This is a genomic window from Streptomyces tailanensis, from assembly GCF_008386495.1.
Taxonomy (GTDB): Bacteria; Actinomycetota; Actinomycetes; order Streptomycetales; family Streptomycetaceae; genus Streptomyces; species Streptomyces tailanensis.
The window spans coordinates 1-56,237 of sequence record NZ_VTHJ01000026.1 but is presented as its reverse complement, the minus strand read 5'-3'; the positions used below and the strand labels follow the sequence as shown (position 1 = coordinate 56,237).

53 protein-coding genes, 3 tRNA genes and 1 pseudogene (1 of these 57 running past the window's edge) are annotated in these 56,237 nt (G+C 70.0%); 31 read left to right on the top strand and 26 right to left on the bottom strand.

Going from position 1 to position 56,237, the window contains the following annotated elements:
• The 4 genes from F3T56_RS21840 to F3T56_RS21825 form a co-directional block, all read right to left on the bottom strand.
• Positions 1-1,401: the 5' portion of a sensor histidine kinase gene (locus tag F3T56_RS21840; protein WP_149826955.1), read on the bottom strand. The gene continues 333 nt to the left of window position 1, outside the view; 1,401 of the gene's 1,734 nt are visible here — the first part of the coding sequence; the start codon lies at positions 1,399-1,401; its stop codon lies off the left edge, out of view.
• Positions 1,398-2,138 carry a response regulator transcription factor gene (locus F3T56_RS21835; RefSeq protein WP_172639065.1) on the bottom strand — a complete coding sequence of 247 codons (741 nt, stop codon included), beginning with the start codon at positions 2,136-2,138 and terminating at the stop codon, positions 1,398-1,400. The genes F3T56_RS21840 and F3T56_RS21835 overlap by 4 nt, the downstream gene beginning before the upstream one ends.
• Positions 2,139-2,410: 272 nt before the next feature.
• A complete protein-coding gene (locus F3T56_RS21830) occupies positions 2,411-2,770 on the bottom strand; it encodes an antibiotic biosynthesis monooxygenase family protein (RefSeq protein ID WP_149826951.1) in 360 nt (119 codons plus the stop codon).
• A gap of 126 nt (positions 2,771-2,896) precedes the next feature.
• The gene (locus F3T56_RS21825) at positions 2,897-3,781 is read right to left on the bottom strand and encodes a DUF2797 domain-containing protein (RefSeq protein ID WP_149826949.1); all 885 of its coding nucleotides are present in this window, start codon (positions 3,779-3,781) and stop codon (positions 2,897-2,899) included.
• 117 nt (positions 3,782-3,898) lie between these two features.
• Between F3T56_RS21825 and F3T56_RS21820 the strand changes: the two genes are divergently transcribed.
• Positions 3,899-4,303, top strand: coding sequence for a hypothetical protein (locus F3T56_RS21820; protein WP_425473598.1), 405 nt, complete (start codon positions 3,899-3,901; stop codon positions 4,301-4,303).
• 20 nt (positions 4,304-4,323) lie between these two features.
• On the opposite strand, the gene F3T56_RS21815 is transcribed toward F3T56_RS21820, so the two are convergent.
• The gene (locus F3T56_RS21815) at positions 4,324-4,713 is read right to left on the bottom strand and encodes a VOC family protein (protein ID WP_149826947.1); all 390 of its coding nucleotides are present in this window, start codon (positions 4,711-4,713) and stop codon (positions 4,324-4,326) included.
• A 221-nt stretch (positions 4,714-4,934) separates the two neighbouring features.
• Here F3T56_RS21815 and F3T56_RS21810 point away from each other — a divergent pair, with 221 nt between their 5' ends.
• Positions 4,935-5,822, top strand: a complete 888-nt coding sequence (locus F3T56_RS21810; protein ID WP_149826945.1) for a LysR family transcriptional regulator — start codon at positions 4,935-4,937, stop codon at positions 5,820-5,822.
• A gap of 25 nt (positions 5,823-5,847) precedes the next feature.
• On the opposite strand, the gene F3T56_RS21805 is transcribed toward F3T56_RS21810, so the two are convergent.
• From F3T56_RS21805 to F3T56_RS21785, 4 genes are all read right to left on the bottom strand, one after another.
• Complete coding sequence (locus F3T56_RS21805; protein ID WP_149826943.1) at positions 5,848-6,174, bottom strand: GYD domain-containing protein; 327 nt, start codon at positions 6,172-6,174, stop codon at positions 5,848-5,850.
• Positions 6,175-6,303: 129 nt separating this feature from the next.
• Positions 6,304-6,855, bottom strand: coding sequence for a YcxB family protein (locus F3T56_RS21800; protein ID WP_149826941.1), 552 nt, complete (start codon positions 6,853-6,855; stop codon positions 6,304-6,306).
• 168 nt (positions 6,856-7,023) lie between these two features.
• A tRNA-Arg gene (locus tag F3T56_RS21790) sits at positions 7,024-7,096 on the bottom strand.
• 209 nt (positions 7,097-7,305) lie between these two features.
• Positions 7,306-7,396: transfer RNA gene (locus F3T56_RS21785), tRNA-Ser, on the bottom strand.
• Positions 7,397-7,618: 222 nt separating this feature from the next.
• On the opposite strand from F3T56_RS21785, the gene F3T56_RS21780 reads away from it, so the two are divergent.
• Positions 7,619-8,185, top strand: coding sequence for an SSI family serine proteinase inhibitor (locus tag F3T56_RS21780; RefSeq protein ID WP_149826939.1), 567 nt, complete (start codon positions 7,619-7,621; stop codon positions 8,183-8,185).
• Positions 8,186-8,471: 286 nt separating this feature from the next.
• Entirely contained in the window at positions 8,472-13,220 is a 4,749-nt protein-coding gene (locus tag F3T56_RS21775) for a hybrid sensor histidine kinase/response regulator (protein ID WP_149826937.1), read from the top strand.
• A 71-nt stretch (positions 13,221-13,291) separates the two neighbouring features.
• Here F3T56_RS21775 and F3T56_RS21770 read toward each other — a convergent pair whose 3' ends face one another.
• The 5 genes from F3T56_RS21770 to F3T56_RS21750 all read right to left on the bottom strand — a co-directional run bounded on the left by F3T56_RS21770 (position 13,292) and on the right by F3T56_RS21750 (position 18,460).
• Positions 13,292-14,950 carry a long-chain fatty acid--CoA ligase gene (locus tag F3T56_RS21770; protein WP_172639064.1) on the bottom strand — a complete coding sequence of 553 codons (1,659 nt, stop codon included), beginning with the start codon at positions 14,948-14,950 and terminating at the stop codon, positions 13,292-13,294.
• Between the two features lie 234 nt (positions 14,951-15,184).
• A complete protein-coding gene (locus F3T56_RS21765) occupies positions 15,185-15,736 on the bottom strand; it encodes a SigE family RNA polymerase sigma factor (RefSeq protein WP_149826936.1) in 552 nt (183 codons plus the stop codon).
• A 218-nt stretch (positions 15,737-15,954) separates the two neighbouring features.
• Positions 15,955-17,121: a lipid-transfer protein gene (locus tag F3T56_RS21760; protein WP_149826934.1), complete on the bottom strand. Its 1,167-nt coding sequence runs from the start codon at positions 17,119-17,121 to the stop codon at positions 15,955-15,957.
• Positions 17,118-17,513 (bottom strand): MaoC family dehydratase, encoded by a 396-nt coding sequence (locus F3T56_RS21755; RefSeq protein WP_149826932.1) that lies wholly within the window; start codon positions 17,511-17,513, stop codon positions 17,118-17,120. Before F3T56_RS21755 ends, F3T56_RS21760 begins: the two co-directional genes overlap by 4 nt.
• Complete coding sequence (locus F3T56_RS21750) at positions 17,510-18,460, bottom strand: bifunctional MaoC family dehydratase N-terminal/OB-fold nucleic acid binding domain-containing protein (RefSeq protein WP_342786968.1); 951 nt, start codon at positions 18,458-18,460, stop codon at positions 17,510-17,512. Before F3T56_RS21750 ends, F3T56_RS21755 begins: the two co-directional genes overlap by 4 nt.
• Positions 18,461-18,599: 139 nt before the next feature.
• Between F3T56_RS21750 and F3T56_RS21745 the strand changes: the two genes are divergently transcribed.
• Positions 18,600-19,469, top strand: a complete 870-nt coding sequence (locus F3T56_RS21745) for a bifunctional DNA primase/polymerase (RefSeq protein WP_149826930.1) — start codon at positions 18,600-18,602, stop codon at positions 19,467-19,469.
• 107 nt (positions 19,470-19,576) lie between these two features.
• Positions 19,577-19,939 carry a hypothetical protein gene (locus tag F3T56_RS21740; protein WP_149826928.1) on the top strand — a complete coding sequence of 121 codons (363 nt, stop codon included), beginning with the start codon at positions 19,577-19,579 and terminating at the stop codon, positions 19,937-19,939.
• A 635-nt stretch (positions 19,940-20,574) separates the two neighbouring features.
• On the opposite strand, the gene F3T56_RS21735 is transcribed toward F3T56_RS21740, so the two are convergent.
• Positions 20,575-20,730: an antitoxin gene (locus F3T56_RS21735; protein ID WP_149826926.1), complete on the bottom strand. Its 156-nt coding sequence runs from the start codon at positions 20,728-20,730 to the stop codon at positions 20,575-20,577.
• A 276-nt stretch (positions 20,731-21,006) separates the two neighbouring features.
• On the opposite strand from F3T56_RS21735, the gene F3T56_RS21730 reads away from it, so the two are divergent.
• Positions 21,007-21,285, top strand: coding sequence for a DUF1330 domain-containing protein (locus F3T56_RS21730; protein WP_342786970.1), 279 nt, complete (start codon positions 21,007-21,009; stop codon positions 21,283-21,285).
• 236 nt (positions 21,286-21,521) lie between these two features.
• On the opposite strand, the pseudogene F3T56_RS21725 reads toward F3T56_RS21730, so the two are convergent.
• Positions 21,522-23,320, bottom strand: a pseudogene (locus F3T56_RS21725) (IS481 family transposase).
• 1,238 nt (positions 23,321-24,558) lie between these two features.
• On the opposite strand from F3T56_RS21725, the gene F3T56_RS21720 reads away from it, so the two are divergent.
• The gene (locus F3T56_RS21720; RefSeq protein ID WP_149826924.1) at positions 24,559-25,479 is read left to right on the top strand and encodes a hypothetical protein; all 921 of its coding nucleotides are present in this window, start codon (positions 24,559-24,561) and stop codon (positions 25,477-25,479) included.
• A gap of 8 nt (positions 25,480-25,487) precedes the next feature.
• On the opposite strand, the gene F3T56_RS21715 is transcribed toward F3T56_RS21720, so the two are convergent.
• Entirely contained in the window at positions 25,488-26,168 is a 681-nt protein-coding gene (locus F3T56_RS21715) for a YdcF family protein (RefSeq protein ID WP_149826922.1), read from the bottom strand.
• Positions 26,165-26,968 carry a GntR family transcriptional regulator gene (locus tag F3T56_RS21710; RefSeq protein WP_149826920.1) on the bottom strand — a complete coding sequence of 268 codons (804 nt, stop codon included), beginning with the start codon at positions 26,966-26,968 and terminating at the stop codon, positions 26,165-26,167. Before F3T56_RS21710 ends, F3T56_RS21715 begins: the two co-directional genes overlap by 4 nt.
• Before the next feature lie 669 nt (positions 26,969-27,637).
• On the opposite strand from F3T56_RS21710, the gene F3T56_RS21705 reads away from it, so the two are divergent.
• The 13 genes from F3T56_RS21705 (at position 27,638) to F3T56_RS21645 (ending at position 37,803) form a co-directional block, all read left to right on the top strand.
• Positions 27,638-27,907, top strand: coding sequence for a DUF6284 family protein (locus F3T56_RS21705; RefSeq protein WP_149826919.1), 270 nt, complete (start codon positions 27,638-27,640; stop codon positions 27,905-27,907).
• Positions 27,904-28,353: a Pycsar system effector family protein gene (locus tag F3T56_RS21700; protein WP_149826917.1), complete on the top strand. Its 450-nt coding sequence runs from the start codon at positions 27,904-27,906 to the stop codon at positions 28,351-28,353. The genes F3T56_RS21705 and F3T56_RS21700 overlap by 4 nt, the downstream gene beginning before the upstream one ends.
• Positions 28,350-28,676, top strand: a complete 327-nt coding sequence (locus F3T56_RS21695) for a DUF6303 family protein (protein ID WP_149826915.1) — start codon at positions 28,350-28,352, stop codon at positions 28,674-28,676. The genes F3T56_RS21700 and F3T56_RS21695 overlap by 4 nt, the downstream gene beginning before the upstream one ends.
• Positions 28,673-29,536, top strand: a complete 864-nt coding sequence (locus F3T56_RS21690) for a protein spdB (protein ID WP_149826913.1) — start codon at positions 28,673-28,675, stop codon at positions 29,534-29,536. Before F3T56_RS21695 ends, F3T56_RS21690 begins: the two co-directional genes overlap by 4 nt.
• Positions 29,533-30,357, top strand: a complete 825-nt coding sequence (locus F3T56_RS21685) for a phosphoadenosine phosphosulfate reductase (RefSeq protein ID WP_149826912.1) — start codon at positions 29,533-29,535, stop codon at positions 30,355-30,357. Before F3T56_RS21690 ends, F3T56_RS21685 begins: the two co-directional genes overlap by 4 nt.
• 42 nt (positions 30,358-30,399) lie before the next feature.
• Positions 30,400-30,717, top strand: a complete 318-nt coding sequence (locus F3T56_RS21680) for a hypothetical protein (RefSeq protein WP_149826911.1) — start codon at positions 30,400-30,402, stop codon at positions 30,715-30,717.
• A gap of 110 nt (positions 30,718-30,827) precedes the next feature.
• Positions 30,828-32,945 (top strand): FtsK/SpoIIIE domain-containing protein, encoded by a 2,118-nt coding sequence (locus F3T56_RS21675; RefSeq protein WP_149826910.1) that lies wholly within the window; start codon positions 30,828-30,830, stop codon positions 32,943-32,945.
• A gap of 204 nt (positions 32,946-33,149) precedes the next feature.
• Positions 33,150-33,461, top strand: a complete 312-nt coding sequence (locus tag F3T56_RS21670) for a hypothetical protein (RefSeq protein WP_149826909.1) — start codon at positions 33,150-33,152, stop codon at positions 33,459-33,461.
• A 90-nt stretch (positions 33,462-33,551) separates the two neighbouring features.
• A complete protein-coding gene (locus F3T56_RS21665) occupies positions 33,552-34,457 on the top strand; it encodes a bifunctional DNA primase/polymerase (RefSeq protein WP_149826907.1) in 906 nt (301 codons plus the stop codon).
• Positions 34,454-34,813, top strand: a complete 360-nt coding sequence (locus F3T56_RS48020) for a hypothetical protein (RefSeq protein ID WP_246203745.1) — start codon at positions 34,454-34,456, stop codon at positions 34,811-34,813. The genes F3T56_RS21665 and F3T56_RS48020 overlap by 4 nt, the downstream gene beginning before the upstream one ends.
• On the top strand, positions 34,810-35,955 hold the full coding sequence (locus F3T56_RS21655) for a DUF3631 domain-containing protein (protein WP_149826905.1): 1,146 nt from the start codon (positions 34,810-34,812) through the stop codon (positions 35,953-35,955). Before F3T56_RS48020 ends, F3T56_RS21655 begins: the two co-directional genes overlap by 4 nt.
• 190 nt (positions 35,956-36,145) lie before the next feature.
• Complete coding sequence (locus F3T56_RS21650) at positions 36,146-36,334, top strand: helix-turn-helix transcriptional regulator (RefSeq protein WP_149826903.1); 189 nt, start codon at positions 36,146-36,148, stop codon at positions 36,332-36,334.
• Positions 36,335-36,393: 59 nt separating this feature from the next.
• On the top strand, positions 36,394-37,803 hold the full coding sequence (locus F3T56_RS21645; RefSeq protein ID WP_149826901.1) for a tyrosine-type recombinase/integrase: 1,410 nt from the start codon (positions 36,394-36,396) through the stop codon (positions 37,801-37,803).
• Between the two features lie 142 nt (positions 37,804-37,945).
• Here F3T56_RS21645 and F3T56_RS21640 read toward each other — a convergent pair.
• Positions 37,946-38,032, bottom strand: a tRNA-Ser gene (locus F3T56_RS21640).
• A gap of 468 nt (positions 38,033-38,500) precedes the next feature.
• Here F3T56_RS21640 and F3T56_RS21635 point away from each other — a divergent pair.
• On the top strand, positions 38,501-39,058 hold the full coding sequence (locus tag F3T56_RS21635; protein ID WP_149826899.1) for a hypothetical protein: 558 nt from the start codon (positions 38,501-38,503) through the stop codon (positions 39,056-39,058).
• A 32-nt stretch (positions 39,059-39,090) separates the two neighbouring features.
• The gene (locus F3T56_RS21630) at positions 39,091-39,612 is read left to right on the top strand and encodes a hypothetical protein (RefSeq protein WP_149826897.1); all 522 of its coding nucleotides are present in this window, start codon (positions 39,091-39,093) and stop codon (positions 39,610-39,612) included.
• 123 nt (positions 39,613-39,735) lie between these two features.
• On the opposite strand, the gene F3T56_RS21625 is transcribed toward F3T56_RS21630, so the two are convergent.
• Positions 39,736-41,403, bottom strand: a complete 1,668-nt coding sequence (locus F3T56_RS21625; RefSeq protein WP_149826895.1) for a S1C family serine protease — start codon at positions 41,401-41,403, stop codon at positions 39,736-39,738.
• Between the two features lie 273 nt (positions 41,404-41,676).
• Between F3T56_RS21625 and F3T56_RS21615 the strand changes: the two genes are divergently transcribed.
• From F3T56_RS21615 to F3T56_RS21600, 3 genes are all read left to right on the top strand, one after another.
• Positions 41,677-42,486 (top strand): glycerophosphodiester phosphodiesterase, encoded by an 810-nt coding sequence (locus F3T56_RS21615; protein ID WP_149826893.1) that lies wholly within the window; start codon positions 41,677-41,679, stop codon positions 42,484-42,486.
• A 261-nt stretch (positions 42,487-42,747) separates the two neighbouring features.
• The gene (locus F3T56_RS21610) at positions 42,748-43,371 is read left to right on the top strand and encodes an ATP-binding protein (RefSeq protein WP_149826891.1); all 624 of its coding nucleotides are present in this window, start codon (positions 42,748-42,750) and stop codon (positions 43,369-43,371) included.
• A gap of 548 nt (positions 43,372-43,919) precedes the next feature.
• Positions 43,920-44,909, top strand: coding sequence for a DUF5926 family protein (locus F3T56_RS21600; protein ID WP_149826889.1), 990 nt, complete (start codon positions 43,920-43,922; stop codon positions 44,907-44,909).
• Between the two features lie 264 nt (positions 44,910-45,173).
• Here F3T56_RS21600 and F3T56_RS21595 read toward each other — a convergent pair whose 3' ends face one another.
• Both F3T56_RS21595 and F3T56_RS21590 read right to left on the bottom strand, forming a co-directional pair.
• Complete coding sequence (locus F3T56_RS21595) at positions 45,174-45,755, bottom strand: hypothetical protein (protein ID WP_172639063.1); 582 nt, start codon at positions 45,753-45,755, stop codon at positions 45,174-45,176.
• A 268-nt stretch (positions 45,756-46,023) separates the two neighbouring features.
• Positions 46,024-46,689, bottom strand: coding sequence for a bifunctional DNA primase/polymerase (locus F3T56_RS21590; protein WP_149826887.1), 666 nt, complete (start codon positions 46,687-46,689; stop codon positions 46,024-46,026).
• A 562-nt stretch (positions 46,690-47,251) separates the two neighbouring features.
• On the opposite strand from F3T56_RS21590, the gene F3T56_RS21585 reads away from it, so the two are divergent.
• Positions 47,252-48,850, top strand: coding sequence for a PP2C family protein-serine/threonine phosphatase (locus tag F3T56_RS21585; RefSeq protein WP_149826885.1), 1,599 nt, complete (start codon positions 47,252-47,254; stop codon positions 48,848-48,850).
• A 104-nt stretch (positions 48,851-48,954) separates the two neighbouring features.
• Positions 48,955-50,430 carry an aminopeptidase P family protein gene (locus tag F3T56_RS21580; protein ID WP_149826884.1) on the top strand — a complete coding sequence of 492 codons (1,476 nt, stop codon included), beginning with the start codon at positions 48,955-48,957 and terminating at the stop codon, positions 50,428-50,430.
• Positions 50,431-50,597: 167 nt separating this feature from the next.
• Here the strand turns inward: F3T56_RS21580 and F3T56_RS21575 are convergent, their stop codons facing one another.
• Both F3T56_RS21575 and F3T56_RS21570 read right to left on the bottom strand, forming a co-directional pair.
• Entirely contained in the window at positions 50,598-51,404 is an 807-nt protein-coding gene (locus tag F3T56_RS21575; RefSeq protein WP_149826882.1) for a triphosphoribosyl-dephospho-CoA synthase, read from the bottom strand.
• A gap of 9 nt (positions 51,405-51,413) precedes the next feature.
• Positions 51,414-52,382 (bottom strand): intradiol ring-cleavage dioxygenase, encoded by a 969-nt coding sequence (locus tag F3T56_RS21570; protein WP_172639062.1) that lies wholly within the window; start codon positions 52,380-52,382, stop codon positions 51,414-51,416.
• 901 nt (positions 52,383-53,283) lie between these two features.
• Here F3T56_RS21570 and F3T56_RS21565 point away from each other — a divergent pair.
• A complete protein-coding gene (locus tag F3T56_RS21565; RefSeq protein WP_149826880.1) occupies positions 53,284-53,718 on the top strand; it encodes a hypothetical protein in 435 nt (144 codons plus the stop codon).
• Between the two features lie 59 nt (positions 53,719-53,777).
• Here the strand turns inward: F3T56_RS21565 and F3T56_RS21560 are convergent, their stop codons facing one another.
• Positions 53,778-54,557, bottom strand: coding sequence for a GntR family transcriptional regulator (locus F3T56_RS21560; RefSeq protein WP_149826878.1), 780 nt, complete (start codon positions 54,555-54,557; stop codon positions 53,778-53,780).
• Positions 54,554-55,108 (bottom strand): GntR family transcriptional regulator, encoded by a 555-nt coding sequence (locus F3T56_RS21555; protein WP_149826876.1) that lies wholly within the window; start codon positions 55,106-55,108, stop codon positions 54,554-54,556. Before F3T56_RS21555 ends, F3T56_RS21560 begins: the two co-directional genes overlap by 4 nt.
• A gap of 229 nt (positions 55,109-55,337) precedes the next feature.
• Between F3T56_RS21555 and F3T56_RS21550 the strand changes: the two genes are divergently transcribed.
• Positions 55,338-55,646, top strand: coding sequence for a hypothetical protein (locus F3T56_RS21550; protein ID WP_149826875.1), 309 nt, complete (start codon positions 55,338-55,340; stop codon positions 55,644-55,646).
• Positions 55,646-55,954 (top strand): hypothetical protein, encoded by a 309-nt coding sequence (locus F3T56_RS21545; protein ID WP_149826873.1) that lies wholly within the window; start codon positions 55,646-55,648, stop codon positions 55,952-55,954. Before F3T56_RS21550 ends, F3T56_RS21545 begins: the two co-directional genes overlap by 1 nt.
• Positions 55,955-56,237 lie beyond the last annotated feature (283 nt).

The window sequence follows — 56,237 nt, the reverse complement described above, 5'->3', positions numbered from 1 at the left end:
ATGCGGCAGCAGCTCCTCCGGGATGCCCTGCCCGTTGTCCTCGACATCGACGCACATCCACGGCCCGCGCCGCTGCACGCGCGCGGTCACGGTTGTACCCGGTGGCGTGTGCGTACGCGCGTTCGCCAGCAGATTGACCAGCACCTGCTGCAGCCGCGCGGCGTCGGCCGACACGAGCGCGGGGTGGTCCGGCAGGTCCAGGCGCCAGTTGTGCTGCCGCCCGGCGGCGCGCGCGTCGCTGACGGTGTCCACGACGAGCGGGATGAGGTCGGTCTGCTCGAACTGGAGCGGACGTCCCGCGTCCAGCCGCGCGAGCAGCAGCAGATCCTCGACGAGGAGGGTCATACGACCGGACTCGGACTCGATCCGCCCGAGCGCATGCCGGGTGTCGGGCCCGATCTCCTCCCGCCCTCGTCTGGTCAGCTCGGCGTAACCGCGAATCGACGCGAGGGGCGTCCTCAGCTCATGACTGGCGTCCGCCACGAACTGCCGTACGCGCGTCTCGCTCTCCTGCCGCGAGTGCAGGGCGCTGTGGATGTGGTCGAGCATCCGGTTGAGCGCCGCCCCGACCTGCCCGACCTCGGTGTGCGGATCGGTCTCGGCCGCGGGCACACGCTCGTTGAGCGTCACCTCACCGGTGTGCAACGGCAGCTCGGAGACCCGGGTCGCCGTGGACGCCACCTTCCGGAGCGGCCGCAGGGCCACGCCGACGAGCACGGAGCCGGCGATACCGGCGGCGATGAGACCGGCGCCGGTGACGCTCAGCTCTACGACGATGAGGGTGTTGAGGGTGTTGCTGACGTCGGTGGTCGGCAGGGCCACGTAGTAGGCGCCGTTGTCACCGCTGCGGTACTCCACGCGGTACTCGCCGAGGCCCGTGATGGTGACGGTGTGGGCGTTGCCGTCCTTGGCGACGTCGTTCAGCTCGTCGAGCTGCGTCTTGTTCAGCGCGTACGCGGTGACGTTCGTGACCCCGTCGTCGTTCTTGGTGCCCTTGCCGTACATGCCCTCGGCGACGGTGCCGTTCTCGACCTTCGCCGCGATGGTGCCGATCATCTGCTGCGGCCCCCGGGTGACGAACTCCTCGAGATCCGGCGGACCGGGCGCCTTCTTGCTGGGGTCGACCGCGCCCTCGGGCTGCTGGGCCTGCGAGTTCTGCGGAGGCGCGTCCTCGGGCCCCTTGCCCGCGGCACGACCCAGCACCTCGCTGACCGAGTCGTCGAGCTGCTCGTACAGATGCGAGCGCAGCGCGACCGTCGTCACCGTCCCGATCACGGCGCACACCACCGCGATCAACGCCACCGCGGAGACGACAAGCCGCGTACGCAGGGTGCGCGGCTGCTGTCGTCCTCGCCTCAGCTTCGGCTGCCGCTGCGTACGCGTCCGTCGTCGCCCGCTCATGACGCGGCGGGCTTGATCAGGTAGCCGGCCCCGCGCCGGGTGTGGATCATCGGCTCACGCCCGGCGTCGATCTTCCGCCGCAGATACGAGATGTAGAGCTCTACGACATTCGCCTGGCCACCGAAGTCGTACGACCACACACGGTCGAGGATCTGCGCCTTGCTGAGCACCCGCCGCGGGTTCCGCATCAGGAAGCGCAGCAGTTCGAACTCGGTGGCGGTGAGGTGGATGTTGTCCCCGCCGCGCGAGACCTCGTGGCTGTCCTCGTCGAGCATGAGGTCGCCGACGACGAGCACGGAGTCGGACCGCCGGTCGGCGGCACCGGAGCGGCGGATGAGTCCGCGTAGCCGGGCCACGACCTCTTCGAGGCTGAACGGCTTGGTGACGTAGTCGTCGCCGCCGGCGGTGAGCCCGGCGATCCGGTCCTCGACCGCGTCCTTCGCGGTCAGGAACAGCACCGGCACTTCCGGCAGCTCACGCCGCAGCCGCCCGAGGACGGTCAGCCCGTCCATGTCCGGGAGCATCATGTCCAGGACGACGGCGTCGGGCCGGAAGTCCCGTGCGGTCTGGATGGCACCCGTGCCATCCCCCGCACTCCGGATCTGCCAGCCCTCATAGCGAAGGGCCATGGACAGCAGTTCGGTGATCGACAGCTCGTCGTCCACCACAAGCACTCGGACGGGGCTCCCGTCCGGCCTCAGCAGTTCGGTGCGCCCCTGGGGCGAGGTCGTGGTCATGCCGGACACCATGTCGGGGCCCCCTGAGAGCACTCTTTTCGGAACCTGTGATTTTTCTGAGAAACGCACAGACTCCTCTCAGCCAACCCCTGGGAAGATCCCCGACTTCCCGGACACACCCCCCGCTGACCAGGCCTTTCCCAACCCACCCCACGGCATTCCCCAGGCCCGCTCACCAGCAACACACAGTTTCATGATCCGCCCAGGCGCCCCGCACACCGCCGCCCTGACCCCACCTTTACGCAAGCCCCGTCATGCTCCGCCCTCCCCTCTCACAAAGCGGTGCCCTCTCCCCTCACGAAGCTGTGGCCCCGCTCGACCTTGGCGACGTGCAGGCTGTAGCTCTCGTACCACTCGGCCCGCCCCCGCTTCTGCGCCGCCCGGTGCTCCACATCGCTCCGCCACCGCTCGATGGCGTCGGCGTCCCGGAAGTACCCCACGGTGATGGAAAGCCCCCCGGGCGTCTGCGCATGGTCCATCCCGAGGAACCCCGGCACCTCCTTCACCAACTCCTCCATCCGCTGGGCGGTCTCACCGTACCCGCTCTGATCCGCGGTCTTCACGGAGGTGAACACCACGGCGTAGTAGGGAGGTTCATGGGCAGGAACAGGTGCAATCCGCTGATCGCTCATGTCACCACTGTCGAGCCGCACGCCACCCGACGTCCACCACCTTTCCGAACGGGAACCCAAAGGGATCGAAGTCTTTACCCACGACCACCCACGACCACCCACGGCTACCTGCGGTGCAGGAACCCCTCAGAACAGCCCGTCCTGCACACCCCCTCTGCTCTTCAACTCCCGTACCGGCACGGTGAGTACGTCTCGCGCACCCTCACCGGCCGGAGCGGTCAGCTCCCACCCGGTCATCAGCCGCGTATCGAGTACGACGACCCCGCGCCCCGTGGCCAGATGCAGATCAGGTCCGGCGACGGCGAGTACCTCACCGCCCACGACCCCACCCGCGACCAGCTCACTCACCACCCCCTCCGCAGCCGGCAGCCCATCTAGCCCGAACACCCCGAAGTGATCGACCACTTGGAACGGCACCGGTTCCAACGCCTCCGGCCACCCGTAGACCCCGAGCGCCCGCCCGTGCAGCGCCGCCAACTCGGCCGCCCGTTCGCCGATGGCCTCGGGCAGGGCCGCCCGTACCACCCTCTTCTCGGCGTACGGAATCCGATCCGGCACCTTGAGCGCGGCCCGCACCACCTCCTCCGTCCGCCGCGCGGCCATGAGCGGCCCCCGCCCCAGCCACCCGAAGCAGACCGCCCCCTGCTCCAGCAGCCGAGCCGACCCCCGCTCGACGGCCGTGATCCCGACCTTCACCATCCCGGACCCGAACCACGCGAGGTACACGTGGTACGGCCGCGGATCATCGGCGATGGTGTCGGCGGCGACGGAATGCGCCCGGTCAAGCCGCGCACACTCGTCGCACCGAGACCCCGTACTCCGCCCCGGCACCCCGGCCCGCACCGGACACGCGTTCCCCCGCGCCCCCACACAGGTCCGCCGCCCCTCACTCACCACCCCAAAAGCAACCACCTTCCCCCGAGGCAGCGGACTCCTCCGCCCACCTTCCCACCCGAGCAACGGCCCGCCCCCACCCCACCGCAGCCCCGTACATCTCCACGCGTGTGCCATCCCCCACGACATTAGAGGCCCCCACTGACAACACCTCTGACCAGCGGCTGAAGTACTCAAGCGGAGGTGAGTACCTGACCTCTGGTCGCCTGCTCGGCGAGCCGGAACCCTTGGGCCATGCGACGACAACACCGCTTGAACCTCGTTCCCCACCCCCTCACGGCCCTCCCGCTGACCGTGATGGCATCAGCGGCATGGGCCGCCTGGCTGGGCTGGGACCAGCGGTACGACGTACAGCCCGACGGTTCGGTGACCGGCCCGTACGAGGCATGGCAGGTGATCGGTCTGGTCCTCACTCTGCTGGCCCCGCTGTACTGGGCGGCATCCCGAAACCACATCGCCGACGCCGTCCTCGGCATCACCGCCGGCCTGACCGCCGCCGCCTTCTACGACTGGTCGGACGACGCCTCCGGCCTCTTCATGGTCGGCGTGGTGCTGGTCGCGGCCGGAAGCTTCGCCGCGACCACCGCCGTGACCGCCCTGATCGCCTCCATGAAGCGCGTGACCGTCACGAACGCGTAGTGCTTGTCCGCACCGGGCCCTCAGGCGTCCTGCGGATACCAGCGCAGTTCCACCGTGTTGCCGTCCGGGTCCCGCACATAGAGGGAGACCGCGGTGCCCCGGGCGCCGAAGCGCTCGTCGGGACCGTCCAGCACCGTGAAGACACCGGAGTCGATGACCTGCTGCCAGTCGAGCGGTTCGACCACCAGACAGATGTGGTCGACGTTGGATCCCTCCGGCCGCTCGGCGGGCGCCTGGACGAGGTCGATGATGGTGGTGGGGCTCACCCGCACGGACGGGAAGGGGGCCTTGCCGGCCCGCCACTCCTCCACCCGCACCGGCTCCAGGCCCAAAGGACCGGTATAGAAAGCGAGCGAGCGTTCGATGTCGGCGGCGTTCAGGACAAGATGGTCGAAGGCGATCACGCGCACGGGCGTCTCCACGGGGTCGGGGCGCCGGGGCGCCGATGGCGGTACGACGGGGACGGGGGCGGCCGGCGCCTCAGGACCGCGCCGGTCCGGAGACGGTGGCCGGTGACTGGTGACCGATCGCCGACTGCCCTGCCCCGCCCGTGATTTCAGCATCGCCGAGCAGCCATCCATCGGTCCAACACATGTTTGTCATCCGATCCATCGTGTTTCACGATCACCCCATGGACCTCCAGCAGATGCGCTACGTCCTCGCGGTGGCGGAGACCGCGAGCTTCACCCGCGCCGCCGAGCGGTGCCACATCGTCCAGTCCGCGCTCAGCCACCAAGTGGCCCGCCTGGAGAAGGAACTGGGCGCCCGGCTGTTCGACCGGACCAGCCGTCGGGTGCGGCTGACCACCGCCGGAGAGGCGTTCCTCCCCGCCGCCCGCCAGGCCCTGGAAGCGGCCGAGCGGGCCCGGGCGGAGGTGGCGGCGGCCACCGGCGAGATACGGGGCAGACTGACCGTCGGCTCGATCCCCACCGTCGCGGCCGTCGACCTCCCGGCGGTACTCCGGGACTACCGCCTGCGCCACCCCCAGGTACGGATCACTCTGCGGGCGGGCTCCAGCGAACAGCTCGTCGAGCAGGTACGCGACGGCAGACTGGACGCGGCGTTCCTCGGCGTACAGCCCGGATTCCGACCACAGGGCGTCCGCGACAAGGAACTCGCCCACGGCCGGCACGTCACGGTGCTAGCCCCGGACCACCCGCTGGCCACGGAACCCGAGGTGGACCTCCGCCTCCTCGCCGACGAGGCATTCGTGGACTTCGCCGAAGGCAGCGCCGCCCGCGCCCAGTCGGACGAGGCATTCGCGGCGGCCGGCCTCCGGCGCGAGGTCGCCTTCGAGGTCTCCGGCGTCGAGCTCATGCTCCGGATGGTCCGCCACGGCCTGGGCATCGCCCTCCTGCCCGCGGCCTTCACCCCCGAACTCCACGGCCTGCGCTACGTCCCGATCACCAACGGCCCGATACGCGTCGAACACCTCATCTGGACCCGCCACACCCCGTCCCCCGCGGCCTCCGCCTTCCTCTCCCTCCTGGGCGTCACCACACCGCCCCCGACCACATGACCACCAGAAGCGGCGGAGTGGACCGTTACGCGCCAGGAGCCCGGTACTGGATTCGTTCGGCTTGGCGTAGGGCATCCATTGTTTCCTCGACCGTCAGGAGAACGGTCGTCTCGAACGAGCTGAGGGCGCCGCCTCCACTGATCGCCAGTGCGACCGAGGCCATGGACACATTGTCCGGGCCCTCCCACGGGTTGTAGCCGTCGTGCGTGCCGAAGGCATACCAGAAGCCATGGAGCTTCCCGCCGACGGACTCGATGTACGACTGAGCGGCCTTCGCACGGTCCTCAGGGTGGCCGATCAGCCTCGCCCAGGTCTCCGGCGTATAGCTGAACCTCGATAGATAGAGCGGCATCATGTCTCCCTTCCGTTCCCTCAAGGGATGCCCCAGCGGGGCGGGAAGGCGCCGGAGGCGGCCCGCCTATCCCCCGAACGCGGACGATGGCTGGCACAGTGTGTCCCGTGCGGGCTCACAGACCTCCGACTAGAGCCGCTTCAGGTTCCGGTCCAGGATCGCCCGGAGCCGGTCGACGTCCGCGGGGTCCTGAGCGCCCCGCTTGGGCAGTAGCGCGACTCCGGCCGCGCGGTCACCGCCGAGGAGCACGAAGAGTCCGGGCGTCTCCAGATACTCCCGGAACACCGTCCAATCCATGCTGAAGGACGCCCGCTCGCCGGTGGTGACCGCACCGCGGTCGTCGGCCACCACCTGGCACTGCCCGTATGGCTCCACGACGCTGAACATCCGGCGGGCCATGGTGCGGAGTCCTCGTGCGGTGGCCCAGAACGCGACTGGCACGGCGAGCACCAGCGCGATGATCCACACGGCCAGCGGTTCATCCTGGACAAGCGAGAAGACGCTCACGGCGAGTGCCGCCATGAGCGTCGGCATGAGTGCCTGGGCCCGCCCCGACGGTGACCGACGAGCTCGTGCACGGAGCGCCTCTTCGAAGTCCGCGGCCGTTGGCCGGTAGACGAGCTCCACGGCCGTACCGACGTCCGTGTTCTGATGTGAGGAATCCCCGCCCCTGGTGTCCATGGGCAGCGATCGTAGCGAGCAGGTGTCTCGCTGCTCCTCACTCAGGGTGTCGACGCTCGCACGATCATGGAAACGCGCGGGCACAGCACATTCACGATGGACGAAACCCTTGAGATCGGCTGATGTCAAAGGCCCCTTGGGATGATCCCAAGGGGCCTTTGACCTGTGTGCACTCGGCAGGATTCGAACCTGCAACCTTCTGATCCGTAGTCAGATGCTCTATCCGTTAAGCTACGAGTGCTTGTTTTGTTTTCCCGCCGGTCCTGGTCCTTTCAGCCCGCTCGCGGCGACAGGAAGAACATTACATGACTGCCGTCGCCATGTGAAATCCGTTTGCTGTACCCCTTGTGACCTGGGGAAACGACCTGTGGGGCGCTCGCGGGGGCGGGGGCGACGGGGTGGGAACGGCGAAGCCCCGGTCGGGTGGACCGGGGCTTCGGTGATCAAGCGCGGAGGCGGAGGGATTTGAACCCTCGATGGGCTTTAAGGCCCAAACCGCATTAGCAGTGCGGCGCCATAGACCGGACTAGGCGACGCCTCCAGCACAACCACACGCGCGAGCGCGAGTGGTGCGTGCAGATGATGACACAGCCGAGCGGGCTGTCACCAATCGGCTCCCACGGTACTAGGCGGAGCGGCCACAGGGCAAAGCCGTATGGCACGTCGGGGCGGGTCGGAAACGGTGAGGAGGTGATCGGCCACGCCTGGCCCACGGCTGGCCGCCGCCGCGCAACCGTGGAGCGGGCGTGGCGTTAGTCCGGTCATGTTGCAGAGCCCTCCCCTCGCCGCACCGCAGACGCCCTCCACTCCTGCCACTTCCTCCACTCCCTTCCCTCCGGCTGTCCACCTCCCTCCCTCCCACCGCCGCCCCGCCCTGGCCCGGCTCCTCCTCGGTGCCGCCGCCGCGCTCGCCGCGGCCGTCTGCGGCGCACTGGCGCCCGGCGCCCCGGCCGCGTACGCCGCCGAGACCTTGCCGCGCACGTCGTCGCCGGCCCCCGCCCCCGAGGACCGGCTGGTCGTGACGGTGCGGGGGGTGGGGGCGGGGGCGGACGGGACGTTCGAGTTGCGGTGTCATCCCGAGGGCGGGAACCATCCGGCCGTGCGCGATGCGTGCGGGCGGCTCGACCGGCGGACGAGCTGGGGTACGAACCCCTTCGCTCCGGTCCAGCCGGGCACGGTCTGCACGATGCTGTATGGAGGGCCGGCCACCGCGCATGTCACCGGCACCTGGGCCGGACGCCCCGTCGACGCCCGCTTCGACCGCGGGAACGGCTGCGAGATCGCCCGCTGGGACGCGCTCGTGCCCGTGCTCCCGGAACTCCGCGCATAAGCTCGGCGGAGGCTGCCCATAAGTGCGATTGAGCGCGATCCGGAGGCGGCGGTCCCCGTACATAAGTGCTGTCGCATGGGCCGCCGGGCAAAACACACGGTCACGGCATCGCCGTTCGTACGGTCACGCCGTCTCCGTATGTTCGGTGTGCGACCTCCCTCTCATCCGGCGTCGCGAGCGCAACCTCTGCCCGTAGACTCCCTCGCGTGACACGTTGCGGGCCGGTTGGCAAGATGGCCATGGCCCCCGTGGTCGGCAAGGTGCGGTAACAGGGAGGAAGCGTCTCGTGAGCAGCAGGCCATCCCGAGGCGCTGCTCGCCTCGCAGCCATACTGGACGCGCTGCCCGACGCGTTGGTGCTGGTCAACGCCAATGGCACCGTCGTCAACGCCAACACCATCGCCCTTGAGGCCTTCGAGACGCCGGGGACCGCCCTCGTCGGGCGCGGACTGCTCGATCTGCTGCCCGAGTTCGACTCCCGGCTCATCCCGGGATCCATGCGGCGGCCCGACAGCGTCGACCCGACCGGGCGGACCAAGCCGACCCGTATGATCGCCCGCCGGACCGACGGCAGTGAGTTCCCGGTCGAGGTCACAAGCGCGAATCTGGAGAACGGGCAGCAGGCGTACGACGGTTACGGCTACGCCAATGACGAGCTGCTCATGCTGGTCGTCCGCGATCTGTCGGGCACCGTCGACACCGAGGCCGAACTCGCGCGTTCGCAACGGCAGACCGAGATGATTCTGCGGGCCGCCTCCGAGGGTGTGGTGGGGACCGACACCGACGGTCGGATCGTCCTCGTCAATCCGGCCGCCGCTCAGATACTGGGTTATCGGGCCAGCGACCTCGGCGGGCGGGAACTGCACACTCTCGTTCTGCACTCGCGTGACGACGGCTCCCCCTTCCCGTACACCGAGTCGCCGCTCGCCGACACGCTGCGGTCCGGGCGCAAGCACCGGGTGCGCGGGCAGGTGTTGTGGTCGAAGAGCGGCGACAAGGTGTCGGTCGACCTGACGACGGCGCCGGTGCGCGACGGGGACCAGCTCGTCGGCGCCGTGATGACGTTCACCGACCGGCGGCCGTACGACCAGCTCGCCGAGGAGAAAGACGTCGAGGCCGAGCGGCACGCGGAGGAGCTGGAGCGGCTCACCACGGAGCACGCGGAGCAGATCGAGAAGGTCCGCGAGGAGCACGCCGCCGAGCTGGCCGAGCTGCGCGAGACGCACGCCGAGGAACTCGCCGCCGGGGACGAGCGGTACGCCTCGCTCGGGGAGCGGGAGAAGGACCGTTACGAGGCGCTGGCCGCGCGGCACGAGCAGCTGCTCGCCGTGCTCGGCACCTCCCTGCGCGGCCCGCTCGACCAGCTCCGCGCCGAACTGGGCACCCTCGCGGCCGACGACGCCGGGCAGCTGTGGCCCGAGGCCAACCAGGTGCTCCACCACCTCACCGCCGGGTACTCGCGGATCACGACGCTCATCGACAATGTGCTCGGCTACCAGCGGATCGACGCCGGTGAGGACGACCTCGCCCGTACGGCCGTGATGCTCGACGCGGTCGTCGCGGCCGGTGTCGACGGGGCCGTGGAGCTGATCGGGCCGGGGCGGGTGCAGTTCGCCGTGCACGCGCCGCCCATCGAGGCAGAGGTGGACCAGGCACGGCTCGCCACCGCGCTCGCGCATCTCGTAGCGGATGTGGCGGGCGTCGACGCCACGGGTAACTCACCCATGTCGGCCGGTGGCTACATGGACAACACCGTCGTCGTGGCGGCCGCGCAGCGCGGTGAAGTCGTACGCATCGAGGTGCGCGGGCCGTACACCGGGGGAGACCCGGTGCACCAGCCGATCGTCCAGGGGATCGTGCGGGCGCACGGCGGTGTGCTCCAGACGGTCGAGGTGCCGGGGATGAGCGGCAGCGCGTATGTGCTGGAGGTGCCGCTGGGGGGCGGGGCGGGCGCCGTTCCGGTCGAGGCCGCGCCCGCCGCTGCTGGTGCCGAGGTGGACTCTGACGGCGATGGCGACGCCGATGGCGTGGCCGCCGGTGCCGAGGTCGCGCTGCCCGAGCAGGCCGCCGGTGGCGGGCGGCGACGGGCGCGGCGGTCGTCGGTGGACGCGTTCCTGGAGAGCGAGGACGCCCCCGAGGCGGAGGCCGCGCCTGCCGCCGCCCCCACCGGCCGGCGCAGGCGGCGGGCCGAGGAACCGGCCGGCGAGGCTCCCGTGCCCGCGCAGGGCGCCGGTGGTGACGACGCCGAGGGCTCCGCGGGCACCGGGCGGCGGCGCGGCCGGGCGTCCGCGGGCGACGCGGCCGCCGGGCCGGTGGCCACCGAGGGTGCCGTGGTGACGGCCGCCGAACACGCGGCGGGGGCCGCTGCCGCCGCCACCGGGCTGGGCGGGACGGTGCCGCCGCAGGGCGTGCCCGCGCCCGCCGGGCGGCGCGCCCGCCGGGAACCCGAGCGGAACGCGTTGCCGCCGGCGCTGCCCGCCGCGCCGTCCACGACGAACGCCGCCGAGGCCGCCGGCGGCGCTTCCGGCGCTTCCGGCGCTTCCGGCGCTTCCGGCGCTTCCGGTGAGGCGGCCGACGGTCGGCCCACCGGCCGCCGGCGTCGTGCGCTGGCAAGCGCGGAGGAGCGGGCCGCCGCCCCTGAGGCGAGCGGGCGCGCAGTCTTCGCGCTGCCGCCGGCCGAGGCGGACCGGGGGCCGGAGTACGCGCAGGGAGCGGCCGGACTCGGTCCGGTGCGCGCGCCGATGCCTACGCCGATGCCCGCACCGATGCCTGTGCCTGCCGCGCCCGGTGCGTCCGGCGGACCCGTGGCCGTGCCCGCGGTGCCGGCGCAGGGCGGAGAGGTGTACGAGGATGAGGGCGGCCAGGGTGCCGCTACGGGCGGGGGGATGGTTCCCGCCGGAGGGCCTGTGCCTGCCGCCGGGGTCGGGCAGCAGGTCGCCCAGGACCAAGGCGCGGAGGCGGGGGCGCCGGGCGTCGCCCAGGTCGCCGGTGCGGGCCAGGCGGTCGCTGCCGGGCAGCTGCCGGGAGCCGCGGCCGGGGGCGTCGACGACGGGCGCCATGACGCCGCGCTGCACAACCCGGCGGACGACCACACCCCGCCCCAGCCGCACCCGGTGCCTTCGCCGACGGGCCGCCGTCGAGCGGTACGACCCGCTCCGCAGCAGGGTGAGGCCGTAGGCGCGGCGCCCGTGCAGGGGGTTCCGGCCCAGGTCGCCCCTGGGCAACAGGGCCAGCCCGTACCCGCACAGGGTGTTCCGGTGGCCGCCGCGCAGGCCGTACCCCCCGGGCAGCCCGTCGCCGCTTCGGTCGCGGGCCCGCAGCCCGTCGCTCCGCAGGGCGTTCCGGGAGCCGCCGCGCAAACCGCCGGTCCCGCACAAGCCGCCGCGCCCGGACAGGCCGTCCCCGGACCGATCGCCGCCATCCCGCCGCAGGGGGTTCCCGGCGCCCCACAGCCGGTGCCCGCACAGGCCGCGGCCGTCGGCTCGCCCCAGGTCCAGCCCCAAGCCCAAGCCCAGCCTCAACCCCAGCCCCAGTCCTGGCCCGACCCCCACCAGGGCACCTCCGGCGCGGGCATCCCCGTAGCCGCCCCGGTGGCGCAGGCGCCGCTGCCTCCGCAGTCCACGCCGTCCTCGGGCACCCCCCTCCCGCCGGAGCGCGCCGTACAGCAGCCGCGCGCCGCACAGCCGCTCCCGGCCGAGGCCACGCCCCCCGCCGCACCTGCCGCACCTGCCACACCCGCCACACCTGCCGCACCTGACAAGCCCGCGGCCGGTCCCGCACCAGCCGCCCCCGCCGCCCCCCTCGACCCCAACTCGACCCAGGGACAGGCGATCAGCGTCCGGACGCTCGGCCAGGGCGTCCCGTTCGCCCGCCAGGGCGGCCCCCAGACGCAGACCCAGCCACAGCCGCAGAAGCAGACACCGGCACAGCCACAGCCCCAGCCGGGCTCCACCCCCGCCCCGAATCAGCCCGGTGGCTCCGGTCGGCGCCGTAAGCTCGGGACGCCGCCCGAGCCCAGCGGTGACCGCCCGGAGACGGCAGTACGCCCCCACCCGCAGGCCGCCCCGGCCACAGGCCCCGCGACCGGCCAGATCCCGCTGCCCCCGCAGGCTCAGGTGACCCAGTCGCAGCAGGTGGCGCAGCCCTCCCTCGCCGGACAGTCCCGGCTGGTCGGCAACACGGACGGTGCCGGGCGGTCGTACGCCATAGGGAAACCCGACGAGAACGCCGATGAAGGGCCCGAGCCGCTCGACGGACCCGGCGGCGCGGTGGAGGTCCCCGACCAGCCCCATCCGCAGCCGCTGGACGACGAGTTGCCGCCGGAGCCGCTGGACAACCCGCGCCGGCTGCTCGTGTGGCCCGCGCCGGACGTGACGACGCACCAGGCGCTCAGCGACCGTGGCTACCGGCCCGTCATCGTGAACTCCCGCGAGGACGTGGACGCGCAGATCGCCGCGTACCCGGCCGCCCTGTTCGTCGACCCGCTCACCGGCCCCATCACACGCACGGCGCTCCAGTCGCTGCGCCAGGCCGCCGTCGCCGCCGAGGTCCCCGTCCTCGTCACGGCGGGACTCGGCCAGGCGACGCGCGAGGCGGCGTACGGCGCCGACCCGGCCATCCTCCTGAAGGCACTCGCGCCGCGCGACTCCGAGCAGCACCCGCCGCGTGTCCTGCTCATCGAGGAGCACGCGGAGATCGCGCTCGCCCTGACCGCGACGCTGGAGCGGCGTGGCATGCAGGTCGCGCGTGCCGCGTCCGACGCGGACGCCGTCACCCTGGCCGCGCAGATGCGGCCCAACCTTGTGGTGATGGACCTGCTTCAGGTGCACCGCCGCCAGGCCGGGATCATCGACTGGCTGCGCACGAACGGCCAGTTGAACCGCACCCCGCTCGTCGTCTACACCGCCGCCGTCGACCCGTCCGAACTCCCGCGCCTGGCCTCGGGGGAGACGGTCCTGTTCCTCGCGGAGCGCTCGACGAGCACAGAGGTGCAGACCCGCATCGTGGACCTGCTGGCACGAGTCGGCACGAACTGAGCCGGCCCTGCTACGACTCGGGGCACTGTTTCACGTGAAACAGTGCCCCGACCGACATCCGGCACAGACCCCTAGATCTGCGTCACGTCCAACGCCCCCTCCGCGTACTGCCTGCGCAGCACCTTCTTGTCAAACTTGCCTACGCTCGTCTTCGGCACCGACTCGATGATCGTCCAGCGCTCGGGCAGCTGCCACTTGGCGATGCCGCCCTCGTCGGCGAGGAAGGACCGCAGGGCGGCGAATTCGGTCGTGGCGCCCTCCTTCAACACGACGGTGGCGAGCGGGCGTTCGCCCCACTTCTCGTCCGGTACGGCGACGACGGCGGCCTCGGCTACATCCGGGTGGGCCATGAGGGCGTTCTCCAGCTCGACGGAGGAGATCCACTCACCGCCGGACTTGATGACGTCCTTGGCGCGGTCGGTGAGGGTCAGGAAGCCGTCGGGGCTGATCGTGCCGACGTCGCCCGTCTTCAGCCAGCCGTCCTCGCTGAACTTGTCGTCGGGGCGGGTGGGTTCGGCGCCCTGGCCGCCGTAGTACGCGCCCGCGATCCACGGTCCGCGCACCTCCAGCTCACCGGCGGACTCGCCGTCCCAGGGGAGGCGTTCGCCTCCGGGGCCGGTGAGGCGGGCCTCGACGGAGGCGGGGAAACGGCCCTGGGTGAGGCGGTACGCGAACTCCACGTCCGAGCCGGCCTCCACATGGGCCGGTGGCCGGGCGATCGTGCCGAGCGGGGAGGTCTCCGTCATGCCCCAGGCGTGGCAGACGCGCATGCCCAGCTTGTCGAAGGCCTGCATCAGCGCGGGCGGACAGGCCGAGCCGCCGATGGTGACCTGGGTGAGCGAGCTGACGTCACGCGGGCGGGCGTTCAGCTCGGCGAGCAGCCCCTGCCAGATGGTGGGAACGGCGGCGGCGTGCGTCGGCTTCTGCGTCTCGATCATCTCGGCGAGCGGGCCGGGCTGCAGGAACCGGTCCGGCATCAGCATGTTGACGCCGGTCATGAAGGTCGCGTGCGGCACACCCCAGGCGTTGACGTGGAACTGCGGGACGACGACGAGGGAAAGGTCCTCGTCCGTCAGGCCCATGGACTGGGCCATGTTGATCTGCATGGAGTGCAGGTAGATCGAGCGGTGGGAGTAGACGACGCCCTTGGGGTCGCCGGTGGTGCCGGAGGTGTAGCACATGGCGGCGGCGGTGCGTTCGTCCAGCTCGGGCCAGTCGTACGTGGTCGGCTTGCCGGCGATCAGGTCCTCGTACTCGTGCACCTGGACGCTCGCCCCGGCGAGCAGCGAGCGGTCGCCGGGCCCGGCGACGACGACGTGCTCGACCGGCTTGAGGTGCGGCAGGAGCGGCGCGAGGAGGGGAAGCAGCGAACCGTTGGCGATGATCACCCGGTCGGCGGCGTGGTTGACGATCCAGGCGAGTTGCTCGGGGGGCAGGCGCAGGTTGAGGGTGTGGAGGACGGCTCCCATGGAGGGGATCGCGAAGTATGCCTCGACATGCTCCGAGTTGTTCCACATGAGCGTCGCGACCCGTTCGTCGCCGTCGACCCCGAGGTCCTCGCGCAGGGCGTGGGCCAGCTGCGCGGTACGGGCGCCGATCTCGGCGTAGGAGCGGCGCTCGGGTTCCCCCTCGCCGGTCCAGGTGATCACCTGCGACGTCCCGTGGATGACCGACCCGTGGGTCAGGATCCTGGAGATCAACAGCGGTACGTCCTGCATGGTGCTCAGCACGGCGTCCTCCCGGGGCGACTTTGCCTACGCGGTGGTAACAGTTGTGCTGATTCTGCGCACATACCGATCAGTATGTCACTAGAACGGGGTGATCGATCAGAAGGAGAGTCACTCGAAGGGGACCGAAGGGGACTTGATCGAAAGCGGCTTGATCGGAGAAGTCCTCGGTCACAGAAACCCTCGGTCAGAGAAGCCGTCGGCCAGAGAGGCCCTCGGTCGAACGGGACGCCGGTGTCATCGCACGGGCTCCAACTCCGGGTCCTCGCGCAGCTTGCCCAGCGCGCGCGACACCGCCGACTTCACCGTGCCGACCGAGACGCCGAGCACCTCGGCCGTCTGCACCTCGCTGAGGTCCTCGTAGTACCGGAGGACCACCATCGCCCGCTGTCGCGCCGGCAGCTTCATGATCGCCCGCCACATCGCGTCGTGCAGCGCCTGCTGCTCGGCCGGGTCCCCGGCCTGGACGCCCTCCGGTTCCGGCAGCTCGTCGCACGCGAACTCGTCCACCTTGCGCTTGCGCCACTGCGACGTACGCGTGTTCAGCAGCGCGCGCCGCACGTAACCGTCGAGCGCCCGGTGGTCCTCGATGCGCTCCCAGGCGACGTACGTCTTGGCCAGTGCGGTCTGCAGCAGGTCCTCGGCGTCGCTCGGGTTCGCGGTCAGCGACCGGGCTGTCCGCAGCAGCACCGGCTGGCGTGCCTTCACGTACGCCGAGAACGACGGGTACGCGGCGTTCAACGACGGGTAAGCGGCGTTCGAAGCGCTGGTGCAGACGGGTGTGGTCATGGCTCCACGCTAGGAGCGGGCCCCGCCCCGGCGGATCGGCCGCAGGTCCCTAAGACGACTCCCCCTCAGGTTGTAGGAGTGGGGCAGACCCCACCTCCTGAAGGTGGATGAGCGGCCCCCAGGTACTGAGGGTGTATCCCTGAGAGACACCTGCGCAGGGTGTACGGCGCGCGGTGCAGGCGTACGGCGCGCTGTCCGGCGTACGGGCCGGGACGACCTCACCCACCCACCCCCAGCACCAACCCCGAGGTCGGCACCCCCGTACCCGCCGTGACCAACACCCGCTCCGCCCCCGCGACCTGGTTCACGGACGTCCCCCGCAGCTGCCGTACCGCCTCCGCGATGCCGTTCATCCCGTGCAGATACGCCTCCCCGAGCTGCCCGCCGTGCGTGTTGAGCGGCAGCCGTTCCTCCGCCACGAAGTCCGCCGCCTCGCCCGGCCCGCAGAAGCCGAACTCCTCCAGCTGCATCAGCACGAACGGTGTGAAGTGGTCGTACAGGATCCCCACGTCGATGTCGCCGGGGGTGAGCCCCGAGGTCCGCCACAGCTGCCGCGCGACCACGCCCATCTCCGGCAGCGCCGCCAGATCCCGGGTGTAGAAGCTCGTCATCTGTTCCTGCGCCCGGCCGGCGCCCTGGGCGGCCGCCACGACCACGGCCGGCGGCTTCGGCAGGTCCCGCGCCCGTTCGACGGACGTCACGACGAGCGCCTGACCGCCGTCCGTCTCCTGGCAGCAGTCCAGCAGCCGCAGCGGCTCGACGATCCACCGCGAGGCCGCGTGCTCGGCGAGGGTGATGGGGCGGCCGTGGAAGTACGCCGCCGGGTTCGCGGCCGCGTACTTCCGGTCCACCACGGCCACGTGCCCGAACGCCTCCGGGGTCAGCCCGTACGTGTGGAGGTAGCGCTGGGCCGCCATGGCCACCCAGGACGCGGGCGTGAGCAGCCCGAACGGCAGCGTCCAGCCGAGCGCCACGCCCTCCGCCGACGGCTCCCGATGCCGCACCCCCGCGCCGAACCGCCGCCCCGACCGCTCGTTGAACGCCCGGTAGCAGACCACGACCTCCGCGACGCCCGTCGCCACGGCCATCGCCGCCTGCTGCACGGTCGCGCACGCGGCCCCGCCGCCGTAGTGGACCCGGGAGAAGAACGACAGCTCGCCGATACCGGCCGCCTGCGCGACCGTGACCTCCGGGCTCGTGTCCATCGTGAACGTCACCATCCCGTCCACGTCCGCGGGCCGCAGCCCCGCATCGTCGAGCGCGGCCCGCACCGCCTCCACGGCCAGCCGCAGCTCGCTGCGCCCCGAGTCCTTGGAGAAGTCGGTGGCCCCGATCCCGACGACGGCGGCCCTACCGCCGAGCCGGTCCTTCGTCCGGAGGCTCATTCGACTTCCCCCATCGGCAGCGTGACCGTGACCGTGCCGGTCACATGTCGGCCGATTCCGTTGTCACCGATGACCTTCACGACGACCGTGCCCCCGTCGACCGTCTCGGCCGTGCCCGTCAACACCATGGTGTCGCCGGGGTAGTTGGGCGCGCCAAGCCGGATAGCGACCTTCCGGAGGACGGCGCTCGGCCCGAAGTGGTCCGTCACATACCGTCCGACCAGCCCGTTCGTCGTCAGGATGTTCATGAAGACGTCGGGCGAGCCGCGATGCCGGGCCAGTTCAGGATCGTGGTGCACGTCCTGATAGTCGCGCGAGGCGATGGCCCCGGCGACGACGAGGGTGCGGGTGATCTCGATCTCCAGCGGCGGCAGCACATCACCGGCCCTCATGCCACGACCTCGTCCACGACCTCTTCCACCACTTCCGCCACGTCTTCCGCCCGAAAGACCGGGAGCACCAACTCCGCGTCGTACCGGATGAATTCGAGCCGTACGGCCATCCCGATCCGCACCTTGTCGTACGGCACCCCGACGACGTCGCTGACGATCCGCACCCCTTCCGCGAGCTCGACGAGCCCGACGGCGTACGGCGGTTCGAAGGCGGGGAAGGGCGGATGATGCATGACGACGTACGAGTGCACGACGCCTTCCCCGCTCGCCCGGACGGTGTCCCACTCGGGCGAACCGCACGCGTGGCACCCCGGCAGCCAGGGGAAGCGGAGGGTGGCGCAGTCGGCACAGCGCTGGATGAGGAGCTCGTGCCGCTCGACGCCCTCCCAGAACCCGGCGTTGTCGCGGTTGACGACGGGGCGGGGCCGTTGGGGCTTCGGTTCGGTCTTCTTGGTGGTGGCGGGCGCGTACTTGAAGATCCGGAAGCGATGGGTGCCGACGATTTCGCCTTCGTCACCGACCCGCACATCCATGCGAGTCGTCACGAAGTACCCGGTGCCGAGCTTGGTCGTCTTCCGCTCCGACACCGACTCGATGACCGAATCGAACGTGATCTCGTCCCCCGGCCGCAGCTCCCGCAGATACTCCTGCTCGCAGTCGGTGGCGACCACGGAGGTGCAGCCGGCGTCGTCGAGCAGGGAGAGGAGTTCCTCGTACACGGGTGAACGCGCCGTCGCGTGCCCGCTCAGCCCGCCCATCGTCCACACCTGGAGCATGGTGGGCGGGGCGATGGCGTCCGGTCCGGTGTAGGCGGGGTTGGTATCCCCCAGGGCCTCGCACCAGTGCCGGATCATGGGCGCGTTGACGGGATCCTTGCCGTGACCTCCGAGGACGGCCGCGCGCCCCTCGTAGGCCTTGAGCCGTACGGACAGGTCCTCGACCACCACGCCGGCCGCCTCCAAAGAATCTGACTGTCCGTCAGATTGAAGGAAGAGTCACCGCCGGTGTCAAGACCCACCGAGAAAACCCTGGGGCCGCACCCCGAACCCCCTTCCCTTTATCGAACACCCGTACGAAAATAGAGCCATGGCCACCATGGACCGGCAGGCCACCACCCTGGCCCTGGCGCACGCCCTCTCCGCCGCCGAACGCGGGCTGGCGGTGATCCCTCTGTCCCGATCGAAACTCCCGGCCCTGCGCTCCCCCCACCACGACGCCCCGTCCCCCTCCCCGTGCCGCGGCGAGTGCGGCCGCTTCGGCCACGGCGTGTACGACGCCTCAACCGACCCCCACCGCGTCCGCGGACTCTTCGCCGCCGCCCCCTGGGCCACGGGCTACGGCATCGCCTGCGGCCTCCACCCCCACCATCTGATCGGCATCGACCTCGACACCAAGTCCGGTACGGACTCCTCGACGGCCCTGCGCGAACTGGCCCTGCGCCACCTCTTCACGATCCCGGAAACGGTCGTCGTACTGACACCCAGCGGCGGCCGCCACCTCTGGCTCACCGGCCCGCCCGACGTCGTGGTCCCCAACTCCGCGAGCCGTCTGGCCCCCGGCATCGACATCCGCGGCGCCGGCGGCTACCTCGTCGGCCCCGGTTCCCGCACGGACCACGGCGTCTACGGCACCGCTCCCGGCACGGCCCACCTGCCGCTGGCCCCTTGCCCACCGGAACTGCTCCGCCTACTCCTCCCCCCGCCGCGCTCCACGCCCCCTCGGCCGACCGGCGGAGGGGGCGGCCATGGCCACGGCCTGATCCACTTCGTCCTCACCGCCCACGAAGGCCAACGCAACACCCGGCTCTTCTGGGCCGCCTGCCGCGCCTACGAGAACGGCCTCGGCCTCGACCTGACCGACGCGCTCGTCGACGCGGCCGTACGCACGGGGCTCACAGAACGGGAGGCCCGCTCGACGGTGGCATCGGCGGCGCGGATGTCGGGGCGGCGGGGGTGAGTTCCGAGGGAGTAACTCTCAAGAGTGGCGTACCGGCGTACGGCCTTCCCTCACGGCCCAGTTGATGAAGTATCGCGGCGTCAACGGACAGACCGTCGGGAGGGGAAATGGTGGACCCGGAGAAGGAATTCCGCCGGCAGATGCTCGCCGAGGCCCACGCGGAGCGGGACCGTCTGCTGCCGCTGCGCACGGAGGCGACACAGACGACCATCGAACTGATGAGGGTGAGCACGGGCCGAACCGACGAACCCGACCTCGTCCCCTACCTGAACCTGACCTACCTGCTCACCATCAAACGCGCCTACGGCGACGACAAGTTACTGGCCTTCGCCCTGTCCCTCGCCAACTGGGCCGTGGCGTCCATCGACGAACTCGCGAAGCTCACCGGCGCGAGCGCGCAGCAGATCATCGACAAGTACGAGACGGAGATCATGGCGGCCCGGGAGGCCGCGGACGAAGAGCCGGCCTGACGTCGAAGGCCCGCCGCGGAAGGGGTGTCCCTCAGCGGAAGACACCGCGGGAGACACCCCTTCCCACGTCACAACCTCACGACTGAGGCGGAGCCTCACGCCCCCCTTGGCCTTGTCCGGTCTCATCCGTACCGAACTGCTGCTTGAGCGTCTCTGATCGGCTTGGGTTTCCTGGGTCGTCCTGGGTGATCCGGGGCGACATCGGGCGGTGGGCTCGCGGTGGTGCTCGGCGGGGGTTGGAGTCCCGTCGGGTGTGAGCCGGTTTCCGGCCGCGAGGTGCGGCCGGTGCCGGTCGTGTTCGGTTCCTGCTGCTGTTCACGTCGCCGGCTGCGACGCTTCTGGCGCGGTGGAGGCCGCCCTGCCGGACGCTTTCCGTGCCGGTGTGGACCCGGACGGGGCAGGGATCCCGCGTCGCTTCCCGGGCGCGGGGTGTTGTGTTGCGGGAGCGGTGTTTCCGGTCCCTGAAAGCACCGCCGGTATGGAGACTTGGCGACCTGCGAACCAACCTGACGCCGACCGCCCCGCCCGCCACCCCGATCCCGACGCACCACTCGAATCGGTCACGCCCTGCACACCTGTGCGATCAGCTGGTGCGCGGAGAACCCAGGCATAGCCAGGAGCCTCAGGCCAATCCATCAACTGTTAAACACCCTGTCCTGAGCGGTGTCGACGTGACCGCTGTACTTACCCTGCGTCTTCTCGTCGACGAAGTCACCGGCCCGGTCGACGCCCTTCCCGGCCTGCTCCTCGTGGCCCTTCAGCATCTGCTTGAGCTTGTCCATCACAGACATCGCGGCTCCTTCCGCAGTCAGCCGTCCCCTCCAGAATCAGCGCCGCCCGCACACCCCGCATCCCGCATCCCGCATCCCGCATCCCGGGCCACTGGAGAGGCCACCCGGCGCTTACCTCAGAGGTAATCGCGGGCGCAGCCGAGCGTGGCTACCTTCAATCGCCGTACAAGCCCCCTACCGGCCCATATCGGCGCAGACGAAGGAGTCGAACATGCCCGCATACGGCTTCGCACACTTACGTGACCGCCGCCATCACCCCGACATCCTCTCGAATACCTGGAACGGATCCAGGCCACCCTCGACCCGTTCCTCGGCCGCTTCCTGATCCACGGCCCACCCACCGATGTGTTCAAGGGAACCTGGCCGGGCAGCATGGTGCTGATCGAGTTTCCCGACCTCCCCACGGCCCGCGCCTGGTACGCGTCCCCCGCCTACCAGGAGATCCTGCGCCTGCGAACCGACCACATCGCCGGGGACGTCGTACTGGCCGAGGGCGTAGGCCCCGAATACGACCCCACCGAGCGCGCGGCGAAGCTCCGAGCGTGGAACGCGTGATCAGGCAGGAACCTGGGCGACTCAGCCGAGCAACACCTCTGTTCCCCCGGCCCGGCCCGTCGGCCTGTCCATGCCCATGAGGCCCCGACCAGCACAACGGCTCCCTACCGATCTCTCGGTCGGGAGCCGTTCAGTTGGCGGTGGGTGTGGGATTTGAACCCACGGTGACATCGCTGCCATGTCTAGTCCCAGGTGATGCCCGACGTTCTGGTCCCAGGTGATGTTTGACGGTGGGCCTAGACAACATCGGAAACTTCACGGGGCTTGTTCGCCTTCACGTGGCGGACGGGGATGTCGGTGGTGCGTTGGATGACGCGGACCTGGCTGTCCAGCTCGACCGTGATCGTCGACTCCGCCACGTGCACGGTCACGGTCTGGCCTGCGTAGGGACGGCCGAGGGAGACGACCTGCCGGCAGACCATGACCGTGCCCGTCGCGCTGACTCGCCGCTGGACACGGACCGGCTCGACACGCGGCCGTGGCGGTGGGCCCGCGGGCCGTAGGCCGCGCAGACGCCGGACCTCGTCGGGACTGAGCGGGTTGGGCCGCACCCGCAGCAGCTCCCGCGAGGACGGATCGAAGAACGACAGCGTCTCGTCGTCGATCCGGATGCCCACCTGGCGACCGCCCAGGATCTCCGCCGCCAGCACCTGACGCCCGGCCAGGCCCACCAGCCCACTGTTGTTCACGGCCCGGTCCACCTCGAACACGGCCGCCCCGTCACCAGCCGGAAGCGGTGCCGGTCCGGCCGCACGCCCGCCGCGAGCCGCCAGCTGCGCGAGATCCGTCACCGACAGGTGTGAACGCACGCTCTTGATCCGCGTCCCGGCGACCAGGAGATGGATCACCGACGTGTCGGCCCAGAACGTCACCGTCAGCCCTGCACGGGCCGGACCGAGCCAGAACTGCTTACCCGCGACCTGCAGATTCCCACTCGCAGGGACCACCCGCTCGAACTCCACCGGCCCACCGGGCTCCACCGGCACCGTCTCCGGCGGATCCGCAGGACCCTCGGGCACGACATCGGCAGGATCTGCAGTCACGGGCGCCGTCCGCTGCTGCGGCACCAGTGCCAGCACCCCGGGCACCCTCACCCCCAGCACATCCCGCTCCGACTCGGGAACCGGCGTGAACCGATCGCCCGGCGACTGCATCTCCAGCGCCTGATGCGGCCGGACGGAGTTGTACTCCTCCACCCACACATCCAGCGCCGCCTGGGCCGCCCCGATGCTCTCGAACGCACCGCAGTCGTCGAGGAGTTCACGCCGCAGCGTCTGATGGAACCGCTCCACCTTGCCCGTCGTGGTCGGCGACGCCGGCTGGGTGAGCCGGTGCGCGATCCCGTTCTCCCGGCAGATCCGGTCGAACAACACCTCACCGCCATGCCCGAACCGGTCGGTGAACTGCTTGCCGTTGTCCGTCAGCACCTCCTCCGGTACCCCGAACATCTGCAAAGCCTGCGCGAACGCCGAGCACACCGCCCGTCCGGTCGCCCGCTCGACCACCGACGCGATCACGCAGTACCGGGAATGATCGTCCACACCGGTCACGATCTTTGCCTCGGTCAGCTCTCCGGTGAGCGGGTCGACCAGCATCACCCCGCCGACGATGTCCATCTGCCACAGCTGCATCGGCCGGTCCCGCTGCCAGCGCTTGTAATCCGACCGCTTCCGCCGCCGCACCCCCGGCTCCACCAGCCCGTGACGCACCAGGATCCGATACACCGTCATCCGCGACGGCACCGGACTCACCGCCCCGGACCGCTCCAGGACATGAGCGATCCGCCGCGGCCCCACCGCGGATGCTGACGCCGCAGCTCACACACCGCCGCCTCCACCTCGGCAGACGCCTGATGCGGACACGACGCCGGCCTACGCGACCGGTCCGCCAACCCCGCCAGACCAGCGGCGGCATACCGCGACTTCCACCCACTGACCGTCTGCCGCGACACACCAACCCGAGCGGCGACCTCCGTCACCGTCGCACCCGCCAGCACCGCCAGAACAGCCCGGTATCTCTGCTCGACAACCGACAACTCCACCAGAGCCAATCCCGGCCTCCTGCCACACGCCGCAACGACGTGCACAGCAAAGCCGATCACGGCCACCGTCAACCATCAGCTGGGATCGAAGTGTCAAGCATCTCCCGGGACCGGACAAAAGCGCCTCACCCCAGCGGGATAGAACTTTCCCTACTTCATCAAGTGCCCGCGCACAGCGCGGGCGCGCGCCGCCTCTGCGGCGCGGCCTGCCTCCTGTCTGCGCCCCGGCTGGCCGCGCCCGGCGGCGCGCTCAGCGGCTGCGGGCACGAGTGGGAGAAACCCTCTTTGGCTGGGGCGGTCGGCTCCACGGCTTTAGGCAGCCACTTTGGGGCGAGCCTCTAAGATCATGGCCCCAACGTCGTGCTTTACGGGCAGGTCCACTGACTGCCCGACTCGCCATGAGCTTACGGGGCCATAATCACTCGCCCCAAAGCAGCTCCAGCCCAAAGCCGCTCCGCCGACCTGGCATTTTCCCGCTAGGTTGCTCCTCGTGACTGCATCGAAGCCCTCCATATGGAGACGGATCACTACAGCGCTCGGTCTCACCTATGCCCCAGGCGGGGAACCTCGCCCCGGAGGACCCAAGATCTCGAGATTCGGCCGTTTCGTCTCGCCACGCCTAGATCAAGAGCTCAAGGACTTGCAGAACCGAGTTGCAGAGCTTGAGCGGCAGTCCGGCCGCCAGGACCCTAGTGCCCGCGGGCCGCAAGATGCCCCGGATCGCTGAGCCGAGGGTTCTCGTGCCCTTGCCGTGCCCGATCGACCGGTAACTGACGGGGAACCACGGTGGTTGACGGGCGGCGCACATGAGAATGGCCCCTGACCGATTTGCCTGGTCAGGGGCCATTCACCCGCGGTGGGTGTGGGATTTGAACCCACGGTGACATCGCTGCCACGACGGTTTTCAAGAGCGTCGCAGAATCAGGAGCGAAACCCCTCCTGACCAGCACGGGAGCGCCGGTTCGGCTCCAATTTCGCAACGCTGGCCCACACATGGCCCACGCGCTCACCTGAACACACGGACTGAGGCTCCGGCCGCTCGCAAGGCGGTCGGTCGGGATGCCAGGCACACGGCGCGCTCCTCCGCCAGTCGGCGGCCTCGCTGTCAAGGTTCGCCACGCCCACCAGGCCCGCCGCACGCCACACCTGTCCGCCGGTCGGTAATTCGCTTGCCCTGGGCCCCGATGAATGAAATCCTGCAAGGCTTTGCCGATTCGCCCGAAGGATGGTGCATGAACGACACTCGCATTACTGACTGGCACCTCGGCCACATACTGCGGGACGCCGCCAGCGGGAAGGTAACAACATGGGATATGGGTGGGGAGCCTGTAGACCCGGGCCTCGTTGACGAGCACCAGAAGCACGCGAACTTCCTCTTGGCCCTGCTAACGGACTCTCCCTATGCAGCACTGGAGAAGTGCTACGACGAATTCAAGCACGCCATGGCAGCCCTCCGAAGTCCAGACTCCAAGAGCGGCACTCTCCCCCGACAAGTGAGGGAGACCCGCTCTCGCCTGGACAACCTACTGTCAGCGCTGCGCGCGTTCACTGACCGCACTGCTCACGACCTCAAAGAAAGGTATGGCGAAAACTCCGACCCCGTCAGCACGTTCAAGGAATCCCTTTCCTGCGAGTACGACAACGAGTTCGCTTATCGCTTCATGTACAAGCTGAGGAACTACAGTCAGCACTGCGGCCAGCCTGACCTCTCAGCCAAGGCACAGGGCGGCCGGACAGAAAACGGAGAGGTAGTCAGAACGGTGTCAGTAACGTTTGATCCTGTCGTTCTCTTGAGTCGCTTCAATAAATGGGGAGCGCATGTGAAGGGAGAATTGCAGGCAATGGGGGGTGAGTTTGAGGCAGAGCCCATCGTAGACAGCCTGATGGCCTCATGCGGCAGGGCCTACAGCAAGACCCTTTTGACACAGGAAGGGCATATACAAGCGGCATCAACATTCATCCACGGACACAACAGAGCCCCCCATGGAAAGGCCGCAGTACCGTGCTTCTTTGGACTGAACCGGGAGGAATGGATTTCCAACGGCCGGCGGAACACAACTGTTCTCGTCGTCAGGATCGATCTAGCCATCCTCGCCGACAGCGCTCTCGCCGCCGCTAAGGAGGTTACAACGGAAAGCACGGAGGGCGAGTAAAGGCAGAGCTAAGGAGACCCCAATCCAGCCCGCTCGGGGGGTTCCGGAATGATTCGGCTCGTAAAGCCGCTGCTTCTCAGCCGCTCGTACGCCGCCACAATATCGCTGGGAACCTCCTGCTCCATCATAAATCCTTGCCGCGGGTAGACTACGAGCCGCTGCTGGGCGCCCACGAGCATATCGATGACGAGGCGCGCGTTCCCAATCGAATCGACGTACTCAGGGAGCGTCATAGGGGTGGACGCACTAACCCATTCGATCTCGGGCCAGATCTTTCGGGCCGTCGCATACGCGCGCCGTTCCTCGTACGGCTTGCTGACGAGCAGGGCGGACGAGACGGGGACGTGCCGTTCTTCGAGCAAGGCCCGCGAGAAGCGGATGTTCTCGCCCGTGTTCTGGGCCCTCGACTCAACGAGGATGGCGCTCGCAGGGACTCCCAGCTCCACTGCGCGATCCCGGTAGTGCTCGGCTTCGCCACGAGGCATCCGGTCGCGGGTGGTCCGACTGGTCGCTCCGGTGAAGAGGACGACCGGCGCCATGCCCCGGTGGAAGAGATCCGCGGTGGCGTCGGCCACCCCGAGGTCATGGCTGCCGAGTCCGACGGCCACCGAGCATGGGCGCGGCTCATGGCCCATCTGCTGGAAGTCCCAGAGCCGCTGTGCGTCCGCCCACGCCTGAGCCGAGATCACTTGCTCTCGCCCTCCGTTGCTGCCGAGTCGGGAACCTTGAAGTCGTACGACCACGCGAAGCGCGACGCCGCGTGGACTCCGACGGCGAACTCTACGACCGTCCCGTCCGCTGTGTACGTGGTGCGGTGCAGTTCGACCACCCACTCACCCGGCGAGAGCTGGAGTAGCTGAGCCTCTTCGGCGGTGGGCACGCGCGCGAACAGTTCCTCGCGCATGTGGTCGATCTCGTACCCGGCGTCATAGAGGACACGGAAGCCGCCGCCACGGCCGGCGGGGCCCGGCGTGGGGTCGACAATGCGCGTGCCTTCCACATGCTCAGGGCGGTAGTAGCTGGTCAGTGTGTGGGTGGGTTGGGTGCCCTCCTTCACGAGCCGGGCGCGCGCGTAGACGTCCGCGCCCTCGGGGAGCCCGTGGGCTTCGGCCACGGCCGCCGGCGCTTTCACCCGGCTCACGTTCTGAGTCTGCTCGTTCCGGCTGTACGTGCGGCCCGACGCCACGCGGTCCGCGATGAAGGCGACTTCGTCGCCGTCCCGCCACTTCGCCTTGTCGTACCGGGCGATACCAAGCCGCTTGAGCGGCGACTTCGGGCGTACGACGGTGCCGTGACCGCGAGTCATGGTCACCAGGCCCTCAGCTTCGAGTGCCTTATACGCCCGGTGGACCGTCTCCTTTGAACCTTCGCCCGCCTCCACAAGCTCCCGGATCTGCGGAAGCTGCTGGCCAGGCTCGTACTCGCCGTTCCTGATCTGCTCGCCGAAGCGGTCGGCCAGGTCCCGCCACTTCGGTGTTTTGGGTGCCACGCAGAACTCCTCTCGACATGTCCAAGTGAAGCACACAGTCCTAGGACTGTTGACAGTCCTAGGACTGCGGTGCATTCTCTTCTCAGGTCGCTCGCAGTCCTAGGACAGCGAGTCGAAGGGGTCTTCTTTGGGCTTCCTTCGGTGCCTTGTCGGTTCGGGATTGCTCGTGCAGTTGGGGCCCTGAGCTGGTCGTTCTTTGAGAACTCAACAGGGAGTCAAGTTCGACGGGGCCTGAGTCCCCGTCCCCGTGACGGCCGGGTGAGGACCGTCGACGGCCGCTCGCGGTCGTTCTGCTGGCGCCGAGCAGTGCGAATAGGGCGCCCCGACACCTTCGAGGCTCGGGACCGGACGGCCGTGGCGACGGCGCCGGTGAAGCCCTCGAATTCCCTTCGTCTCCGATCGGAGGTTCTCGTGACCCGCCGAAGACCTTCGGGGCCGCCTCGCTGGACCGGCGCGGCGGCATCCCCAACGCGTCACCTGACTACTTCCGCCGCGCGGCGAATGCGGCGGCCGGTTGCCTCCCTCGCCCGTCCGACCGCGCTTCGCGTGCTGGTCGTACGGGCGGGGCGGAGGGGAGCCGGAGATCCGACTTCAACGGCGCGCGGCCCCGGGTGTCCAGACCCGAGGCCGCTGACGGGCCGTTCAACCCTGTGAGAGGAACACGACCCAATGAAGACCATCGTCACTGTTCAGGACGCTGTTACGGCGTTCGCCAACTTCATGGAGCCGACGGATGCGGAGTTGGACGCGATCGAGCTGGAGTCTCCGCTGATTCTGGCGGAGGTCGACCTGTTGGACGCGCAGATCATCACGTTGGACCGCACGCCGACTGAGCTGGACGCCCGCCGTATCCGCCGGGCCCGCAACCGGGTGCTCGCTGCCCGGCGGGACCTGGTCAACCGCACCGTCGGTGCGAGCCTGCCGGGCGGTGCCGCGTGAGCGCCGCCGACCGGAACCTGACCACCGCGCACGCCGAGGTGAAGGCGGAGATCGCGCGGACCGACACGAAGACCGGTCTTCTGCTGGCGTTCGTCGGCGCGGTGCTCGCCGGCGCGTGGACGGTCGCCCGTGACCTGCCGCTGAACTTCCCCGCCCACGTCGTGGGCGGGGTCGGGATGGTACTGCTGGTCGCGGCGGCGGGTCTGCTGCTGCGGTCGGTGCGCCCCAACATCAAGGGACGCCACGGCTTCCCGCTGTGGGCGACGCTGACCGCTGAAGAGATCGCGGCCACGCTGTCCGAGGACACCCTGAGCGCGGACATCGCGGGTCTGTCCCGGCTGGCGGTCGCCAAGTTCACCGGTCTGCGCCGCGCGGTCGACCTGACGTGCGCGGGCGGCGCGCTGCTCGCCCTCGCGGCTGTGATCGCTGTGGGCGGTGCGCGATGAGCGGGCGGGTGCTGCGGGCGCAGATCAGCGAGCGGTGCTGTGGCACGACGGCCCCGGAGAAGACCGCCGGGCCGTGCTGGCAGTTGTTCGTGGTGATGACCGGGCGGGTGGGTGACTGGCCCGTGTTCACGTGGCCCACGTCCACGCCGGTGCCGACGGTCGAGGAGCGGGCGGCGGCGCTGATCTCGCTCGGCTACCGGCTCGCCGACGGGGGTGAGTGGGAGTGGTGTGAGGACACGACCCCGGCCTACCACCCGCACCCGGTGCGGGTGGTGCTGATGGCTGCGGCCGACATCCGGCCGCTGGACGGGGGTGCCGCATGAAGGGCAAGACCGTTCTTCCCGCCGTCGCGATGACGGCGGTGTCCATGGTCCTCACCCTGGCCGTGGTGCTGATGTGGCTGGGCACGGCGATGCCGTGGCCCGTCGCGCTGGTCGTCGGACTCGGCATCGACGGCGGATGGCTCGCCACCCTCGCCTATGAGCGCCGTCTCGCCGCGCAGGGCGACCACAACCGCGCCGTCACCGCCGTCGGCTGGTCGTTCGGCCTGGTCGCCACCGGCGTCCTGGTCGCCCACGCCCTCACCGCCGACCACTCCACCGGCGCGTGGCTGGCCGTGGCCTGGCTGCCCCTGGCAGCAAAGGCGCTGTGGCTCGTGCATGGCCTGTGGGAGCGGACTGCGCTCACCCCGGTCGCGCTCGGTGCGATCCGGGGTATCCAGCAAGAAGCCCGCGACGAGGCGGCCGTGGCCCGTGCCCGGCTGCGGGCGGAAGCGGCCACCGAGGAGACCCGGCTGACGGCCGTGACGCAGGCCGGGGCCCGCGTCGCACGCGTCCAGGCCAAGACCGCTCAGACCCTCGCGGGGGCGTGGTCGACGCTTGAGGCGGCGCGGGACGGTGAGGACACCGGCAGGGCGCTGACCAGCGTGACGAGTCGCGTCACACCCGGCGTCACACCCACGTGGGAACTGCCCGTGTGGGGGCCGACCGAGCCGGTGTCCGCGCTCGCTCTGGAGACGGGGCCCGCGCTCACCGATGAGGCGCTGGACGTCCTGGTGGACGAGATCCGGCACAGCCAGACGCCCGCCCTGTCCTACCGCGAGATGTCCGCCCGGTTCCGCGCGGCCGGTCACTCCTCCTCCGAGGTCCGTCTACGCGCTGCGTGGAAGCGGGTGGCCGCGTGAGCGCGCCCGCTGCCACACAGGTGAAGTCGTTCAGCTTCGGCGGGGGCGTGCAGTCCACCGCCGCCCTGGTCCTCGCGGCCACGGGTGAGCTGGACTACCGCACGTTCCTCATGGCCAACGTAGGGGACGACTCCGAGCACCCCGGCACCCTCGCCTACCTGCACCAGCACGCCATCCCCTACGCCAAGGCGCACGGCATTGAACTGATCGTGCTGGACCGGGTGATGAAGCGTACGGGTGAGGTCCGCACCCTGTACCAGGACCTCACCCGCGAGGGGTCGCGGTCGTTGAAGATCCCGGTGCGGATGTCGAACGGGGCCCCCGGCACCCGCTCGTGCACGGCCCAGTTCAAAATCAAGGTCGTCGGGGACGAGCTCAAGCGCCGTGGGGCGAGCCAGGAAGCGTCGGCCACGGTCGGGATCGGCATCAGCCTGGATGAGATCCACCGGGCGAACAAACGCCGCTGCGAGCCGCACGAGCACATCGAATACCCGCTCCTTGAACTCGGTATCCGGCGTATCGACTGCGCGCGGATCATCCGTGCGGCCGGTCTGCCGGTGCCGCCGAAGTCGTCGTGCTGGTTCTGCCCCTTCCACCGCCCCGAGACCTGGCACGACATGCGCCGAGACGAACCCGAGCTGTTCGAGCGGGCCTGTCGGCTCGAAGAACTCCTCAACCGCCGCCGTGACGAACTCGGCAAAGACCACGTGTGGCTGACCCGGTTCAACCGGCCGCTACGCGCCGCGATCCCGGACGGCGTGGACACCCTCCCGTTCGACGAATGGGACTCCGGCTGTGACTCCGGCTGGTGCATGACCTGAGCAACCCCCGCAGTCCTTTCCCTCCCCAAGGAGAAACCTCTGATGGGCAACGCCGACATACGCCGCCTTGACCGCGAGATCCAGCGGACCATGAAGAAGCTGGAAGCCGTCCGGCGGGGCGAGTGGTGGCCGCTGACCAGCCGTGAACGCCTGTCGATGACCCGCGCCATGGCCCAGGGCGCCCGCAGCGTCCACAAGGGCCGCAGCACGACCGGCGCCGAGGACCGCATGGACTCCATCGGCTCCGCCGCCGAGATGCGACTGAACGCGGAGCTGGCCGCGCTGCACGGCGAGCGTCAGCGCCTGATCACCGAGGCCGCCCGCGCCAAGGCCGCCAAGAAAAAGTCCGGCTGGTTCTGACCAGCCCCAACCGCTCGCGCCGGGGTGACCGGGACTTTCCACGGACACGGCCACCCCGGCACTCCCACTTAACTCCCGCCCCGATGGGGGCAGTCAGGAGCAGTTCAAGCATGTCTGAGAACATCGTTCACCTCCACAAGCCCACCGACCCCCCGGCCGACGGCACGGCGCCGACGGTGCTGACCGTCGTCCCCGACCCCGCGCCGGCGCCGATCGTGCCGCTGTGGGTGCGCTCGGGTCGCGCGGTGAAGCGTGCGGTCACGCATGAGCGGACCGGGGCGACGGTGCGGGCGGTGGCCCGGCATGGGTCCTACACGTTCAACGGCGGGCGGATCGTGGCCCGCCGCACCTGGGACGGCAAGACCGGGGCCCGCTACGAGCGGATGATCCGTGCGGCGGAAGCCGCGGGGAACCTGGAAGCGGCGGAGGAGTGGGAGGAGCGGCTGCAGCGCTTCCGTGCCGCCCGTCACCACCGGCGCATGGATCTGTTGCACTCCCCGGTGGAAGCGGCCAAGGGCGTGGCCGTCGGTGCGGGCATGGGCATCGGTGTCCTGGTCGCGCTCGGGGTCGTGATGGCCGTCAACAACGGCGACATCGGCGACGTCATCACCCCGCTGTCGGCCACCATCGATTTCATCGCCCTGCTGATCCGGATCGTCCAGGTCGTGTGGGGTCCGGCGCTCTCGATCGGTCCGTTCCTCGCGCTGCTCGCGCTATGGTCGGTCGGCCGTAAGCAGCAGGCCGCACCTCAGTGGGCGCTGCCCGCGAACGTCCGGTCGGGCGAGGGGGAGCCGATCACCCCGTCCATCGTCGTCAAGGCCCTGCGCGACCTCGGCGTCCCGGCGCTGCGCAACGCCATCAAGGACATGGGGGACGCCGGCGCCTCCATGCTCGGTCCGATCCGGATCGCCGGATGCGGCATCGAGGTCGACGTGACCTTGCCGTCCGGGGTGTCGACGATCGAGGTGCAGAACCGGCGGCGCAAGCTCGCGGAGAACCTGACCCGGCACGAGCACGAAGTGTTCATCACCATCCCGCAGGCCGCGCGGACGGTGCGGCTGTGGGTGGCCGACTCCGGGGCGCTGGACGAGCCGATCGGGCCGTCTCCGCTGGTCACGGACGAGACGATGACCGCCGACTACGCCAAGGGCCGCGCTCCGTGGGGGCAGGACCTGCGGGGCGACGCCGCGAGCCTGAGCCTGTACCAGCGCCACCTGCTCATCACCGGTCTGTCCAACCAGGGCAAGACCGTCGCCCTGCGCTCCCTCGCGCTGTGGGTCGCGCTGGACAAGTCGGTGCAGTTCCTCATGGGCGACCTCAAGGGCGTGGGTGACTGGGCCATGTTCGACGGCCTGGCCACCACCTTGATCCAGGGCCCCACGGATGAGCACGTGATCCAGGTGACCGAGATGGTGGAGGGTGCGGTGGAGGAGATGAACCGCCGTATCCAGGCCCCGCCCGGCACCGTGTTCCCGCCGCTGATCGTGCTGGTCGACGAGGCGCAGGTGGCGTTCATGTGCCCGGCCGTGGACGAGGACAAGCGCCCGTATGGCGGCTCCAAGGCCAAGTCCCGGTACTTCATGGCCGTCCGTAAGATCCACAATCAGGGGCGTGCGGTGAACGTCCTGATGTGGCAGGGGACGCAGGACCCCACCGACCAGAACCTTCCCAAGCTCGTCCGCGAGGGCGCCCACACCCGCGCCTCCCTCGCGCTCGGCACCGAGTCGCAGGCCCGCATGGCGCTCGGGGACAAGGCCGTCGACGGCGGCGCGGCCCCGAACATGCTGCGGCCCGGCCTGGACCGGGGAACGCTGGTCGTCGCCTCCGACGGCATCGCCATCCCGGCCGGACAGGCGTCCATCACCGTCCGGACGCACTACATCGACGACGATGCGGCCGAAGCCCTCACCGACCGGGCCAAGGCGCTGCGCGACGGCGTCACCACCCTGCACGTGATCGAGCGGGGCGAGGACCGTGACCCGCTCGCCGACATCGCCGGAGTGGTCGGCGACGCGGCGCGGGTGCGCACACAGGACGTCCTCAAGCGGCTCGCGCTGGCGAACGAGGACGCCTACGGCAAGTGGTCGTTCATCGACCTCAAGCGCGTCCTGGACGGCACCGGCGCCGAGCCCTACAAGTCCGACGGCGTCATGGTCATCGGCCGCGACCGCCTCACCCGCGCCCTCGCCAACCGCGACGAGACGGGTTCCGCTTCCACCGCCGAATGAGAGGGAGCCGACCCCGGACGGGTCAGGGAGGCAGGGAGAACTCCCTGAACCCCTCCCTGACCCGCCCCCCTGCACCTGACCTGCACGAATGATCAGCCAGGGAGGCAGGGAGGGGTGCAGGTCAGCACCCCTGAAACCCCCTCCACACGCCTCCCGCAAGGGGGTGCTTCCGCCTCCCTGAACGACTGCGAGAAGGGATTCCGCATGTCGCACCGTGACCCGCCGGGGATCATCGCCCCGCACATACCCGCCGACGACTGGCGCCGCGCCGAAGCCACCGGGGCCCCGGTCGTCATCGTCGTCCAGGCCGCCGACAGCACAAGCATCCCGTGGCACCGCGTCCTGATCGCGTTCGGCGTCGCCGGGGCCGCCGCGTTCGGCACGTGGGGCCTGGTCGTCGCGCTGTGCACGCTGCTCGACGCCACCGCCGACGCTGTCACCGCCATCGCCACCGCCGCCGGACCGATCGGCGTCGGCGGCATCACCTTCCGCCTCGCCCGCTCCAAGGGCGCCTAGCTACGCCAAGGGCGGCCCCCGTCTCACGCCAATGAATCCGGGGCCGCCCTTGCCAACCAGCACCCAACCGAGGAACTGGAGACACCCAGCATGACCTATGCCCCCCGCCCCGCGCTGCTACGCGCGGCACTGGACGCCGCCGCCCGCGACTGGCCTGTCATCCCCCTGCGCCCCCGCAGCAAGGTCCCCGCCCTGCACGGCGAACGCCGATGCCCCCACACCGGCGACTGCACCGGCGGCCACCGCACGTTCGAACAGCGCGCCACCACCGACCCCGCCCGCATCGAACGGTGCTGGGCTTCGGGCCCGTTCAACGTCGGCATCGCCACCGGCCCCGCCGGTCTGCTGGTCGTCGACCTCGACACGCTCAAGCCCACAGACGAAGAGGGCACGCCTGACGGCGCCGCCAACTTCCAAGCGCTCTGCGAGCGCGCCGGACAGACCGTCCCCGCCACCCGCCGCATCCGGACCCCCAGCGGCGGCGAACACCTGTACTTCACCGCCCCGGACGGGGTCCGGTTCACCAACACCACTGGCACGCTCACGCCCAAGGTCGACACCCGCGCATGGGGCGGCCAAGTCGTCGCCCCCGGCAGCACCACCCCACAAGGCCCGTACACCGCACTGGACGACCAACCCGTTGCAAACCTGCCCGAATGGCTCCAAAAGGCCCTGACTGCCCCTCAGAGGCCCGCCACAGTGCCGATTCTGCCCACACTCACCCGCGACACCGACCGGTACGCCACCGCCGTCCTACGACGCGAAGTCGCGGCCGTGGCCACCACGTCCGAGGGCGGACGGCAGGCCGAACTGCTGCGCGCCGTACGGGCGGTGGGCCGGTTCGTGGCGTGGGGGGACCTCGACCGCGCCGACGTGGAAGCGGCTTTTACCTGCGGGGGCGAGTCGGCGGGACTGTCGCCGGCCGAGTGCCGCAACACCATCCGCAAGGCCCTGGACTACTCCATCCGCACCGCCTGGCCCCGGAGGACGGCATGACCGCCCCCTGGCCCCGCCCCGCAGGTAAAAGCACCACACCCACCCCCGACCAGCCGCGCACCGCCGAACCGGCCGCACCACCCACGGCCGTGGGCGAGCCGACAGGCGCCGCCCGTAAGGGCGTCCCCTCTGCTGTTCGCTCTGACCGGCCGGTCGGTGACGGCCGGTACCCCGTGGCGTGGCTGCACATCGTGGCGCCGCGCGGCGCGACCCCCACCGCCACCTCGAAGTGCCAGTGCGGGCGGGACCGCAGCGCCGTCGGCCACCGCCGCGTGCTCGCCCTGATCACCGACCACACCGCCCACCGCGACGCCTGCCCGCTCCGCCACCCGCAGGAAGGGAGGACCGCAGCATGACGGACACCATCGACGGCGCGGCCCTGCTCAACGAGGTCGAAGCCTTCCACCGCCGGTTCAACGTCTTCCCCACCGAAGCCGCCTACGTCGCCGTCACGCTGTGGGACGCCCACGCCCACCTACTCGACTGCTTCGACTCCACCCCCCGCCTCGCCTTCCTCTCCCCGGAACCCGGCTCCGGGAAGTCGCGTGCGCTGGAGATCGTGGAAACCCTCGTGCCACAGCCCATGACGGCCGTCAACGCGTCCGCCGCCGCACTGTTCCGGTCCGTGTCCAACCCCAACGGCCGACCGACGATCCTGTTCGACGAGATCGATACGGTCTTCGGCCCCAAGGCAGGAGACAACGAGGAACTGCGCGGCTTCCTGAACGCCGGGCACCGCCGGACCGGGGTCACCTACCGGTGCATCGGCGACGGCGGCAACCAAACCGTCCAGGCGTTCCCCTCGTACGCGGGGGTCGCTGTCGCTGGACTCGGCAACCTGCCCGACACGATCATGACTCGCTCGGTCGTGATCCGGATGCGCCGCCGGGCCCGAAACGAGCGCATCGAACCCTTCCGGGCCCGCGTCCACGAAGCGGAGGGCCACGCCCTGCGTGACCGGCTCGCCGCGTGGGCGGAGCACGCCCGGGGGTTCGTCATGGGCGCCTGGCCCGACATGCCAGACGGAGTCACCGACCGGCCGGCGGACGTATGGGAACCCCTGCTCGCCATCGCCGACGCGGTCGGCGGCGACTGGCCCGACCGGGCCCGCGCCGCGTGCGTGACGCTGGTGACCGCATCCAAGGCCAACGACAAGGGCAGTGTCGGTATCCGACTGCTGACCGATCTCCGCGACCACGTCATGGTCGGTATCGACCGGCTGCCCACCGTCGCCATCCTGGACCGGCTCAACTCCCTGGACGACGCCCCGTGGGCCGACCTTCACGGCAGGCCACTCGACAACCGGCGCCTGTCGAAGACGCTCGCCGAGTACATGACGGCCGACAACGAGCCCATCGCGTCCCGCAATATCAAAACCGCCGGGAGCGTCCTCAAGGGCTACTACACCGCCGATCTCCGGGACGCGTGGGCCCGCTACTGCCCCCCACCCCCGGAAAGTCCGCTACCTCCGCTACCCGGCACCGAAAACGCGGTCTGACCTGCGCCAACGGGGTAGCGGCAAGCACCGCCGCGAGCCGCTACCCCACCGCTACCCATCCGCTACCGCTACCCCTTCCCGCTACCTCCGACAGGCCCCTGACCTGCACGGTAGCGGCGGTAGCGGAAGTAGCGGACTTCCCAGAAGGGGCCCAGAGCCCCGACACGACGCTTCGGCAAGGAGTCGCACCGTGGCACGCCCACAAATGCTCAAGCTCTGCGAAGTCCTGGAAGAGATCGGCATGAGTCGCGCCGCCTTCTACCGCATGCGCGCCCGGGGGCAGGCGCCCCGCATCCGCAAGCTCCCCAACGGTCAAGTCCGCGTCAGCCGCCGTGACCTCGATGCCTGGTGGGACCGCTGCGAGCTGAGCGCCGCGTAGTTCACACCACCTCACCGAGGGGGCCCGCTGTGGCGGGCCCCCTCGCTCATGGGAGACACATGCTCACGTACGACGTTGACGTCTGGTCCATCCGCAAGCGGTCCGGCCGACCCAAGCCCTTCGAACTGCGTTGGCGCGTCGGTCGCCGTCCCCACTCCAGAAGCTTCAAGCTCAAGACCCAGGCAGATGGCCGCCGTTCCGAACTCATGGCCGCGCTGCGCGACCGCGAGCAGTTCGACGAGACCACCGGTCTGCCCGCGCGTGAACTGGCCGCCCTCAACTCCCCGACCTGGTACGAGCACGCCGTCACGTATGCGCTCATGAAGTGGCCGCGCGCCGCCGCGAAGCACCGGGCCAGCATCGGTGAATCGCTCGCGGTCGTGGTCCCGGCTCTCGTCACGTCGACCCGAGGGGCGCCGAAGAGCAAGACTCTGCGGGCAGCGCTCTACCAGTGGGCGTTCCGCGCGGTGCCAGGCCCCGAAGGAGAGTTGGTCGCTCGCCACGTCGCCGAAGAACCTCCGGCGGACATCCGTGCCGCCCTGACGTGGCTCTCGGAGCACTCAATGCAGGTGAACGCCCTGGAAAACCCGGAGTTGCTCCGCCCCGCCCTGGAAGCGCTCTCCCGCCGAATGGACGGCCGCAAGGCGGCTGAGAACACCTTGCGGCGAAAGCTCATGGTCCTGAGCAACTTCCTGAAGTACACGGTGGAAGAGAAGGGACTGTTGTCCGCCAACCCGCTCACCCGCGTCGACTGGAAGCCACCGGAGACGGACGACGAGATCGATTTCCGGTACGTGCCCGGTCCCATGCTGGCCCGAGCGCTCATCGAGGCCGTACGGGACTCGGGGCCGCGTGGTGAGCACCTGACCGCGTTCTTCGGCTGCCTGTACTACGCCGCTATGCGCCCCGGCGAGATCGTGTCGTTGAAGCGTGCAGACTGCACGTTGCCGCCGGACACCGCCGACTCAGCAGATCAGTGGGGGGAGTTGCTACTCGGGGAGAGCCGTCCGGAAGTGGGCGGCGGCTGGACGGACGACGGCGCGTCGTACGAAGCGCGCGGGCTCAAGCGTCGGGCCCGTGGGGCTACGCGTCCCGTGCCAATTCCGCCGGTCCTGGTGAAGATGCTGCGCGACCACATCGCGATGCACGGGACGGCCCCGGACGGTCGGCTCTTCCGTGCGGCCAGAAGCGGCCGTGTCCGTTCCACCGAGTACTGCGATCTCTGGAGTGCTGCCCGCACCAAAGCCCTGTCCGAGAAGGAAGCGGCCTCCCCGCTCGCGGAAGTGCCCTACTCGCTACGGCACGCCGGCATCTCCCTCTGGATCAAGTCGGGGGTGGACCCCGCAGAGGTCGCGGCGCGGGCCGGGCACAGCATCGCGGTGCTCTACCGGTTCTACGCCAAGATTCTCAAGGGGGATCAAGGGCGCTCTAACCGGCTGATCGCCAAGGGGCTGGCCGACGACGAGTAGCGCGATTCCTGGCCCACAGATGGCCCATACGCACTGGCCAAAGGTGGGATACAGGCGAGTCAGGGTGAGACAGGGTGCATGCGGAAGGGGTGCCGCTCCGGAGAGTGGCACCCCTTCTGACCTGCAAGCTTCTGACCTGCGGCGGTGGGTGTGGGATTTGAACCCACGGTGACATCGCTGCCACGACGGTTTTCAAGACCGTTCCCTTAGGCCGCTCGGGCAACCCACCTCGACCCCGGCCCACCACGGGCGGAGCGGGTACAGCGTACCGGCCCCGGTCCTTTCGCGGGGCCTTCGTTGGTGGTCGTGATCAACGGTCTCTGTGTGCCGTCGTTGCCGACAAGGTTGCCGTCAGAGCGCAGAGCCCTGGGAGCTCAAGCGAGTACCGCTCTCCCGTTGGCGCGAGGCAGCCGACCATTGAAGCCGGCCCACAGGGATGTGGTGAGCGTCACGCATAGGCCCTCAAGATTTTTCTCCGGTCAGACGGGTGCCCAGGACCAGAGGTAGAGCGTCCGGCTCGCCGGGCGGTAGCCCGATCCCCGCTCACTGGGCGTCAGGCACCGACACCTTCCAGCCCGACGATCAGATTGATCCGAATAAAAGGATCTAGTATCTGATCACTGACAAGAAGGGTAAATATCGGGTAAATGGGAAAAAGTAGGGTGCATATCACTACTCCCATGAGGAGCTGCGCCCCATGTCCACAGGAACGCTTCTGGCGATCATCATTCCGATCGTCGTGGTGGTTGCCCTGGCCGCCGTAGCGGTCTCACTGATGATGCGACGCCGTCACCTCCGCGAACGCTTCGGCCCGGAGTACGAACGGACGGTTGAGGGCTCGGACAGCCGGTTCGCCGGCGAGCGTGAGCTCAGGGCCCGCGAGAAGAGGCACGACTCGCTGGAGATCAAACCTCTGCCCCCCGTCTCACGGGATCGCTACACACGTGAGTGGACCAGTGTCCAGGAGGAGTTCGTGGACCGGCCGGAGGACGCCGTGCACGACGCGGACCGGCTGGTGACCTCTTTGATGCACGAGCGCGGATACCCGACCGAGGGGTTCGAGCAGCAGATGAAGGACCTTTCGGTGGAACACGGCCGCACGCTGGAGCACTACCGCGCCGCGCACGAGGTGGAGTCCCTCAGTACGCGCAGCCAGGCGACGACCGAGCAGTTGCGCGGTGCCATGGTCCACTACCGCGCCGTGTTCGACGAGCTGCTCTCTGACGGCGGACGGGCCCAGCCCGCCCCATCCTGACGCCGACACGACCCGGCATGGAGGTACCACCCATGCACAGCAACGAGGAAAAGGACCGCACGACCGCCGGCCTGTCCACCGAGGACCTCGCCCAGCCCTCCGGCACCGCCGAAGTGACACCAGGAGAAACGGAGGAGGCCTCCCCGCAAGCCCCGGTCTACCCGGGTGAGAGCGGCGCGCCCGCCGAGACGGAGAGCCTGGCTGACGAGCCCACCGCCGGTGAACCCGGCAGTGGGGCCGCCGCGCCGGGTACCCCGGGCGCCTCTGACACCGCGGACGAGGAGACTCCGCGGCTGCTGGCGGAAGATGAGGAACAGGGCTTCCGCGACCGTTGGCAGGAGATCCAGAGTCAGTTCGTGGACGAGCCCCGTGAGGCCGTGCACGCCGCCGACACCCTGGTTGCGGACGTCATGCAAACCCTCGCCTCCACCTTCGCCCAGCACAAGAAGGACCTGGAGGGCCAGTGGGGACAGGATGAGCAGGTGGACACGGAGGACCTGCGCGGGGCCCTACGCCGCTACCGGTCGTTCTTCAATCGGCTGCTCGTCACGTGAGACGTGAGATCCCTGGGATCCCGGCTGGCGCCCGCCATCCCAGCTGGCGCCCGCCTGGGCCATCAGAAGGTCAGAAGGGGTGTCCCCCATTGAGGGACACCCCTTCTGACCAGTCGAGACCGTTCAGCTGTCGCCCTCGCGTTCGCCGAGGGTGACCTCGGCTGTCTGGGTCTTGCCGTCGCGGGTGTAGGTCAGGGTGACCTTGTCGCCGGGGAGGTGGGTCCAGATCTCGCCGATGAGGGTGGGGCCGCTGTCGATGACGTGGTCGTCGAGCTTGGTGATGACGTCGCCGGGCTTCAGGCCGGCCTTGTCGGCGGGACCGCCCGCGGTGATCGGGTCCGCGCCGCTCTCGCCCGACTCGGTGATCTTCGCTCCGCCGGTGCCCTCCTCCAGCGAGACCGAGGCGCCGATCACCGGGTACACCGGCTTGCCCGTCTTGATCAGCTGCTGGGCCACGTTCTTGGCCTGGTTGATCGGGATCGCGAAGCCCAGGCCGATGGAGCCCGCCTGGCCGGAGCCGAAGCTGCCGTTACTGGCGGACTGGATGGCCGAGTTGATGCCGATGACGTTGCCCTGGGCGTCGAGGAGCGGGCCACCGGAGTTGCCGGGGTTGATCGACGCGTCGGTCTGCAGGGCGCTCATGTAGGAGGCCTTGCTGCTGGAAGTGCCGTCGCTGGAGGCCACCGGGCGGTTCTTGGCGCTGATGATGCCGGTGGTGACCGTGTTGCTGAGGCCGAAGGGGGCGCCGATCGCGATCGTGGAGTCGCCCACCGCCACCTTGTCCGAGTCGCCGAGAGTCAGCGGCTTGAGGTCCGCCGGGGCGTTCTTCAGCTTGATGACCGCCACGTCGTAGCCCTGCGCGTGGCCTACGACCTCGGCGTCGTACTTCTTGCCGTTCGGGAAGGTGACCGACACCTTGCCGCCCTCGACCGCTTCCGCCACCACGTGGTTGTTGGTGACGATGTGACCTTCCCTGTCGAACACGAAGCCGGTACCCGTACCGCCGTTTCCGTCGCTGCTCGACGCCTCGATCGTGACCGTGCTCGGCAGCGCCGCCTGGGCCACGGCGGCGACCGTACCGGCCGCTCGCTTGACGTCACCGCCGCTCTGCGAGGCCGAAACGGTCGTGGAGCCGGTGGAGTTGTCGTTGCGGTCGGCCAGGGTGTAGCCGAGGCCGCCGCCGATTCCGCCCGCGACCAGCGCGGCCACGATCACCGCCGCGACCAGGCCGCCACGCCTGCCGCCCGCCGGCTTGGGCGCCGGCTGCTGGGCCTGCTGCCAGGAGGAACCCCAGCCGCCGCCGTCCCCGCCGGAACCTCCGGCGCCGCCGTGGTCCCCGTACGAGCCGTCCGCGTACGACGGGACGGCGGGCGGTGCGGGAGGCGGCCAGGCGGCGTCGGGCGCGGAGGATCCGCCGACCGGGCCGGGTGCCTGGCCGTAACCCCCACCGGACCCGGACTCGGAGCCATGCCCCTGCCCCTGGCCCGCGGCGGCCGCGTACCCGGGCGCCCCCGTTGACACGAGATCCGGCTGCGCCTGGGGCTGCTGCGGCTGGTCCGCGACCGTCGGCTGTATCGCCGTGGGCGCCTCCGGCGCGGTCGGCGGGACCGCGGGGATCGGGGCCGTCGGCGCGTTCTCAGCGGTGGTTCCCGCCGGGGCCGCCGGGGCCGGGCTCGGCTCGGGGGCCGGGGCCGGGGCCGGGGCCGGCGCGGAGGCAGCGGGAGTTTCCACCGGCACGGGAGGTGCGGACGGGGCCGGGGGTACCGCGGTGCCCTCGTTCTCGGTGCTCACAGCTCTTCTCCTCGATCCACGGCTGTCACCTGTAGCGGTCGACTCTTCTTGGTTCTTCTTGGTCGCACATGAGGCTGCGCGTGACTTTTGTATGGGGTCAGCTTTTCCCACGAGCCGTCAGGGCACCATAAGCGGTGTCTGTGCGTCCGGGGCCGACCTTTATATAGGATCTATGCGACCAAAGAGGCGTACCGCCCAGATCGCCCTAGCCATGCGTGGCCGTACACCGCCACCGCTCCCACGCATACCCCGCCACGGTGGCACCATGACGCGGTGACCCATGCACGACAGCTCCCGATTCAGGTCGTCGCCCACCGCGGAGCCTCCGAGGACGCCCCCGAGCACACCCTGGCCGCGTACAAGAAGGCGATCGAGGACGGTGCCGACGCCCTCGAATGTGATGTCCGGCTGACCGCGGACGGCCACCTCGTCTGTGTCCACGACCGACGCGTCAACCGTACGTCCAACGGCCGCGGCGCGGTCTCCGCCCTGGAACTCGCTGATCTCGCCGCCCTGGACTTCGGCTCCTGGAAGAACGGCGACGAGGCCCCCGACTGGGAGGTCGCCCCGGAGGACCGCGCCGACACCTCCGTCCTCACCCTTGAACGCCTGCTCGAACTCGTCGCCGACGCGGGCCGCCGGGTGGAGCTGGCCATCGAGACCAAGCACCCCACGCGCTGGGCGGGGCAGGTCGAGGAGCGGCTTCTGGTCCTGCTCAAGCGGTTCGGGCTGGACGCACCGGCGTCGGCCGCCGAGTCGTCGGTACGGATCATGAGCTTCTCGGCGCGGTCACTGCACCGCGTGCGGGCCGCGTCCCCGACGCTGCCGACCGTCTACCTCATGCAGTTCGTCTCGCCCCGCCTGCGCGACGGGCGGCTGCCGACCGGTGTCCGCATCGCGGGCCCCTCCATCAGGATCGTGCGCAACCACCCCGCGTACGTCGAGCGCCTGAAGAAGGCCGGCCACCAGGTGCATGTGTGGACCGTGAACGAACCGGAGGACGTCGACCTCTGCGTCGGCCTGGGCGTCGACGCCATCATCACCAACCGCCCCCGCGCGGTCCTCGACCAACTGGGCCGCTGAGTACGTCGCGGAGCGCCCCGCCCACAACGCGATTCGAACACGCCGCTGTTCACACCCGGGAAGCCCCGCGAACGCCGCCGGGCACGCCACCGGCCCCCACCGACCCCACCGCCGCTGCCGCACGGCGCTCGGCCGGAGGTAAGAATTCCGCCAAGAAGGCTGACCTGAGCCGGAGGAGAAGTCGGCATATTAGGGACGAAATTCAGCCACTTCATTACGGGGAGTGCACCGGCGCGTTCGGTCCGTACTCGAACGCTTGGAGTGCGTCAGAGCACGCATCCCGGCCGGTTTCCAGTCCAGTCCAATGGGGCATTCACACCGTGGCGTGGGGCGAAGGAGGTCTCGGGGGTGGCGTTGGTGGTGGCACAGGAGGTGCCCACGTCGTCGAGCATGGCCGTACCCCATGGCCCTGCGGGCGTGGGGGAAGCAAGGCATCGCATGCGCGACCAGCTACGCGACAGCGGTGTGGCGGAATCGGTCATCGACGACGCCCTACTGATCCTTTCCGAACTGCTCAGCAATGCCTGCAAGCACGGCAGGCCCCTGGGCGACGCCTTCGCCGGCGACGGTGACGTGCGCTGCGCCTGGCGCGTGGACCCCTCGGGGCGGCTCACGGTCGAGGTGACGGACGGCGGTGGTCCGACCCGCCCGGTTCCGTCCACGCCCTCGGTCACCGCCCACGGCGGCCGTGGGCTCAACATCGTCACCGCACTGGCCGACGACTGGGGCGTACGGGACGACGCCCGCGGCGAGGTCACCGTCTGGGTCGTCGTCCAGGACGACGTACGCCACACCCACCGCCGCGACGACTTCGCCACCCGTATCACCGCACCGTCGGTCTCCACGATCCCCGACTTCGCCGACGCGTTCGATGACCTGGACTGACCGAGCGAGGCCGACGGCCGAAGCCACACACCTGAGGCCGACGGCCGGGGCGGCGCGCCCGGGACCGGCGCCACCGGCCCGGCGGCGGAAGCCGCGCCCACCGGCCATGACCGCCGGAGCCGAAACCACCGGCCGACGGTGACCTGAACGGGCGCACCGAGTTCGGCACGCCCGGGTCGGCGCACGCGCCGAGGCCAGCCGCTCCTCGCTCTGCTCGCGGCCCCGCTGCCGCTCCCGGCCTCCTGCCGGGCGGCACCGAGGAGTTCCTCGGCCTCGCGGCGGCGCCCGGCCGCCTCCTCCCAGCGTCTCCGATGCCTCCGGCTTCAGCCGCTCCGCCTCGGACGCGGCCTCCGACCGCAGTCGTACGGCGATGACCTCGCCCTCGGCCCGGGACACGAACGCCCCCTCATCCAGGTGTTGAACAACCCGGCCCGAACCGCCGGTTCCGGGACGACTCGGTGCGTTGTCCACAGGGGTCCCGTCGGGCGTCGTACGAGGGACTAGGCTCGCGCCAGTACGAGACGAGCCGTGATCGGGAGACACCCACGATGGCCAAGAAGCGACCCCATACGAAGGCCAAGCGCCCCCAGGGCACCGGTGGAGTCGGCGCCGCAGGCGCCGATGGGCAGGTTCCGGTTGTCGGCGCGCGCGAACAGTGCCCCTGCGGCAGCGGCCGCCGCTACAAGGCCTGTCACGGCCGGGCCGCCGCGCAGGCGGTGACAGAGCTGGTGCACCGCCCCTTCGAGGGGCTGCCCGGCGAGTGCGACTGGGTCGCGCTGCGCGAGCTGGTGCCCGCCGCCACCGTCGAGCTGCAGCTGAGGGACCCGCTCCCCGAGGGCGTCCCCTCGGTCACGCTCGCCACCGTCCTGCCGATGGCCTGGCCCGCGCTGCGCCGCGACGACGGCTCGGTGCTGATCGGCCTGCAGAACGACACGGCCTCCGGCGACATCAGCCGCGACCTCGCCGACACCCTCCAGCGCGCGCTCGCCGCCGAGCCGGGCACCCCGGTGCAGGGCCGGCGCGCCCCGGCCGACGGTCCGCGACTGCAGGATCTGCTCGACCCCGAAGGCACGTTCGAGCCAGTTGTGCACTCGGGGTTCGAGTTCTGGGTTCCGGACCCGGAGAACGCGACTCCGGAGGTGACCGCCTCCCTGGAGCGGGCCAACTCGGCGGCCATCCCGACCGTGAAGCTCTCGGGCGTGGACGCGGCGTACTGGTGCGAGACCCCCGAGAAGAACCACCTGCGGTGGGTCATGCCGCATCCGGAGGAGCGGCTTCTGGACGCTCTCGCGCGGCTGCACGCGGCGGGCCGTTCCAGCCTGGGTGAGGGCACCCGTCTGGTGGGCTCCTTCCGTGCTCACGGGCTCACGGTGCCGGTCTGGGACCTCCCCAGCGGGGTCGGCGCGGACGACGTCGAGAAGCCCGCGGCCGAGTTCGCCGAGCGTCTCGCCGCCGCCCTGGCCGACGAGTCCCCGCTCACCGCGGACGAGCGTCGGGCGCGCGGTGGACTCACCAACCGGCAGGTCACGCTCAGCTGACACAGAGTCGCGGGCCGACCGGACGGTCAGGACGGCCCGCTGATCGAGTGCGTTCGGATTGTGGTGACTCCTGTCACAACTTCCCTACGTGGCAGGCAAATTCGTGTCCGAATAGCCGAGATCGAATTTGCGAACCGCCGATCTCTTGTTACGGTTTCATTAGCCCGGTTGCTGGTGCATCCCCCGTCGCCAGCAACCGGGTCTTTTCATGCCCGGGTTCCGCGGCCCCCGCGCTGTACGGAACCCCGCTCGGCGTCAACCGCCTTACGAGGGGCCCGAGTTGCTCCCTGAGCGCAGCAGCAGCGGTCCTCTCCCATCGGGCGCCGCGAACTCCGCCACGGCCGTGTACGCCCCCATCTCGCCCCGCGTGCGCTCCCTCGGTGTCTCGCACGCCCCCGGCTCGTCCTCCGCGCCCACGACGCAGTGCATGCGTACGGTGCGGTCGCCGGGGCCCATCATGCTGAGGACCGAACTCAGCTCCCGTCCGGTCGCGTTGCGGTAGTACGTGCGTGCCCACGTTTCCTCACCCTGCGTGAGGACACACGTCTGCGCCTCGATGCCGTCGGGGGAGGTGAGTTCGGGTCCGCAGCGGGTGGCGGTGGCGAGTCCGAGGCCGAGCAGCGGGTGCGAGCGGGCCGGGTCCCCCGCGTCCTGACCGTCGCTCGTCTTGCCGTCGGCCCCTTCACCCTCGGCCGTGCCACCGAGGCCCAGCTCATCGGCGACTCCACCGACGTCGGCGCGTTCGGAAGTGCGTGACGTGTGGGACGTACGGCGGGCCGTGGCGTCGTCCGCGTCGCCGATCGGTACGGCGGACGCGACGAGCGGCAGGCCCAGCGCGACCGCCACCGCGACGACCAGCCCCGCCAGCCGAAGCCTGCGCGGATCCGGCCTGTCCGACTTGTCCGGCCTACGGTGCCCGTGTGGATCCGGCCCGCCGTGCCCACTCGCATCCGGCCCCCCACGCGGCCGCTTCGGTGCTCGGTGGCTCCGGTGGTGCGAGGGAGTGCTGTGGCGGCCGCGCGGTGGCGGGGCCCCGTGGCCCCCGGGAAGACGCTGCATGTGCGGAAGATAACGACCGACCGGGGGCGCCCGACCCCGCCCGCGCCGGGCGCGCTCAGAACTCGGGCGCGCTCACACCCGTACGAGTGAGGGCTTCGATGACCGCGTCCACCACGGCCTCGACGTCGGGGACCCAGGGCGCGGCCGAGCCGGGCAGCGGCGCGCGCTCCCAGCGGATCAGGCCGTGACCGGTCTCGGAGGGAGGCAGGGCGAGATAGCCGCCCTCGCCGTGGAAGCGGAGGGAGCCGGGGACGAAGTCCTTGGCGTAGAGCAGCTCGCCCAACTGCTCCATGGAGTACGGCGCGACGAGGATCGCCCAGCGGTGCGGGGCGGCGACGACGGGGCCGAGGCGCATCCCGGTGCGGTCGAGCGCGGCGAGGGCACGGGAAGCGGCGAGGGCCGGCAGGCTCACGGCGCAGGGGGCCTTGCCGCCGGTGGCCAGCACGATGGGCGCGGTGGGCCGGTTGGTCCACCACCAGCGGACCATGCGCTCATCCGTGGTGGCGGCGAGCAGGCCGGGGTCGAAGGGGTGAGCGCCGGGCACCACGCACTCCGGGTCCGGGCAGCCGCAGCGGGCGCGCCCCTGCGGGTCCGGCGCCACACCCGGGAGTACGGGCCACTGCCATTCCGTCGCGAACGTCAGGGCCTGCTCGAGCAGCTCGGGCCTCCCGCCGTTGCGCTTGGACAGGAGCCTGCGTCGCCTTCCGGGAATCTCGCGCATGAGCGCTCGTCCTTTCCGTTGCACGCATGGCAACACTGTGGGTCACATCACAACATGTGTCGTTCACTGCACTGTGCGTACCTACTGGCGCATCACACCCCTGTCGCGGACAAGGGAGCCCCGACGACGAAGGGAAGCCCGGGAAGTAAGGGGCACCCCTGGGGGTCGAACTCTGGCTACGTCCGCGTCCATCGCTTGCGCTTGCGTCTGCGTCGACTTGCGTCTGTCAAAAGCATGGGCATGGCGTGGGGTGGCGGCGCCCTGGCGTTTCGCCGTCTCGCATGTGCTCGCCGCCTCCGCCACGGGAGGATGGGGCTCGGTCGTCGGTGGATAGGACGCCCGGCTCAGTCACCAGGTTCCGGGTGGCTTCCGCCGCCCCTGGCCTTCACCGGGTACGTACCCATCACGACCGCTGTGACGCTCTGTTGAACAAGGCCAGTCGACCTCAATACACCGCTTCCCACAACACTTTTAAGCCAACTTTGCTTTTTTCAAAGGGCTGGACAATAAACCGACAGACGTCCAACAGCACCTCACGGACACCAGATATCCCAGCAGGACAATGCTGGACATCCCCTCACGAGTGCGTGTACATGTGGAGACACTGCTAGCGGCGCAGAATGACATGGGGGTTTGCGATGCTTTTGAGCAATACGCACCGGTCGGAAAGCCGGACACCATGAACGCCCCTCACCCTCCGAAAGTGGCTGGAATCGATTCAACGGTTCCCTCCCCCGCACACACTGTCGCGCCGACGTCTGCCGCCCCGGGCGCCCCATCGGCCACTGCTGTCACAGGTTCGGGTGCCCCCGGACCGGGCACCGCCCCCGGAGCCGTTCTCCAGGACAGACTGGCGGGCTGGGTCTCCGACCTCACGACACTGCACGAACTCATCGAGCGGCTGACCCGCACGAACTCACTCGACAGCGCCCTCGACGAAGCACTGCGCGCCGGAGCCGCCCTCGTCGGCGCCCGGCGCGGTCTCGTCGTACTGGAGCCGGGGGACGGACTCGGCCCGGACCGGACCATCGGGCTCGGCCTCGGCCGCGCCGACCTCGGTCACATGGAGACCGTGCCGCGCAGCTCCCTGCCGTACGGGCGCATCCTCGACGGGCTGCCGGGCGGTGACGGCGAGATCGCCCAGCCCGATCTGTTCGCCGAGGACGGACTCGACCCCCGCCACCGCGAGGTCGCCGCCCGGCTCGGATACGCGGCGAGCTACGCGCTGCCCCTGTCCACCGAGGGCTCCACCAGGGGCTCCACCGAGGGCGCGGGCCGCATCGGCGCCGCCGTATGGCTGTACGACGAACCCGCCGAGCCGGTCGAGCGGCAGCGTCACCTCGTCGGGCTGTACGCGCGCCACGCCGCCGAGCACCTGGCACGGCTCGTCGAGGTCGAGCGCACGCGCGCGTGCATGGCGACCATCGCCGAGGAACTGCTCCCCTCCCGGCTGCCCCGGGTCGCCGGCGTCCAGCTCGCCGCCCGGCACCGCACCGGGCCGCGCGGCGGCGGTGACTGGTACGACGCGCTGCCGCTGCCCGACGCAGCGCTCGGCCTCGCGGTCGGCTCGGTGACCGGGTCGGGGCCCAGCGCGATCGCCGCGATGGGACGGCTCCGGGCTTCCCTGCGCGCGTACGCCGTGATGGAGGGCGAGGATCCGGTCGCCGTTCTGTCCGACCTGGAGCTGCTGCTGCGCCTGACCGAGCCCGCCCGCAGCGCGACGGCCCTCTTCGCCTACGTCGAGCCCGCGCTGCGCAAGCTCACGCTCGCCGGGGCCGGGCACAGCCCGCCGCTGGTGATCGGCGCGCGGCGCACGGAGTACGTGGAGACGTCCCTGTCGGCGCCGCTCGGCATGCTCGCCTGCTGGGAGGCGCCCAGCGTCGAGTTCACCGCCGGGCCGGGAGAAACCGTCCTGCTCTACACCGACGGCCTCCTCCAGCGCACCGGCGAGCCCGTCGACCGTGCCTTCGCCCGCCTCCACGCGGCGGCGGCCGGCGTGCCCCGCTCCCTGCGCACCGACCCCGGCGCGATCGCCGACCACGTGCTGCGCGCCATGCTCCCGGACGAGCGGGACGTGGGGGTCCCTCCCGGTCGAGCGAAGCCGAGTCTGGGGGAGGGTGGCGCGGAGGACGTGGTGCTGCTGGCGGCACGCTTCGAGTGACCTCCCCATGACTACCCGATGACCACCGGTAAGTGGTCCCGCGGCCCTGGGCCCCGCCCCGTACGACCGTACGATGGGCGGGGTCCAGTGCCGTACCTAGGAGGATGACCGTGGCGGACGAGCTCGAGCCGGCGACCCCGGAGAACGAGGCCACCGAAGCCGAGGAGCCCATCAAGCAGCGCAAGAACGGCCTGTACCCGGGCGTGTCCGACGAGCTGGCCGAGAACATGAAGTCCGGCTGGGCCGACACCGAGCTGCACGATCTGCAGCCGATCGCCCAGGCCGCCGAGACCGCCGCCCGCCGCGCCGCGCTCTCCGCGCGCTTCCCCGGCGAGCGCCTGGTGATCCCCTCCGGCAACCTCAAGACCCGCTCGAACGACACCGAGTACCCCTTCCGGGCGTCGGTCGAGTACGCGTACCTCACCGGCAACCAGACCGAGGACGGCGTCCTGGTCCTGGAGCCCGCGGGTGAGGGCCACGAGGCGACGATCTACCTGCTGCCGCGCTCCGACCGCGAGAACGGCGAGTTCTGGCTGTCCGGCCAGGGCGAGCTGTGGGTCGGCCGCCGGCACTCGCTGACCGAGGCGGAGAAGCTGTACGGCATCCCGGCCGCCGATGTGCGCGAACTGGCCGACAAGCTGCGCGAGGCCACCGGCCCCATCCGGGTCGTACGCGGGTACGACGCGGGCATCGAGGCCGCGCTCACCGACAAGGTCACCGGTGAGCGCGACGACGAGCTGCGGGTCTTCCTCTCCGAGGCACGGCTGGTCAAGGACGAGTTCGAGATCGGCGAGCTGCAGAAGGCGGTCGACTCGACAGTGCGCGGCTTCGAGGACGTCGTACGCGTGCTCGACAAGGCCGAGGCGACCTCGGAGCGCTATATCGAGGGAACGTTCTTCCTGCGGGCCCGCGTCGAGGGCAACGATGTCGGCTACGGCTCCATCTGCGCCGCCGGCCCGCACGCCTGCACGCTGCACTGGGTCCGCAACGACGGCCCGGTGCGCTCGGGTGACCTGCTTCTGCTCGACGCGGGCGTCGAGACCCACACGTACTACACCGCCGACGTCACGCGCACGCTGCCGATCAACGGCAGGTACAGCGAGATCCAGAAGAAGATCTACGACGCCGTGTACGACGCCCAGGAGGCCGGCATCGCGGCGGTCAAGCCCGGTGGCAAGTACCGCGACTTCCACGACGCGGCCCAGCGGGTGCTGGCCGGGCGGCTGGTGGAGTGGGGGCTCGTGGAAGGGCCCGTGGAGCGCGTGCTGGAGCTGGGGTTGCAGCGGCGGTGGACGCTGCACGGCACCGGGCACATGCTCGGCATGGACGTCCACGACTGCGCGGCGGCGCGGGTGGAGGCGTACGTCGACGGGACGTTGGAGCCGGGGATGGTGCTGACCGTCGAGCCCGGGCTGTACTTCCAGGCGGACGACCTGACCGTGCCCGAGGAGTACCGGGGGATCGGCGTCCGGATCGAGGACGACATCCTGGTGACGGAGGAGGGGAACCGGAACCTCAGCGCTGCGCTGCCTCGGCGGTCGGGGGAGGTTGAGGCTTGGATGGCGGGGCTCACGGGCTGAGTGCGTTCGGGCTGCCTGGGGTTTTCGCCCCCGCCGCCCCTACCCGTCCCTCCCCCATCCAGGGGCTGCGCCCCTTCGACCCCCTTGGGTGCGTTGTCGGGTGCGGGTCGTGTGTGGTTGCTCGCGCAGTTCCCCGCGCCCCTTAAAAGACCGGGGGCGCCCCCGGTTTACAGGGCGTCCGCGAATAGTGCTCCTGCCAGCAGGGAGCCGCTGCCTCTGGGTTTCCACCCCCGGTCCTGGAGATCGGTGTCGAGTGCGGTGAGGGCCTCGCGGCCGGCCTCCGTCGTCGTACCGCCCGCGTCCAGGACAGCGCGGGCGCCGGACTGGACGTGGCGGAGGCCATGGGGGCCGGCCGAGTAGAGGAGCTCGGTGTCCTGGAGGGTGGACATGACCGTCAGGAGGGCGTCGAGGCGGGCGTACGGCTCCGGCGTGCCGGCGGAGCGGGCCCTGGCCAGGACGTCGAGTGCCCGGCGTACATGGGGGAATCCGGCCCGGGCCTCACCCCGGGCACCGGCCGCCCCGTACTTCGCGGAGACCGAGGACCCCCGGGAAGGGCGCCTGGGCGCCCGGCGGTCGGGGTGGGCGGCGATCCGCTTCGCGGTGGCGGCCAGTTCGCGCCCGCGCGCGCCCGGCTCCAGCGCCGCCGCGGCGACCAGGAGCCCGAGCACCCAGGTGGCGCCACGATGACCGCCCCCGGCGAGCTGTACCGAGTGCTCGGTGGAACGCCCTATCGCTCCGAGTTCGGCCCTGAGTTCGGGCGTCGGGGCGCCGTTGCGGCGGGCGCAGGCCGCCATGGCCGCGAGGCCGGGTATCAGTGCCTTCGCCGACCAGCGCAAGGCCCGGTGGTCCTGCCGGGTGACCCGCGCGTCGAGGTCGCGCGGGTCGGGCAGACCGGGTTTGGGGGTCAGTTCCAGCTGCCATGTCAGCGCGGCCACCGCGGCCTGCGCGAGCGTCTCGTCCTCGCGGCTGCTCATCGGCGTACCTTACGAGGCCGAGGCCGACGTGGAGGCGGATGCGCTGTCGGTCGCGGCGTCCGTCGGAGCATCCGCCGGGGGCTCGCCGGACGGGGGCGTACCGCCCTCGCCGCCACCGCCGCCGCCGGCGCCGGTGTTCTCGGCGTCGGGGTCGATGCCGAGGATGAGGAAGCCCTTGTAGCCCCGGGCCGGGTTGCCCGTCTTCACGGCCTTGAGGGTGAGCAGGCCACTGGAGGCACCGCCGCCGTCGTAGACCATGTCGTTGTCGAGGGTGGTGTAGCTGCCGGAGTGCTGGGAGTAGGGCTCGAGCGTGAAGATCTCCTGGGCGATCTCGTCGTCGAAGAAGAACTGGCCGGTGTAGTTGACCTTGCCGCCCTCGTAGGTGCCGTCCTCCTTCTCGCCGCCGGTGTGCACCTTCACGTGGATGTGGCAGGTGCGCGGGGTGTACCAACCGGGGAAGATCGTCTCGAACTTGACGACCCCGTTGGCGTTGGCGATCTGGTAGCCGCGGAGGTACGTGTTGTCGTCGGCGGTCGAGCCGTCCTCGCTCTCGGCCGGTGCCGAGCCGCCGGGGTTGGCGGTGGTGTAGCCGGAGTAGTAACCCCAGGCGTCGCAGTGCCAGATCTCCACGGCCGCGCCGGGCACCGGCGTACAGCCGTCGGTGGCATCCACGACGGTCAGCCGCAGCGTCAGCGGAACGCCGCTCTTGCCTTCGGTGATGTCCTTCCTGACGAGCGCGTTATCGAGGTAATACGGCCCCTCGGTGACGCTCGTCATCAACGTCATGCACTCACTACTGCTGCTGCTCGTCGCCGACGCCGTGGCCGTCGCCGCGGCGGTGCCCGTCGTCTCATCCGCGAACGCGGCCTGATACCCCCCGACCGCCAGCCCACCGGCCGCGACCGTACCCCCGGTCACCGCGAGCGCCCGGCGCCGAGTGATCGTTTTGCTCTTGTGCTTTGCCTGGTTTCCCGTCATGCCGCCGACGCTATGGACGCACTCCGTCAGCGGGCTGGGGTGTGGCTGTGAGGGCGCTGAGAGTGCTGAGAACCCTGAAGCCTCGCTCGGATTCGTAGCGGCGGATGCCTGCGGCAGGAACCGATGCCTCTGGGTACGGCGCCCATGTCGGCAAGCCCCAACAGAACGTTACGGAGAGTGATAGGAATCCGAAGACTCCCCCTGGTGGCCGAACCGGGTTCCGTGCGGGTTCAGACGGGGCACCCGAAGGGCTTTCGGGGGCAGCGATTCAACGTGAGGGCATGCGCTTCGTGGGCTACGGGCGCGAGCCTCACACCGTCTCCCACCCGACACTCAGCGAGGTCAACTACGCGTATTGCAATAGCAGTTGACTAGGCACTTCTCTGCCTCGGTAATGATTTGGCAAAAAAACCCAGCCCCTTCGACGGGTTGGCAATCCTCGTGACCGGCGGGTTGACCAGGGGGCAATGCGGTGGCCTCAACTTTGACGGTGACGAAAGGCGCGGGCACTCACCTGCGGGTGTGACGTGCCTCACGTTTATCCCTCAAAGTGCCGTGGAGGCCACACTGCTACTCAGCTCCGTGGAGCTATGGTCTGGTCGCAATCAGCGGCCGGCTGGCATCTGATGCCGCTTTATGTCGTCGGCCACTACACGTTCATGATCGTCCCTCAGTAGGCACCCTCGCCCAGCCGGTGCTATCCAATGCCAAGGCACCACAGCCGAAGAACAGTGGGAAAACAGCTGAGGTCAATAACGAAGGGCTTCGAGCGACTCATCTCGGCAAAGATCCCTCGCCCAAAGCCCTTCCGCTCCTCCCAATCAACCGGTGTCCAGTTCAGTAGAGGAACGCGATGAATCGTAGTGATGTCCGCCAAGCCGCGCGAGGAGCGCTGGGCGACTTGGCCCTTACGTTCCTATCCATCGCCGCCCTGGTCGGTGGGGTCTACGGCGTAGCAGCCGGTGCATGGTGGCTGGTCCATCTGAATGGGGTGATGGCGGCCGGGCACCTCGGGGCACTGCTTTTGCTGAGGGTCTTCTGGCAGCTACGGAAACGCGTCGTGGCTCGCCACGCGGCGCGTGCGCAGCTCTGGAGGGCCCAACAGTTGGACCTGACCGCGATGCGCAGAGCGATCCGAGCGGAGCACGTGAGGCTCGGCCTGCGCGTTACGGAGTGGGCTGCTGTGCTGTCTACCGTGGTGGCCGTTGCATTCGCCGTGTACTGCCTGCTCGTTGTACGCAATGGCGCTGCTGCTGGAGCGGCCTTCGGCGCGGCGACCGCCGCCTTCGAGGGGCACAGGATGCTCGAAAAGCAGCGACCTGTGCCACAGGTCTGACTCACCGGCCCGCTCGCGGCAGGCAAACGGGCGGGAAGTCTGTGGCCGTCGCAAACCTGTCACTCGGGCGTGAACTCGTACTGCAACTCGTAGAGGTGTCCTGCCTTCACCATGACCGTCGCCTCGATGGGGCGGTCGTGGTCGCTGTACACGACGCGGAGGGTGCGCAGCACCGGCAGACTGCTGGGGAGGTTCAGCGCCTGGTACTGGTCCTGGGTGGGGATCCTGGCGGAGACACGGTCGACGCTGAGGCGGGGCGGGTAGCCGAGTTCGGCCAGAAGCGCGGGGGTTCCGCCCTTGATCCTGCGGCGTACCGTCATCGCCGTACCGCGGGCGATGTCCAACGGGTAGTACGACCTGACGAGTTCGACTGGCTCATCGTCGATGGAGAGGATCTGGCTGCGGAGCAGGGCCGGCCCATCATCCGGTAGGCCGAGAGCGGTACGGACGTCGGCGGGCGGCCGGCTCTCCGCGACGTCGAGGAGCGTGCTGCGGGTGCTGCTCCCGCGCTTCGCCGCCTCCGTGAGCCAGCGATACGGCTCTCCGGGCGCGGCCGGTGTCATGAAGGAGGCCGGCCGCATGGTCCGCTGCCGATGTTCCCGGACGGTGACCGCGGCTCCCGCCCGCCCGACCACCAGGCGTTCGTCCTTGAGGAGTTGCAGGGCCTTCTGCACCGTAGCGTTGGAGGCGTCGAAGCGGGCCTTGAGGTGAATGGTGGACGGCAGCTTGGCCCCTGGCGGAAGCTCGCCGCTCATGATGTCGTCCCGCAGGTCGGCTGCGATCCGCTCGTGCAGCGAACGGCGGTCGGGGGCGTCGGGCTCGGCCTTGGGCACGGTCATCCTCTCCCGTTCGCCAGGTCGATCTCATAGCGCAGCCGCTGTCGCAGGGCGGGCATCACCATGCGGTCTACCTGGATCGGCCGTTCGTCACGGTCCAGAGTCACCCTCGTCAGCCGCAGCACCGGCTCGTGCGGGGCGGTCCGCAAGGCCTCCTGCTCCTCCTCACTCGGCACGTCGGCCGTCACGTCCTCGCGGACGAGGGCGCCGACGTACCCGAGTTCGGCGAGCAGCGTGACGGCTCCGCCGCGAATCTTGGCCGTTCCCGCCAGCCCGGTACCCCGGGCAATGTCGGCAGGGTAGTAGGTGTCGGTCAGTTCGTTGGGCTGGTCATCGAGGAGGATCACGCGACGGCGTACGACGACCGGCTCCCCCTCCGCAAGCCCGAACAGCCGCGCCACCTCGGCGGGGGCGGGCACCTCACCGGCGAACACGATCCGCTGAGTACCCCTGCGGCCCTGGGCTGCCGCATCGGCGCCCCAGGCATCTCCGTGGCCCTTCTCCCACGGCGTCAGATACGGCATCGAGGTGCTGGTCCACCTGTTCGCGCTCATGACGTCCTCTCCCTGTGACCGACGGTGCAGCCTTGCTGGTTTACACGGTAAGCGACTTGGCGAGGCATCCCAGCAAAAATCTCTCTACTATTCACGAATAGCGATAAGCTAGCCTCGCACTGGACGCTCCAGTGCCATCGAGACCCATGAAAAGACGTGAAACCCCCGCGACGGGAGCAAGCCGTCCGGGGGCGCGGACACCAGCCGAACCTGGAACGGAGCTGATGACATGACCGACCTTATCCGCAGCCTCACCGCCTGGCTGAGCCTGCTGCCCAAGCCGCGCGGCAGACACCGTGCCGCCGCATTCCACCCGCGCCCCACGTTCACCGCTCCACCCCCTCCGCCCTGCACCCCGCTCCCCGCGCACCGGTCTCCGTACGGACTGCACGAGGAGTTCGACGGCGCCGCCACCATCGCCGTACGTCCCTACGTCACCGTCCACGAACAACGCCAGCGGCGGCGGGAGTTGGCCATGGCCACGATGGGGCTGGACATGCCCGGGTCGTGCTGGATTCACGGGGTGGAGGTCGCCTGATGGGAAACGAGGAGGCGGCAGTACCAGAACCGCCGCGTGAGGCACGCCTGTTGCCCTGGTCCGACGTCGAGGACAAGCCCTGCTTCTTGGTCAGCGACGAACAGGGTGGGCCGGTGACACGCCTGGCCGACGCCACCGAGTCCATCCAGCTCGGCATGGGTGCGGAACTCATCGGGCACGCCCGGGACATGCTTCCGGGCGCCCCGCCCGGCGAACTCCGCTTCCTCGCCGAGCGCTTGACCGAGGCGCTCAGTGATGCCCTCCGGGTCGCCGAGAGCCGAGGGCGACGGCTGCGGCAGCTGAACTGAGTCGGCACTCGGTATTTGGCAGTTCCGTCTCATCTGGCCCAGCGGCACGCCTCGTTTCACAGCGTGTCGCCGAGACGGATCTGCCAGAAGGCGCCTGCGGGCTCAATTCGCCGGCCGGGTGCGCGGGGCAGGGCTCGGTTCAGCCCTGCCCCTCGCCGCCGACCGCGGCTTCGTACGCGAGCAGCGTGTCGACGAAGAACTGCCGCTGATCCGGAACTAGGGCCTGTTCTGAGTTGAGATCACGGGAGGGCTGGCAGGCTGCGTAGCCAGAGGATGGAGCCGC

Bases quoted from the DNA above. Each gene is read 5' to 3' on its own strand.
- F3T56_RS21810 (WP_149826945.1), top strand. From the start codon at position 4,935: ATGGACCTCCAGCAGATGCGCTACGTCCTCGCGGTGGCGGAGACCGCG.
- F3T56_RS21645 (WP_149826901.1), top strand. From the start codon at position 36,394: ATGCTCACGTACGACGTTGACGTCTGGTCCATCCGCAAGCGGTCCGGC.
- F3T56_RS21740 (WP_149826928.1), top strand. From the start codon at position 19,577: ATGGTGGACCCGGAGAAGGAATTCCGCCGGCAGATGCTCGCCGAGGCC.
- F3T56_RS21635 (WP_149826899.1), top strand. From the start codon at position 38,501: ATGTCCACAGGAACGCTTCTGGCGATCATCATTCCGATCGTCGTGGTG.
- F3T56_RS21760 (WP_149826934.1), bottom strand. From the start codon at position 17,121: ATGAGCCTCCGGACGAAGGACCGGCTCGGCGGTAGGGCCGCCGTCGTC.
- F3T56_RS21780 (WP_149826939.1), top strand. From the start codon at position 7,619: ATGTTGCAGAGCCCTCCCCTCGCCGCACCGCAGACGCCCTCCACTCCT.
- F3T56_RS21675 (WP_149826910.1), top strand. From the start codon at position 30,828: ATGTCTGAGAACATCGTTCACCTCCACAAGCCCACCGACCCCCCGGCC.
- F3T56_RS48020 (WP_246203745.1), top strand. From the start codon at position 34,454: ATGACCGCCCCCTGGCCCCGCCCCGCAGGTAAAAGCACCACACCCACC.
- F3T56_RS21570 (WP_172639062.1), bottom strand. From the start codon at position 52,382: ATGACGGGAAACCAGGCAAAGCACAAGAGCAAAACGATCACTCGGCGC.
- F3T56_RS21825 (WP_149826949.1), bottom strand. From the start codon at position 3,781: ATGGCACACGCGTGGAGATGTACGGGGCTGCGGTGGGGTGGGGGCGGG.
- F3T56_RS21580 (WP_149826884.1), top strand. From the start codon at position 48,955: ATGACCGTGGCGGACGAGCTCGAGCCGGCGACCCCGGAGAACGAGGCC.
- F3T56_RS21800 (WP_149826941.1), bottom strand. From the start codon at position 6,855: ATGGACACCAGGGGCGGGGATTCCTCACATCAGAACACGGACGTCGGT.
- F3T56_RS21765 (WP_149826936.1), bottom strand. From the start codon at position 15,736: ATGACCACACCCGTCTGCACCAGCGCTTCGAACGCCGCTTACCCGTCG.
- F3T56_RS21720 (WP_149826924.1), top strand. From the start codon at position 24,559: ATGAACGACACTCGCATTACTGACTGGCACCTCGGCCACATACTGCGG.
- F3T56_RS21805 (WP_149826943.1), bottom strand. From the start codon at position 6,174: ATGCCGCTCTATCTATCGAGGTTCAGCTATACGCCGGAGACCTGGGCG.
- F3T56_RS21680 (WP_149826911.1), top strand. From the start codon at position 30,400: ATGGGCAACGCCGACATACGCCGCCTTGACCGCGAGATCCAGCGGACC.
- F3T56_RS21575 (WP_149826882.1), bottom strand. From the start codon at position 51,404: ATGAGCAGCCGCGAGGACGAGACGCTCGCGCAGGCCGCGGTGGCCGCG.
- F3T56_RS21585 (WP_149826885.1), top strand. From the start codon at position 47,252: ATGCTGGACATCCCCTCACGAGTGCGTGTACATGTGGAGACACTGCTA.
- F3T56_RS21670 (WP_149826909.1), top strand. From the start codon at position 33,150: ATGTCGCACCGTGACCCGCCGGGGATCATCGCCCCGCACATACCCGCC.
- F3T56_RS21590 (WP_149826887.1), bottom strand. From the start codon at position 46,689: ATGCGCGAGATTCCCGGAAGGCGACGCAGGCTCCTGTCCAAGCGCAAC.
- F3T56_RS21665 (WP_149826907.1), top strand. From the start codon at position 33,552: ATGACCTATGCCCCCCGCCCCGCGCTGCTACGCGCGGCACTGGACGCC.
- F3T56_RS21830 (WP_149826951.1), bottom strand. From the start codon at position 2,770: ATGAGCGATCAGCGGATTGCACCTGTTCCTGCCCATGAACCTCCCTAC.
- F3T56_RS21630 (WP_149826897.1), top strand. From the start codon at position 39,091: ATGCACAGCAACGAGGAAAAGGACCGCACGACCGCCGGCCTGTCCACC.
- F3T56_RS21555 (WP_149826876.1), bottom strand. From the start codon at position 55,108: ATGAGCGCGAACAGGTGGACCAGCACCTCGATGCCGTATCTGACGCCG.
- F3T56_RS21545 (WP_149826873.1), top strand. From the start codon at position 55,646: ATGGGAAACGAGGAGGCGGCAGTACCAGAACCGCCGCGTGAGGCACGC.
- F3T56_RS21705 (WP_149826919.1), top strand. From the start codon at position 27,638: ATGAAGACCATCGTCACTGTTCAGGACGCTGTTACGGCGTTCGCCAAC.
- F3T56_RS21820 (WP_425473598.1), top strand. From the start codon at position 3,899: ATGCGACGACAACACCGCTTGAACCTCGTTCCCCACCCCCTCACGGCC.
- F3T56_RS21600 (WP_149826889.1), top strand. From the start codon at position 43,920: ATGGCCAAGAAGCGACCCCATACGAAGGCCAAGCGCCCCCAGGGCACC.
- F3T56_RS21655 (WP_149826905.1), top strand. From the start codon at position 34,810: ATGACGGACACCATCGACGGCGCGGCCCTGCTCAACGAGGTCGAAGCC.
- F3T56_RS21755 (WP_149826932.1), bottom strand. From the start codon at position 17,513: ATGAGGGCCGGTGATGTGCTGCCGCCGCTGGAGATCGAGATCACCCGC.
- F3T56_RS21550 (WP_149826875.1), top strand. From the start codon at position 55,338: ATGACCGACCTTATCCGCAGCCTCACCGCCTGGCTGAGCCTGCTGCCC.
- F3T56_RS21735 (WP_149826926.1), bottom strand. From the start codon at position 20,730: ATGTCTGTGATGGACAAGCTCAAGCAGATGCTGAAGGGCCACGAGGAG.
- F3T56_RS21695 (WP_149826915.1), top strand. From the start codon at position 28,350: ATGAGCGGGCGGGTGCTGCGGGCGCAGATCAGCGAGCGGTGCTGTGGC.
- F3T56_RS21560 (WP_149826878.1), bottom strand. From the start codon at position 54,557: ATGACCGTGCCCAAGGCCGAGCCCGACGCCCCCGACCGCCGTTCGCTG.
- F3T56_RS21835 (WP_172639065.1), bottom strand. From the start codon at position 2,138: ATGACCACGACCTCGCCCCAGGGGCGCACCGAACTGCTGAGGCCGGAC.
- F3T56_RS21690 (WP_149826913.1), top strand. From the start codon at position 28,673: ATGAAGGGCAAGACCGTTCTTCCCGCCGTCGCGATGACGGCGGTGTCC.
- F3T56_RS21745 (WP_149826930.1), top strand. From the start codon at position 18,600: ATGGCCACCATGGACCGGCAGGCCACCACCCTGGCCCTGGCGCACGCC.